The 57,671-nt window shown below is 62.6% G+C and carries 50 protein-coding genes and 2 pseudogenes (1 of these 52 running past the window's edge); 24 read left to right on the top strand and 28 right to left on the bottom strand.

Annotated features, from left to right (window positions below):
• From ABRP95_RS02710 to ABRP95_RS02700, 3 genes are all read left to right on the top strand, one after another.
• Positions 1-586, top strand: the 3' portion of a protein-coding gene (locus ABRP95_RS02710) for a metal ABC transporter permease (protein WP_284624692.1). Its footprint begins 314 nt before the window's first position; only the last 586 of its 900 coding nucleotides appear in the window; the start codon falls outside the window, past its left edge; the stop codon is at positions 584-586.
• Positions 587-597: 11 nt separating this feature from the next.
• A complete protein-coding gene (locus ABRP95_RS02705) occupies positions 598-1,428 on the top strand; it encodes a CE1 family esterase (RefSeq protein ID WP_349838914.1) in 831 nt (276 codons plus the stop codon).
• Between the two features lie 69 nt (positions 1,429-1,497).
• Positions 1,498-2,712 (top strand): HNH endonuclease signature motif containing protein, encoded by a 1,215-nt coding sequence (locus ABRP95_RS02700; RefSeq protein ID WP_349838913.1) that lies wholly within the window; start codon positions 1,498-1,500, stop codon positions 2,710-2,712.
• A gap of 184 nt (positions 2,713-2,896) precedes the next feature.
• On the opposite strand, the gene rlmB is transcribed toward ABRP95_RS02700, so the two are convergent.
• The 5 genes from rlmB to ABRP95_RS02675 are packed head-to-tail and all read right to left on the bottom strand — an operon-like array spanning position 2,897 to position 7,150.
• Positions 2,897-3,847 (bottom strand): 23S rRNA (guanosine(2251)-2'-O)-methyltransferase RlmB, encoded by a 951-nt coding sequence (rlmB, locus tag ABRP95_RS02695; protein WP_349838912.1) that lies wholly within the window; start codon positions 3,845-3,847, stop codon positions 2,897-2,899.
• A 60-nt stretch (positions 3,848-3,907) separates the two neighbouring features.
• Positions 3,908-5,356 (bottom strand): cysteine--tRNA ligase, encoded by a 1,449-nt coding sequence (gene cysS, locus ABRP95_RS02690; protein WP_349838911.1) that lies wholly within the window; start codon positions 5,354-5,356, stop codon positions 3,908-3,910.
• A 31-nt stretch (positions 5,357-5,387) separates the two neighbouring features.
• Positions 5,388-5,876 (bottom strand): 2-C-methyl-D-erythritol 2,4-cyclodiphosphate synthase, encoded by a 489-nt coding sequence (gene ispF / locus ABRP95_RS02685; protein ID WP_005279548.1) that lies wholly within the window; start codon positions 5,874-5,876, stop codon positions 5,388-5,390.
• A complete protein-coding gene (gene ispD, locus ABRP95_RS02680) occupies positions 5,869-6,594 on the bottom strand; it encodes a 2-C-methyl-D-erythritol 4-phosphate cytidylyltransferase (protein ID WP_284770340.1) in 726 nt (241 codons plus the stop codon). The genes ispF and ispD overlap by 8 nt, the downstream gene beginning before the upstream one ends.
• Entirely contained in the window at positions 6,566-7,150 is a 585-nt protein-coding gene (locus ABRP95_RS02675) for a CarD family transcriptional regulator (RefSeq protein WP_005279544.1), read from the bottom strand. The genes ispD and ABRP95_RS02675 overlap by 29 nt, the downstream gene beginning before the upstream one ends.
• 192 nt (positions 7,151-7,342) lie before the next feature.
• On the opposite strand from ABRP95_RS02675, the gene ABRP95_RS02670 reads away from it, so the two are divergent.
• The gene (locus ABRP95_RS02670) at positions 7,343-7,942 is read left to right on the top strand and encodes a hypothetical protein (RefSeq protein ID WP_349838910.1); all 600 of its coding nucleotides are present in this window, start codon (positions 7,343-7,345) and stop codon (positions 7,940-7,942) included.
• A gap of 80 nt (positions 7,943-8,022) precedes the next feature.
• A complete protein-coding gene (radA, locus tag ABRP95_RS02665; protein WP_349838909.1) occupies positions 8,023-9,387 on the top strand; it encodes a DNA repair protein RadA in 1,365 nt (454 codons plus the stop codon).
• Between the two features lie 162 nt (positions 9,388-9,549).
• On the opposite strand, the gene ABRP95_RS02660 is transcribed toward radA, so the two are convergent.
• Both ABRP95_RS02660 and ABRP95_RS02655 read right to left on the bottom strand, forming a co-directional pair.
• A complete protein-coding gene (locus tag ABRP95_RS02660; RefSeq protein WP_349838908.1) occupies positions 9,550-10,263 on the bottom strand; it encodes a hypothetical protein in 714 nt (237 codons plus the stop codon).
• Between the two features lie 10 nt (positions 10,264-10,273).
• A complete protein-coding gene (locus tag ABRP95_RS02655; RefSeq protein WP_284782653.1) occupies positions 10,274-10,933 on the bottom strand; it encodes a carbonic anhydrase in 660 nt (219 codons plus the stop codon).
• Positions 10,934-10,968: 35 nt separating this feature from the next.
• Here ABRP95_RS02655 and ABRP95_RS02650 point away from each other — a divergent pair, with 35 nt between their 5' ends.
• Positions 10,969-11,823, top strand: coding sequence for an HhH-GPD family protein (locus ABRP95_RS02650; protein WP_284796524.1), 855 nt, complete (start codon positions 10,969-10,971; stop codon positions 11,821-11,823).
• A gap of 40 nt (positions 11,824-11,863) precedes the next feature.
• Here the strand turns inward: ABRP95_RS02650 and ABRP95_RS02645 are convergent, their stop codons facing one another.
• Together ABRP95_RS02645 and ABRP95_RS02640 are read right to left on the bottom strand one after the other, a co-directional pair.
• Positions 11,864-12,034 (bottom strand): DUF4236 domain-containing protein, encoded by a 171-nt coding sequence (locus tag ABRP95_RS02645; RefSeq protein WP_081443674.1) that lies wholly within the window; start codon positions 12,032-12,034, stop codon positions 11,864-11,866.
• Positions 12,035-12,166: 132 nt separating this feature from the next.
• On the bottom strand, positions 12,167-15,001 hold the full coding sequence (locus ABRP95_RS02640) for an ATP-dependent Clp protease ATP-binding subunit (protein ID WP_284852292.1): 2,835 nt from the start codon (positions 14,999-15,001) through the stop codon (positions 12,167-12,169).
• Positions 15,002-15,217: 216 nt separating this feature from the next.
• Between ABRP95_RS02640 and ABRP95_RS02635 the strand changes: the two genes are divergently transcribed.
• The gene (locus tag ABRP95_RS02635; RefSeq protein ID WP_284853853.1) at positions 15,218-16,543 is read left to right on the top strand and encodes a serine/threonine protein kinase; all 1,326 of its coding nucleotides are present in this window, start codon (positions 15,218-15,220) and stop codon (positions 16,541-16,543) included.
• An 82-nt stretch (positions 16,544-16,625) separates the two neighbouring features.
• On the opposite strand, the gene ABRP95_RS02630 is transcribed toward ABRP95_RS02635, so the two are convergent.
• Positions 16,626-18,047: an MDR family MFS transporter gene (locus tag ABRP95_RS02630; RefSeq protein WP_349838489.1), complete on the bottom strand. Its 1,422-nt coding sequence runs from the start codon at positions 18,045-18,047 to the stop codon at positions 16,626-16,628.
• 97 nt (positions 18,048-18,144) lie between these two features.
• Between ABRP95_RS02630 and ABRP95_RS02625 the strand changes: the two genes are divergently transcribed.
• From ABRP95_RS02625 to crtI, 3 genes and pseudogenes are all read left to right on the top strand, one after another.
• Positions 18,145-19,581 (top strand): GuaB1 family IMP dehydrogenase-related protein, encoded by a 1,437-nt coding sequence (locus ABRP95_RS02625; RefSeq protein WP_349838490.1) that lies wholly within the window; start codon positions 18,145-18,147, stop codon positions 19,579-19,581.
• Between the two features lie 31 nt (positions 19,582-19,612).
• Entirely contained in the window at positions 19,613-20,461 is an 849-nt protein-coding gene (locus tag ABRP95_RS02620) for a phytoene/squalene synthase family protein (RefSeq protein WP_349838907.1), read from the top strand.
• Between the two features lie 55 nt (positions 20,462-20,516).
• A pseudogene (gene crtI / locus ABRP95_RS02615) lies at positions 20,517-22,099 on the top strand (phytoene desaturase family protein).
• Positions 22,100-22,486: 387 nt separating this feature from the next.
• Here crtI and lysS read toward each other — a convergent pair.
• Positions 22,487-24,064 (bottom strand): lysine--tRNA ligase, encoded by a 1,578-nt coding sequence (gene lysS, locus ABRP95_RS02610; protein ID WP_284770328.1) that lies wholly within the window; start codon positions 24,062-24,064, stop codon positions 22,487-22,489.
• 190 nt (positions 24,065-24,254) lie between these two features.
• Here lysS and ABRP95_RS02605 point away from each other — a divergent pair, with 190 nt between their 5' ends.
• The 6 genes from ABRP95_RS02605 to ABRP95_RS02580 all read left to right on the top strand — a co-directional run bounded on the left by ABRP95_RS02605 (position 24,255) and on the right by ABRP95_RS02580 (position 32,183).
• On the top strand, positions 24,255-26,357 hold the full coding sequence (locus ABRP95_RS02605; RefSeq protein ID WP_349838906.1) for a PhoX family protein: 2,103 nt from the start codon (positions 24,255-24,257) through the stop codon (positions 26,355-26,357).
• Between the two features lie 227 nt (positions 26,358-26,584).
• Complete coding sequence (locus ABRP95_RS02600; protein WP_349838491.1) at positions 26,585-28,297, top strand: carbon starvation CstA family protein; 1,713 nt, start codon at positions 26,585-26,587, stop codon at positions 28,295-28,297.
• Positions 28,281-28,538 carry a cory-CC-star protein gene (locus ABRP95_RS02595; protein WP_023029243.1) on the top strand — a complete coding sequence of 86 codons (258 nt, stop codon included), beginning with the start codon at positions 28,281-28,283 and terminating at the stop codon, positions 28,536-28,538. The genes ABRP95_RS02600 and ABRP95_RS02595 overlap by 17 nt, the downstream gene beginning before the upstream one ends.
• Positions 28,529-29,470, top strand: a complete 942-nt coding sequence (locus tag ABRP95_RS02590; protein ID WP_349838905.1) for an ArsA family ATPase — start codon at positions 28,529-28,531, stop codon at positions 29,468-29,470. The genes ABRP95_RS02595 and ABRP95_RS02590 overlap by 10 nt, the downstream gene beginning before the upstream one ends.
• 78 nt (positions 29,471-29,548) lie before the next feature.
• Positions 29,549-30,868 (top strand): C1 family peptidase, encoded by a 1,320-nt coding sequence (locus ABRP95_RS02585; RefSeq protein ID WP_349838904.1) that lies wholly within the window; start codon positions 29,549-29,551, stop codon positions 30,866-30,868.
• A 13-nt stretch (positions 30,869-30,881) separates the two neighbouring features.
• On the top strand, positions 30,882-32,183 hold the full coding sequence (locus ABRP95_RS02580; RefSeq protein WP_349838903.1) for a C1 family peptidase: 1,302 nt from the start codon (positions 30,882-30,884) through the stop codon (positions 32,181-32,183).
• Positions 32,184-32,318: 135 nt separating this feature from the next.
• Here ABRP95_RS02580 and ABRP95_RS02575 read toward each other — a convergent pair whose 3' ends face one another.
• From ABRP95_RS02575 to dacB, 13 genes and pseudogenes are all read right to left on the bottom strand, one after another.
• A complete protein-coding gene (locus ABRP95_RS02575) occupies positions 32,319-32,930 on the bottom strand; it encodes a GNAT family N-acetyltransferase (RefSeq protein WP_284782636.1) in 612 nt (203 codons plus the stop codon).
• Entirely contained in the window at positions 32,930-33,817 is an 888-nt protein-coding gene (locus ABRP95_RS02570) for a pantoate--beta-alanine ligase (RefSeq protein ID WP_284782634.1), read from the bottom strand. Before ABRP95_RS02570 ends, ABRP95_RS02575 begins: the two co-directional genes overlap by 1 nt.
• Positions 33,814-34,488, bottom strand: coding sequence for a Rossmann-fold NAD(P)-binding domain-containing protein (locus ABRP95_RS02565; protein ID WP_284782633.1), 675 nt, complete (start codon positions 34,486-34,488; stop codon positions 33,814-33,816). The genes ABRP95_RS02570 and ABRP95_RS02565 overlap by 4 nt, the downstream gene beginning before the upstream one ends.
• Positions 34,489-35,547: a DUF6779 domain-containing protein gene (locus ABRP95_RS02560; protein WP_284796515.1), complete on the bottom strand. Its 1,059-nt coding sequence runs from the start codon at positions 35,545-35,547 to the stop codon at positions 34,489-34,491.
• A 5-nt stretch (positions 35,548-35,552) separates the two neighbouring features.
• Positions 35,553-36,026 (bottom strand): DUF3180 domain-containing protein, encoded by a 474-nt coding sequence (locus ABRP95_RS02555; RefSeq protein ID WP_284851705.1) that lies wholly within the window; start codon positions 36,024-36,026, stop codon positions 35,553-35,555.
• Positions 36,023-36,508, bottom strand: a complete 486-nt coding sequence (folK, locus tag ABRP95_RS02550; protein WP_284785160.1) for a 2-amino-4-hydroxy-6-hydroxymethyldihydropteridine diphosphokinase — start codon at positions 36,506-36,508, stop codon at positions 36,023-36,025. Before folK ends, ABRP95_RS02555 begins: the two co-directional genes overlap by 4 nt.
• Positions 36,509-36,594: 86 nt before the next feature.
• Positions 36,595-36,966, bottom strand: a pseudogene (folB, locus tag ABRP95_RS02545) (dihydroneopterin aldolase); the annotation flags it as partial.
• Positions 36,967-36,968: 2 nt separating this feature from the next.
• Positions 36,969-37,928 carry a dihydropteroate synthase gene (gene folP / locus ABRP95_RS02540; protein ID WP_284796514.1) on the bottom strand — a complete coding sequence of 320 codons (960 nt, stop codon included), beginning with the start codon at positions 37,926-37,928 and terminating at the stop codon, positions 36,969-36,971.
• 41 nt (positions 37,929-37,969) lie between these two features.
• Positions 37,970-38,578, bottom strand: a complete 609-nt coding sequence (gene folE / locus ABRP95_RS02535) for a GTP cyclohydrolase I FolE (RefSeq protein ID WP_284770314.1) — start codon at positions 38,576-38,578, stop codon at positions 37,970-37,972.
• 11 nt (positions 38,579-38,589) lie between these two features.
• Positions 38,590-40,989: an ATP-dependent zinc metalloprotease FtsH gene (gene ftsH, locus ABRP95_RS02530; protein WP_284770313.1), complete on the bottom strand. Its 2,400-nt coding sequence runs from the start codon at positions 40,987-40,989 to the stop codon at positions 38,590-38,592.
• Positions 40,990-41,001: 12 nt separating this feature from the next.
• Positions 41,002-41,589, bottom strand: a complete 588-nt coding sequence (hpt, locus tag ABRP95_RS02525) for a hypoxanthine phosphoribosyltransferase (protein WP_005279498.1) — start codon at positions 41,587-41,589, stop codon at positions 41,002-41,004.
• A 12-nt stretch (positions 41,590-41,601) separates the two neighbouring features.
• Entirely contained in the window at positions 41,602-42,564 is a 963-nt protein-coding gene (gene tilS, locus ABRP95_RS02520) for a tRNA lysidine(34) synthetase TilS (RefSeq protein ID WP_284770312.1), read from the bottom strand.
• Positions 42,565-43,851: a D-alanyl-D-alanine carboxypeptidase/D-alanyl-D-alanine endopeptidase gene (gene dacB / locus ABRP95_RS02515; protein ID WP_349838902.1), complete on the bottom strand. Its 1,287-nt coding sequence runs from the start codon at positions 43,849-43,851 to the stop codon at positions 42,565-42,567.
• An 82-nt stretch (positions 43,852-43,933) separates the two neighbouring features.
• On the opposite strand from dacB, the gene ABRP95_RS02510 reads away from it, so the two are divergent.
• Positions 43,934-44,407 carry an inorganic diphosphatase gene (locus ABRP95_RS02510; protein WP_349838901.1) on the top strand — a complete coding sequence of 158 codons (474 nt, stop codon included), beginning with the start codon at positions 43,934-43,936 and terminating at the stop codon, positions 44,405-44,407.
• Between the two features lie 377 nt (positions 44,408-44,784).
• Entirely contained in the window at positions 44,785-45,498 is a 714-nt protein-coding gene (locus ABRP95_RS02505) for a DUF559 domain-containing protein (RefSeq protein WP_284785154.1), read from the top strand.
• Positions 45,499-45,557: 59 nt separating this feature from the next.
• Here ABRP95_RS02505 and ABRP95_RS02500 read toward each other — a convergent pair whose 3' ends face one another.
• Together ABRP95_RS02500 and ABRP95_RS02495 are read right to left on the bottom strand one after the other, a co-directional pair.
• On the bottom strand, positions 45,558-46,958 hold the full coding sequence (locus ABRP95_RS02500) for an FtsX-like permease family protein (RefSeq protein ID WP_284851703.1): 1,401 nt from the start codon (positions 46,956-46,958) through the stop codon (positions 45,558-45,560).
• A complete protein-coding gene (locus tag ABRP95_RS02495; protein WP_284850177.1) occupies positions 46,955-47,641 on the bottom strand; it encodes an ABC transporter ATP-binding protein in 687 nt (228 codons plus the stop codon). The genes ABRP95_RS02500 and ABRP95_RS02495 overlap by 4 nt, the downstream gene beginning before the upstream one ends.
• 107 nt (positions 47,642-47,748) lie before the next feature.
• Between ABRP95_RS02495 and ABRP95_RS02490 the strand changes: the two genes are divergently transcribed.
• The 6 genes from ABRP95_RS02490 to ABRP95_RS02465 all read left to right on the top strand — a co-directional run bounded on the left by ABRP95_RS02490 (position 47,749) and on the right by ABRP95_RS02465 (position 54,846).
• Positions 47,749-48,447 (top strand): sensor histidine kinase, encoded by a 699-nt coding sequence (locus ABRP95_RS02490; RefSeq protein ID WP_284850176.1) that lies wholly within the window; start codon positions 47,749-47,751, stop codon positions 48,445-48,447.
• Positions 48,444-49,112: a response regulator transcription factor gene (locus ABRP95_RS02485; RefSeq protein WP_126319831.1), complete on the top strand. Its 669-nt coding sequence runs from the start codon at positions 48,444-48,446 to the stop codon at positions 49,110-49,112. Before ABRP95_RS02490 ends, ABRP95_RS02485 begins: the two co-directional genes overlap by 4 nt.
• A gap of 24 nt (positions 49,113-49,136) precedes the next feature.
• On the top strand, positions 49,137-49,433 hold the full coding sequence (locus tag ABRP95_RS02480) for a rhodanese-like domain-containing protein (RefSeq protein ID WP_284770305.1): 297 nt from the start codon (positions 49,137-49,139) through the stop codon (positions 49,431-49,433).
• Positions 49,434-49,470: 37 nt separating this feature from the next.
• Complete coding sequence (locus tag ABRP95_RS02475; protein WP_284770304.1) at positions 49,471-49,929, top strand: MarR family winged helix-turn-helix transcriptional regulator; 459 nt, start codon at positions 49,471-49,473, stop codon at positions 49,927-49,929.
• A 2-nt stretch (positions 49,930-49,931) separates the two neighbouring features.
• Entirely contained in the window at positions 49,932-53,855 is a 3,924-nt protein-coding gene (locus tag ABRP95_RS02470; protein WP_349838900.1) for a Pls/PosA family non-ribosomal peptide synthetase, read from the top strand.
• Positions 53,856-54,054: 199 nt separating this feature from the next.
• The gene (locus ABRP95_RS02465) at positions 54,055-54,846 is read left to right on the top strand and encodes an Abi family protein (protein WP_296089762.1); all 792 of its coding nucleotides are present in this window, start codon (positions 54,055-54,057) and stop codon (positions 54,844-54,846) included.
• Between the two features lie 103 nt (positions 54,847-54,949).
• On the opposite strand, the gene ABRP95_RS02460 is transcribed toward ABRP95_RS02465, so the two are convergent.
• Positions 54,950-56,098, bottom strand: a complete 1,149-nt coding sequence (locus ABRP95_RS02460) for an alpha/beta hydrolase (RefSeq protein WP_349838899.1) — start codon at positions 56,096-56,098, stop codon at positions 54,950-54,952.
• A gap of 265 nt (positions 56,099-56,363) precedes the next feature.
• Complete coding sequence (gene ppk2 / locus ABRP95_RS02455; RefSeq protein ID WP_284782617.1) at positions 56,364-57,263, bottom strand: polyphosphate kinase 2; 900 nt, start codon at positions 57,261-57,263, stop codon at positions 56,364-56,366.
• Positions 57,264-57,671: the final 408 nt, after the last annotated feature.

Genomic DNA, 57,671 nt, shown 5'->3' with positions numbered 1-57,671 from the left:
CCTCTCGGTGCTGTTCTTGCACCTCTACCCCGGCAATTCCAATACGGCGATGACGCTTCTGACCGGCCAAATCGTCGGCGTTTCCTCGGCCTCGGTGTGGCTGCTGGCCGCCACCACGGTCATCATCGTCGCCGCCGTCGGCTTCCTCTGGCGGCCCATGCTCTTTGCCTCCGCCGATCCTGATATGGCCCGCGCCGCCGGCGTTCCCACCCGCGCCATCTCTGTCGCCTTCGCCGTCCTCGTCGGCCTCGCCGCGGCGCAGTCGGTGCAAATCGTCGGCTCGCTGCTCGTCATGGCGCTGCTTATCACCCCCGGCGCGGCGGCCGTGCAGATCACCTCCTCGCCCCTGCGCGCGGTGCTGTGGTCCACCATCTTCGCCGAGGTCTCCGCCGTGGGCGGTTTCATCCTCTCCCTGGCGCCTGGCCTGCCGGTCTCCGTCTTCGTGACCACCATTTCTTTTGTGATCTACCTGGTGTGCCGGTTCATCGGCTGGCGGCAGGGCAAGCGCGCTATCCGCGATGAGGTAGCGGCCAAGCATTTCCACGCCGATAATCGCAGCGCCGCAGAGGCCCACCACGCCGACTAAAATCGGCGGGCATGCATATTCATCGTCGCACCGCGGATGTGGCTGGCCACACCCGCCGCTTCATCGTCATCGAGCCCGAGGAGCTCGGGCCCCAGCCGGACTTACTGCTGTTTTTCCACGGCTCCCACCAGTCCGCCAACGTCATTCGCCGCTTTACCAACGGCACGGTGGACGCGCTTGCCGATGCCACCAATACCCTCGTCGTCTACCCCGACGGCATCGGCCACCACTTCAACGACACCCGCGCCGATCTGCCGGTCCGCGCCCGGGAGCTCGGGGTGGACGACGTTGCTTTTAGCACCTTCCTCATCGAGACCATGCAGCGCGAGTACTCCACCGCGCGCACCTTCGCCGCCGGCTATTCCAACGGCGGGCAGATGGTGCTGCGCCTGCTTTACGATGCCCCCTTTACCCTCACCCGTGCCTGCGTCTTCGCCTCCACGCTGGGCGAGGGTTCCAACCACGCGCCCACCCACCCCGATGGCTACCGGCCTACCCCGCTGCTTTTTATCCACGGCACCGAAGACCCGATTGCGCCCTATGATGGCGGGCTTGCCGGCATCGATGGGCAGCAAACCCGCGGGTGTGTGCTTTCTGCTCCCGTCACCGCAGAACACTTCGCACTCGCCAATGGCTGCCGCCCGCCCCGCGAAAGCCAGCCCATTCCCGGGATAACGTCCACCTACTACGACGGCGACTTTCCCGTGGAATTGTGGACCATGGAGGGCCTCGGGCACGTGATCCCCTCTAGCAAAGAAACGCCGCCGAGCATAGGACCAAATACGGATTCCTTCAATGCTGTGGATAAAGTCCGTGATTTCTTCGGCTTAGGTGACGCTTAAGGGCAGTTGTCCACAGGGAGGTGGGGCATCGGCTAGCGCGGGCTTGCGAGGCTCTTTAATCTCTGGGGCATGAACGCGCTGCAGACATTTCTCAAGGGCCTGGCACCCGGCATGGATATCATCGCCAACTGCCACGGCATGTCTGTGCGCGCGCTGATTGCGGCCGGGTGCCCCGATACCACCGCCACCCGCCTGCTCACGCTTGCCGAAACCTACTTCGGCACCACCACCTTTCGCCGCCAACAACGCGAGTCCATCGCCGCGAGCCGCGCCAATGGGCACAGCCTCACGGCATTGCTTACCATCGAGCGCCACGCCGCCAAGCTGAAGAAAAAGCGCGATGCGTGGGCGCTGCGGCGCGAATTGTGTGGGATGAAGGGAAAGGTCTCGGATATCGATAAGCGGGGCCGCGCCCGCGTCAAAGAGCTCAAGGGCCCCGTGAAGCGCCAGCCCGGCGTGAAGATTTATCGCCGCGCTGACGGCCCCTGGACAATGTCCATTACCGGCCCGTCCGCCGATATCGCCGATATGCACGCCGCGATTGATAAGGACGCCCCGCTTGCCTCTGTGCAGAATATCTTCCACGGCGAGGCCGCCGCCCGCCCCAGCGTGACGACCAATGTCGTGCTCCGCCTCGACGAGCTCGACCGCATCGTCGATTTCGGCTCCGGCCCCAAACCGGCCGCTGGCTCCAAGTCTGCCACTGGCAACAAGCCTGGCTCTAGCACTAGCCCTCAGCCCGGCTCGAGCTCCAACGCCCGCGTCGGCTCATCAGCCGGCACAAACTCGAAGCCCAGCGCCGATTCCGCCTCTGGCTCCCCTGACGGTTCCTGCTCCAATGCCGCTGCTGGCCCTGGCCTAGGCCCTGACTCTTACGGCGATGTCGTGGTCCAGCTGACCAATGGCGCCACAATGACCGGCGCTGAGCTGGTTCGACGGGCTTTTACCGAGCACGGCTACGTCACGCTCATTCATCCAGTGGAAGGCCCGGTAAACCTCTACCGCACCTCGCGCTTTGCTTCTGCAAAGCAACGCCTGATGGCAGCGGCCGAAAACCCGGTCTGCCCGTGGCCGGAGTGCCGCTACCCCGCCGATGAATGCCAGGTTCACCACCTCAATGCCTGGAAAAATGGTGGGGAGACCAACCCGCGAAACTTGACCATCGCCTGTCCGTACCACAATGGCGTGAACGACGACGATCCCAACGCCCCGCCCTTGCGCGGGCACTTAGCCCGGATCAACGGAACCATCCGATGGCTGCCGCCCTGGGCAGATAATGATTAATCGTTGCGGCCTACAAAACTTCGCACCCAGAAGGTTGTGCCTGCAAAGGACCCAGCGCCCCTGACACTAGTTGCGCCGACAGCCGCACCGGCGGCTGAGGAGGCGATTCTGCGTGCTCGACTTTGCCAGCACCGAACGTGGGTGGCGCTTATCCGTCGCGGCGAGCTGGCGCGGCGGGAATGGGTTACTTTTCGACGGCGCGGCGTTGGCGCGCGAACTCGGATAGCACCGAGCCCGCGGCAACGGAGGCGTTGAGAGACTCAACCCACCCGGTCATGGGAATGGACATGAGGACATCGCAGGTTTCGCTGACCAAGCGCGAAATTCCCTTGCCCTCGGAGCCGATGACGATGACCACGGGGTCCGTGCCGCCTTCATAGGTATCCAACGTGTGATCCCCGCCGGCGTCGAGGCCGACGACTTGGTAGCCGTTTTTCTGGAATTCCTTCACGGTGCGCGTGATATTCGTTGCGCGGGCGACCGGCAAGCGGGCAGCGGTACCAGCCGAGGTGCGCCAGGCCACCGCGGTAACAGAAGCCGAACGGCGCTCTGGAATGATCACGCCATCGCCGCCAAAAGCGGCCACGGAACGGATGACGGCACCCAGGTTGCGCGGGTCAGTGATGTTATCCAGGATGACGAACATGCCGGGGCGCGGGTTCTCGGCGGCGTTGGCAATCAAATCCTCCACCGCGGCGTACTTGTACGGCGGAATCTGCAAGCCGATGCCCTGGTGCATGCCATTTCCCGTCATGCGGTCCATCTCGTGGCGCTGGACCTCGATGATGGGGATATTGCGGGTATTGCACATGGACACGGCCTCGGAAAGCCGCTTATCATTGCGAGTTCCGGCAGCGATGTAGAGCGTGGTGGCCGGCACCTTGGCGTGCAGACACTCGATGACCGGGTTGCGGCCCACCACTATCTCTGCAGTTTCTTTCTGGTGGCGCCCAGAGTTGCGGCGCTCGCGCTCCAGCTTCGCCTTGTGCTTGGCGTGGTAGACGCGGTCCTCTGCTTTCGGGGTCGGACCCTTGCCTTCTAGGCCCTTGCGGCGCTGGCCGCCGGAGCCTTTGGTAGCGCCCTTCTTATTCGTCTTGCGGATGCCCGCGCCACCGCGGCCATGGGTTCGTGCCATCGTTTCAGTCCTTTCGAGGAAACCGTTCAATAACCAGCGGAAATAACAGCGAAACGCTGCTTAGCGCTGGGTCAACGACCACGTGGGGCCGTCTGGGGTATCGGTAATGGTAATGCCGACGGTAGTGAGGCGGTCACGCACGGCATCGGCAGTAGCGAAGTCTTTTTCCGCGCGGGCCTGCGTGCGCCGTTCCAGTTCTGCCTGGACCAGCGCATCCAGCGCCGCGTCTGCCCCGCTAGCTTCGCCTCCATCTTCCCACTCCAGCGGGTCAAATCCAAGTACGTGCGCCATCCCGCGCACCTGGGCGGCCTTCGCGCGGGCGGCGTCCTCGTCCCCGGCGGCCAGGTCCTTATTACCCGCGCGCACGGTGGTGTGGATAGCGGCCAGCGCCTTGGGCACGGCGATATCGTCATTCATGGCGTCCTCGAAGTCCGGCGTCCACTCGCCGCGTTCGACGCCTGCAAAGCGCTTGACGAAGTCCTCAATCCGCCGGTAGCCCGCCGCCGCCTCCGTCAGGGCGGATTCGGAGTATTCCAGCACGGAGCGGTAATGCGCAGAGCCCAGGTAGTAGCGCAGCTCCACTGGGCGCACGAGCTCTAGCATGTTCGAGATGGAAAGCACGTTGCCGAGCGATTTCGACATCTTCTCGCCGGCCATCGTCACCCAGTGGTTATGCATCCAGTAATTGGCGAACTTATCGCCAGCCGCGTGCGATTGCGCGATCTCGTTTTCGTGGTGCGGGAATTGCAGGTCCAAGCCGCCGCAGTGGATATCGAAATTGGAACCCAGGTAGTACGTCGACATGGCAGAGCACTCCAAGTGCCAGCCCGGGCGGCCACGTCCCCACGGAGTGGGCCAGCTCGGCTCGCCCGGCTTCGCGGCCTTCCACAGGGCGAAATCGAGCGGGCTGCGCTTGCCCGCGTTGTCTGACTCGCCTTGTTCCATCTCCTCAACGCGGTTGCCGGACAGTGCGCCGTAGTCGGATCCTTCCGCCTTGGTCCAGGCCTCGACGTCAAAGTACACCGAGCCGGCCGCATCGGAAGGGGTCGATGCGGCGTCGGTCTGCGCGGTGGCTTCGGCGTCTTGGGCGGGAACGGGATAGGCAAAGCCGGCATCGATAAGCCGCTGCATGTACTCGACCATCTGGGTGACAAAGCCCGTCGCACGCGGCTCCACGGACGGCGGGAGCACGCCGAGCAGGTTATAGGCCTTGGTGAACTCGTGCTCGTAGGTAGACACCCACTCCCACCAGGGGCGATTATTCTCGGCGGCCTTGGTAAGGATCTTGTCATCGATATCGGTGACATTGCGCACGAGCGCGACGTCATAGCCTTGCGCGAGCAGCCAGCGGCGCAGGATGTCGAAAGCCACGCCGGAGCGCAGGTGGCCGATGTGCGGCTGCGCCTGCGGGGTGGCGCCACACAAGTAGATGGAGGCGTGGCCGGGGCGGATCGGTTCGAAGTCGCGTTGGCTGCGGGTGGCTGTGTCAAAAATGCGCAAAGTACTCACGCCACCCAGTCTAAATCACCCGTGCGCGGGGTTAGTGTTGGCGCCGCCAGACAACGGCCGTTGCTACCGCCGCGCGGCCCTCTTTGCGGCCGGTAAAGCCCAAATGGTCGGTCGTGGTGGCGGAAATAGAAACATCCGCGCCGAGGATTTCCGAAAGCACGGCCTCGGCCTCCTCGCGACGCGGGCCCATCTTCGGCGTCTGGCCAATGAGCTGGGCTGCGGCATTGCCGATGATAAAACCTTCCGCTTCCAGCAGCTCGCGGCACTCGCGCAGAAGCTGGGCGCCGGACACACCATCGTATTCGGGCCGGCCCACCCCCACGAAGGAGCCGAGATCGCCGAGGTGGGAGGCGGAGAGGAGGGCATCGACAAGCGCATGGGCTACGACGTCGCCGTCGGAGTGGCCCTCGCAGCCGGGGGCGTCATCGAAAAGCAGCCCGGCAATCCAGCAGGGCTTACCGGCTTCAATCTGGTGGGCGTCGGTCGCGATGCCGACGCGGGGGATGATGGGCTCAGTCATGCTGCTCCTCTGCAAGGGCGCGGGCCAGGGTCAGGTCCGTGGGGGTGGTGATTTTGAAGGCGAGGATATCGCCCGGCACGGTCTCCACGCGCTGGCCGTGCCATTCCATCAGGCTGGCATCGTCCGTGGCGGTGAAATCCGGCTGCTTGCGCCAATAATCCAGGTTGGCCTGGCGCAGCGCGGCGAGGCGGAACCCCTGCGGGGTCTGCACGGCGCGCAAGCGGGCGCGATCGGGGGTGCCAATGACGGTGTCACCGGCGACTTCCTTGATGGTATCGGTCACGGGAACCACCGGGATAACGGCGGGCGCACCGGCCAAGACGCGCCGCGCCACGCGCTCGACCATCGCGGTGGGGGTGAGCGCGCGGGCGGCATCGTGGATGAGCACCACGGCGTCCTCGTCCGGAATGGCCTGCAGCCCGGCCCAGATGGAATCGGCGCGCTCGCCACGCCCATGCACGAGGCGCACCGGGATATCTGCGCGCACGCGCTTGACGATGCCCCCAGCTTCCCCCTCCATAGCCGGGCTCACCACCGCAATGACCTCGTCCACGAGGCCGGAGTTGGCCATGGTGCGTATGGATCGCTCCAGCAGGGTGCGCCCGTGCAGTTCGACGTAGGCCTTGGGCACCTGCGCGCCGAGGCGGGTGCCTTGCCCGGCCGCGGCGATTAAGGCGATAACGCGGGGTTTAGTCTTCGTCGTCGAAGGAGAGGTCATCGAGATCGATGTCGTTGTCGATATCGGTGGTAATGGACTGATCATCGACCAAGCCGGCGGCGCGGTGGCGCTCGATGGTGGCGTCGATTTCTTCCATCATGGTATCGGCCTTTTTGTCATCGACCGGCTGCGCCAGCGCCAGCTCGCCCACCAGGATGGTGCGGGCCTTGCCCAGCATGCGCTTCTCGCCGGCGGACAGGCCGCGGTCCTGGTCGCGGCGCCAGAGATCGCGCACCACTTCTGCCACCTTGTTGATATCGCCGGACGCAAGGCGCTCCTGGTTGGCCTTGTAGCGACGGGACCAGTTGCCGGCCTCTTCCACGTCTTCATCGCGCAGCACGGAGAAGACCTTTTCCAGGCCCTCCTTTCCCACGACATCGCGCACGCCGACGTTATCCGCATTCTTCTTGGGCACGCGGACGACGAGATCGGATTGGTTGATGTGCAGCACGAGGTATTCCAGCTCTTCGCCGCCCATTTCGCGGGTTTCGATATCCTCGATGACCGCCGCGCCGTGGTGCGGGTAGACGACGACCTCGCCGACCTTATATTCCATTGCCACTCCTTATAATCCCGTGAATATGCCGATAGCTAAGGCCGCCATTTTATCACGCGCGCCCTGCCCACCACCGGATGCCCCCGATTACCCCCACGGACTACCCGCTAGGTTAGCGAGAAACTGTGTACTTTATATCGAAAGGGACTAGGCTAAAGATTTGATAAGCCCTGAGATCGCAATTGATGGAGGATGCTCAACGTGCAGTCCCTGAAGTCCGCCGCCCGTCGCGGTGCCATTATTTCCGTTACCGCCGTCTCCGCTTTGGCGCTGGCTTCTTGCTCGGCAGGCCACGTCGCCCAGACGGCAGAGAAGGTAGCTGCGGTTGATGGCGCTTCTGCCAGCACCGATGACGATAAGATTGCCGTCCGCGATGTCACCATCCTGACAGAGCCAGACGGTGGCGCCGCGTTGAAGTTCAACGCCGTCAACCAGGGCTATGAAACCGATGTCATCACCTTGAAGTCCGTGAAGGTGGACGGCCAGACCGTCGAGATGAAGCAGACCCAGCCGCTCAAGCGCGATCACTCCATCGTGGCGGACTCCCAGAAGAACCTGGACGCAACCCCGGATCACGATTCCGAGACCATACAGTACGTGGCCACCCACCTGGATAACGATGACTTTGGCTACGCCGGCCACCGCCCGGTGACCTTCGAGTTCTCCAACGGCTCCATCGAGGTCGACGCCACCGTCGCCGCCTCCCAGATGGAGGCCGGTAAGTACGACCGCGACGTGGAATCCCCAGAGGGCTACACCACCGACGCGAACACCGGTAACTCCCACCACTAATAGCTCGCCGCACCCGCGCCCTACTCTGTGGAGTACGGGCGCGTTCGTCGTTTTTGCTGCCACGTTCTAGGCTCTACACCATGGCCAAAAAATCTCGCCCCATCCACACCTGCTCCGAATGCGGTTATGTCTCCCCCAAGTGGCTCGGGCGCTGCCCGGATTGCGGTTCGTGGGGGACGATGGAGGAAAAGGCACCGGTGGTGGCGGGGGCATCGGCAAGCGGCGGGCATGCGAGCGTCGCGCCGACGAGCCCGGTGCAGCCCATCACGCAGGTGGGCGCGCAGGCGACGAAGATGGTGCGCACGGGCATCGGCGAGCTTGACCGCGTGCTGGGTTCCGGCATCGTGCCGGGCTCGGTGGTGCTCATGGCCGGCGAGCCCGGCGTGGGCAAATCCACGCTGCTTCTCGAGGTCGCCTCCCGCTGGGCCCAGCTCGGCCGCACCGTCCTCTACGCCACCGCCGAGGAATCCGCCGGCCAGGTCCGCGCCCGCGCCGAGCGCACCGGGGCGCTGCAAGAATCGCTGTACCTCGCGGCCGAATCCAACCTGGACGCCGTCTTTGGGCACGTCGATGCCGTCAAACCCGGGCTCATCATCGTGGACTCCGTGCAAACCATGCATGCAGTGGGGGTAGAAGGCGTGCCCGGCGGCGTCGCGCAATCGCGCGCCGTGACCGCGGCGCTGACCTCCCTGGCGAAATCCACCGGCATCCCCGTGCTGCTGGTGGGGCACGTGACCAAGGACGGAAACGTGGCGGGACCGCGGGTTTTGGAGCATCTTGTCGATGTCGTCTTAAACTTCGAGGGCGACCGCCAGTCCAGCCTGCGCATGCTGCGCGGGATGAAAAACCGCTTCGGCGCGACCGATGAGGTAGGTTGTTTCGAGCAAACCGCCGGGGGTATTCGGGAGGTCGCGGACCCGTCGGGGCTCTTCCTCTCCCACCGGGGCACGACGCCGGATGGCTCCGCGGTGACCGTCGCCATGGACGGCGTGCGGCCCATCCTCGCCGAGGTCCAGGCGCTGACCGTGGACCCCGTGGCGAAGAACCCGCGGCGCGTGGTCACGGGACTCGATGCCAACCGCGTGCCCATGGTGCTCGCCGTATTGCAGGCGCGCGCCGGCCAGCGCACGAACGATAAGGATGCTTATGTGGCCACGGTGGGCGGCATGCGGATTACCGAAACCGCAACCGACCTCGCGGTGGCGCTGGCTACCTGGTCCTCGTTGCACGAGCAGCCGCTGCCGGCGAAGACGGTGGTCATCGGCGAAGTAGGCCTGGCCGGCGAGCTGCGGCCGGTGCCCAATGTTGAGCGGCGCCTGCAGGAGGCGGCGCGGCTGGGATACAAGCGGGCGATTGTCCCGCGTGGGGAAATTAACCCCGTGGACGGCATGCAGGTGCGCCAAGTCGCAACGCTTGGCGAGGCCCTCGCCGCGGTCCAGCCGTAGTTCAATCGTAACCGGTGGCGGGTTCTTGCCGAGCTGTTGCCGAGGGGAGGGCGCTCCAGCGGCGCGGACTCCCGCGCGGGATGCTTCCGCCCGAGCAGGTTCCGCCCGAGCTGCTTCTGCGCGACCTGGTTCCGCGCGGCCGACTGTAAGGAGGCCGCGCGCTTAGCGGAGGGTGAAGTCCTGCGGCGGGGAGGAATTATCGCCGATAACAGTGTGGGCGAAGTAGGCACCCGGCTCGGCGGTCGGGCGGTCGGTGCACTTGCCCGGTTCGGATGCCTGGCGGGACCATTCGGCCTCGAATTTCAGGTCCTTGCCCGCGGGGAAGGTCTGCTCGCCGGTCTGCACGGAGGCGTAGCAATCGGTATCGGACCATACGCGCTGGTTATCGGTCATCTTGTAGACCTCGAAGCGCAGCGAGTTCTCATCTAGGTCGATTTTGCAATCCGCGGCGGTGGGGTTGGTGACGGTCATGAAGAACTTCGGCAGCTCGCCGTCCGGCACGGAGTAGTTGAGCATGGAGGTGCGCACCTTCAAGTCCTCAAGCGAGCAGGTGTCCTTCGCGGCGTGCACGGATTCCTCGGGCTCCTTGCTTTCCGATGCCCCCTCTTCCCCATCCTTGGCTTCCGACTCGGAGGCAGGTTCGGATTCGGATTCGCTCGTCGAATCCGTGGACGTGGTTGCGGATTCGCTGGTGGTTTCGGCGGAGGTGGTTGCCGCCGAAGACTCTGAGGACGCGGCAACGGAATCGTCGCTATCGCCGCCAAAGGCGGCCACCGCCGCCCAGATCAGCACCACGGCCAGGACGATCACGATGATAAGCGCGGCAACCCGGCGGCGCTTATAGATCTCTTCTGGAAGGGGCTTATTCTGGTTCACGCACTCAATTTTAAGTGGTAGACGCGCCTGGATCCGCTAAGCCGGCACCGCGTGTCAACTCAACGCCGTAGGAGTGCAATGGCTCCACGCGCGATTCTTCGAGGAGGTAGCGGGCACCGACGATGCCGAAGGAGCCATCGTCAAGCTGCTTGCGCACATTAGGGATGCTGGCCACGACCTGGGTGACGGTTTGGAGGGTGTGTTGACGCTCGACATCGGCAAGCGTGGCGTCAGGGCCCGCAGTCCAAGCGGACGTCGCGACCTTCTCGATGATGGGCCGCTGCAGGCCGATGGGCAACTCGCCGCCGCGGACAAAATCCACCGCGGCCGCCACCGCACCGCAGGACTGGTGGCCCAAGACCACCAATAGGTTGGGGTGCAGGTGGTCGAGCGCATAGTCCAAGGAAGCCAGCACGGAGGCGTCCAGGATGTGGCCGGCGGTGCGGATGACGAAGGCATCGCCGAAACCGATATTGAAGATGTGCTCGATGGGCGCGCGGGAATCGGAGCAGGCCAAGACCACCACGCGGGGATCCTGGCCCTTGGTGAGCCCGTCGCGCTCATAAATCTTGTTGAGATCCATGATGGTGCCGTCGATGACGCGCTGGTTTCCGGCCTGGAGGGCCTCCCAGACGGCTTGCGGCTCGTGGGCAACGTTACTTAATGGCATGAACTATATTTTAATGCCCTAGACTGTCCTGCGAGATGGATACGCACGCACTTCTTTCCTGGTTTGACGCCAATGAACGCGATTTGCCCTGGCGGTGCCCCGGTACCTCCGCCTGGGGAGTGCTCCTTTCCGAGGTCATGAGCCAGCAGACCCCCGTCGCCCGCGTCGCCCCCGTGTGGGAGGAATGGATGCGGCGCTGGCCCACCCCCGCGGACTTCGCCCAAGCCTCCCGCGCCGAGGTGCTGCGCGCCTGGGGCAAGCTCGGCTACCCGCGACGCGCGCTGCGGCTCTGGGAGTGTGCGGGGGTAATGGACAAGGTTCCATCAGACGTGGATGAGCTGCTCGCACTGCCTGGAATCGGCGACTACACCGCCCGCGCCGTGGCGTGCTTTTACTTTGGCCAGAACGTGCCGGTGGTCGATACCAACGTGCGCCGCGTCTATGCCCGCGCCGAGGACGGAAATTTCCTCGCCCCGTCGCCCTCCAAGCGCGAGCTCGCCGCTGTGGCCGCCCTCTTGCCCGAGCGCAACGGGCCGCGGTTTTCTGCTGCGCTCATGGAGCTCGGCGCACTGGTGTGTACGGCGAAAAATCCCGATTGCAAGCGTTGTCCCCTGCGCGCGACGTGTGCCTGGCAGCTCGCCGGGTGCCCCGAGCCTTCCGCCGCGGAACAAACCCGCGCGAAAAAGCGCGTGCAAAAATTTGCCGGGACCGATAGGCAGGTGCGCGGCAAGATTCTAGACGTGCTGCGCGCCGCCGAACACCCAGTGCCGCAGTCCGCTATCGACGTGGTTTGGCCCGATGCCGCGCAACGTTCCCGCGCGCTGGCTTCGCTGCTTGACGATGGCCTCGCCGAGCAAAACTCCGCCGGCCTCTTCCACCTGCCGGTTTAACCTCCCGCCGGGCCTATCAGCGTTGAAGCACAGAGAATCGTTAACGCCAACGGCCGCGGAAGTTGAGCCCGCCAGGGAGGTTGACCCACATGCCGCCGCGAGAATTAAAGGTCACCGGGCCAATCTTCGTGGACATGGAAGCACCGGATCCGGAGATGTTAATCCAGCTATTCTTGCCGGTCTTTTTGCGCGAACGATATTGAAGTCCCATAACCGGCCATTTTAGCAGTACCCCCGTGCATCACGCTGGGCACATACGAAAAACCACCCAGGGTTCGCGGTGGAACCGTGGGTGGTTATGCAGGCCCGAGCGGGCCGGGGCGGGGCGGGCCGAGCCGATTAGTTACATCGGCTGGCCAGCACCTGCTGGTGGCGGGTTCTTGCCATCGTCGTCGGAGTTACCAGGGCCCGGCGTTTCCGAAGGCACATCCGGGGAAATGACATCCGGCTCGCCGTTGGTGTCGATGCCGTCATTGTCGGAACCGGAACCGCCGTCCTTTGGACCGTTGCCGTCGCCGTTGTCGTCGTTGGAATCGGAATCGGAGTTATCCGAATCGGAACCGTCGGAGGGATCGTTGTCGCGGACGGAGGCATCGGCAAGCGAAGGCTCATCGATGTCATCCGGCAGCGGCTTCGGGCGCGGGGTAAAGGTGAACGTAGCGCCGGAGTCGTCCTTGGACTCGCCGTCCCAGCCTTCGACGTCGACCGAGATGATTTCGCCGGCGCCAATCTCGCCGAAGAGGATCTTCTCCGAGAGCTGGTCCTCGATATCGCGCTGAATGGTGCGGCGCAACGGACGAGCACCAAGAACCGGGTCGAAGCCGCGCTGGGCCAGGAGGTTCTGGGCCTTATCGGTGAGCTCGATGCCCATATCGCGCTCCTCCAGCTGGGTACCCACGCGGTCAATGAGCAGGTTAACCATCTGCACGATCTGCTCGCGGGTGAGCTGGTGGAAGACCACGACGTCATCGATACGGTTCAGGAACTCGGGGCGGAAGTGCTTCTTCAGCTCGTCGTTGACCTTTGCCTTCATCCGCTCGTACTGGGCGTCCGAATCGTTCTCGCTGGCGCCGGTAAAGCCCAAGCCCACCGGCTTAGAAATGTCCTGGGTACCCAGGTTCGAGGTGAAGATGAGGACGGTGTTCTTGAAGTCGACGACGCGGCCCTGGCCATCGGTAAGCCGGCCATCTTCCAGCACCTGCAGCAAGGTGTTGTAGATCTCCTTGTGGGCCTTTTCGATCTCATCAAAAAGCACCACGGAGAATGGCTTGCGGCGAACCTTCTCGGTCAGCTGGCCGCCCTCTTCGTAGCCAACGTATCCCGGAGGAGCACCGAAGAGGCGGGAAGCGGTGAAGCGGTCGTGGAACTCGCCCATATCGATCTGGATGAGGTCATCATCCGAACCGAAGAGGAAGTTAGCCAGCGACTTCGACAGCTCAGTCTTACCCACACCGGACGGGCCGGCGAAGATGAAGGAACCGGAAGGACGGCGTGGATCCTTGAGGCCTGCACGGGTGCGGCGGATGGCGCGGGAGACGGACTTGACCGCCTCGTCCTGGCCAATGATGCGCTTGTGCAGCTCTTCTTCCATGTTGAGCAGGCGGGAAGATTCCTTCTCCGTCAGCTTCAGCACGGGGATGCCGGTCCAGTGCGCCAGGACCTCAGCAATTTGGTCCTCGCCCACCTCGGCGATTTCCTCCAGGTCACCGGAGCGCCACTGCTTTTCCTTCTCGGAGCGCTCCTCGCCCAGCTTGCGCTCGTCATCGCGCAGGCCGGCGGCCTTTTCGAAGTCCTGGGCATCGATAGCCGCTTCCTTTTCCCGGCGAACCTCTGCGATGCGGTCATCGACCTCGCGCAGGCCCTTCGGGGCGGTCATGCGCTTGATGCGCATGCGGGCACCGGCCTCATCGAGGAGGTCGACGGCCTTATCCGGCAAGAAGCGGTCATTGATGTAGCGGTCCGCCAGCTGCGCGGCAGCGTGCAGTGCCTCATCGGTGTAGGACACGCGGTGGTGCGCCTCGTACTTATCGCGCAGGCCCTTCAGGATGAGGAAAGTATCATCCAGCGAAGGTTCATCGACCTGCACCGGCTGGAAACGACGCTCCAGCGCGGCATCCTTTTCGATGTGCTTGCGGTACTCATCCAGGGTGGTAGCACCGATGGTCTGTAGCTCACCGCGGGCAAGCTTGGGCTTGAGCAGCGAAGCAGCGTCGATGGCACCTTCGGCGGCACCGGCACCGACGAGGGTGTGAATCTCGTCGATGAATAAGATGATGTCACCGCGCTGGTTAATTTCCTTAAGAACCTTCTTCAGGCGTTCCTCAAAGTCACCGCGGTAGCGGGAACCGGCGACCAAAGAACCCAGGTCAAGCGAGTACAGCTGCTTGTCCTTAAGGGTTTCTGGGACCTTGCCGTTGACGATGTCCAGCGCCAAGCCCTCAACCACAGCGGTCTTACCAACGCCGGGCTCACCGATGAGCACCGGGTTGTTCTTGGTGCGGCGGGAGAGTACCTGCATGATGCGCTCAACCTCAGACTCGCGACCAACGACGGGGTCTAGCTTGCCGTCCTTGGCTGCCTGGGTGAGGTTGCGGCCGAACTGGTCCAGCACGAGCGAGTTGGAGCGCTCGCCCGAGCCGCCGGAACCACCGCGTCCGCCGGCACCGGCGCCGGAACCTGCGCCCGCGCCGATGGGGCCTGGGGCTTGGTTCGAGTCGCCGCCGCCTTCTTGCTGGCCGCCCTCGTAGCCGGACAGCAGCTGGATAACCTGCTGACGCACGCGCGGCAGATCAGCGCCGAGCTTCGTCAGCACCTGTGCGGCAACGCCGTCGCCCTCACGGATAAGTCCGAGCAGGAGGAACTCCGTGCCGATGTACTTGTGACCCATCTGCAGGCCCTCGCGCAAGGACAGCTCAAGGACCTTCTTAGCGCGCGGGGTAAAAGGAATGTGGCCGGTGTGCGGCTGGCTGCCCTGGCCGATGATCTCCTCTACCTCACGGCGCACGTCCTCCAAGGAAATGCCCATGGACTCTAGAGCCTTGGCAGCTACACCTTCTCCCTCGTGGATAAGGCCGAGCAGGATGTGCTCGGTTCCGATGTAGTTGTGGTTAAGCATGCGTGCTTCTTCTTGCGCCAAAACGATGACGCGACGAGCACGGTCTGTAAACCTCTCGAACATGACTCCCCTAAACTTTCGCTTCTAATGTGGTACCCACTGTAACGCCGCACGCCCCAAAGGATTTCCTCTTTTTGGCCCCCATCGCCCTATAAACGGCCCAAACCGCCCATACTCGCAGCTCACATGGGTGTACGCCGGTAGCGAACAGGGCCTTTTTGCCCTAGAATCTTCTTCATTCTCCCTGTCGTCTCGTAGATACAAAGGAATAAAATAGCCGTGCCGCACCTTCCCGAATTCTTTGCTTCCCAGCACAACCTGCACGAAAAGGCAGTGCTGGATGAGGGGCCCAACTCCACCCTTTTTGTCGTGGAGGATGGCTCCACGCACGAGGAATTTACGGTGGAGATCTTTGCGGCGGAGGCAAGGGGCATCGTCAAGGCCTCTACCGCCCTGCACGGCCTGCACCACCCCGCGCTCGCCGCCCTGGTGGGCTCTGGCACGACGGCGGATGGCCAGGAATTCTTAGTCCGCAAGGCCTGCCCGGGTACCGCTTTGCCCACGCTTGCCGATGCCCCCACCAAACCCCACGCCCAAGAAATCCTCACCCCCGTGGCAGGCGCGGTGGATTTCCTGATTAGCCGCAACCGCGCGGATTTCGCCGTCCATGGACTCAAGGCCGAGCGCGTTTTCGTGGATGAGGATAAAGAGGTCGCCGTCCTCGCCGCCGCTGGCCCAGGCGGTGCCAGCTCCGCGGAGACAACGGCGGAGAAGTCTGCACAGGAAACCGCCGAGAAAGATTCGGAAAAGGCGAAGAGCGCGACGGGTGCCGATGCGGTCCGCGCCTTCCAAAAACTCGTTACCGCCACGTGTCCTTCTTTTAGGCCGGACAAGGATTTCTCGAGCGCTAAAGAGGTCGTTAAGGCGCTGCGCCCCGAGCGGGATCTCGATACCTCACAATTCCCGCCGGTGCAGGTCGCAGAGCCCGAGTCCCAGCCGCAACAACAGTTCCCGCCACAACCGCAGCAACAGTTCCCACCGCAGAACCAGGCCGGGCCGCAGTATCAACAGCAATACCAGCAGCAGTACCAGCAACAGCCGGTACCGCCGATGAATACGGCCCCGCCAAAGAAGAAGGGCAAGGGCGGGCTCATCGCGCTCATTTCTGTTTTGGCCGTCATCGCGGTGGCCGCCGCGGGCGCGTTGTGGTTCTTCCTGTCCTACCCCAGCTGGGATGACAAGGAAAAGAACCTAGCGGATGCTTATCCGAGCCTGATCGGCTCGCGCAGCGGCCAAGACGGCGCGCTCGGTGCAGAGTGTTCCTCCCGTCCTCCAGAAGATGGACAAGAAGCGAAGATCACCTGCTCGGGCGATGGTTTCAACTACACCGCCGCCTACTACCCCAGTGTGGAAGAACGCGATGCCGTCCTCCCAAACACTGACCCAGTAGAGCTGTCTAACGATAGGTGCACCATCCAAAGCTACGAGGCCTCAACGGATCCGCAGACCTACGTTATGGCCGTGGAAGGCACCCAGTCCATCTTCATGGTGTGGGGCGACGATGCCGAATCCGCGCGGCTAAAGCTACCTTTGTGCGCGCAGTAGGCGCCGGAGGAGAGCTGGCGAGGCTGACCGGTCCGCGCTCTCCCGGCAGGGGTTACTCCGCGCGGCGCTAGTCCGCGCGGCGTTAGTCGGCGGCGGGCACGCGCTTGAGCAGCGGCGCTAGCACGAGCACGAAAAGCGAGAGCACGCCGGCGAAAAGGAAGGCCCAGTGCGCGCCTTGGGCGGTGGCGGCGGCCTCGCTCATGCCCTCGGCTTGGCCGGATTTGGTGCCGCTAGTCAAAAAGGCCACGAGGAAGGCGGTGCCCGCCGCGCCGGCGAGCTGCTGCAGCGTATTCAAAATGGCGGAGCCGTGGGAGTAGAGGTCATCGGGAAGCGAGGACAGCGAGACCGTCATCAGCGGGGTCATCATGAGCGCGATGCCCACGGCGAACAGGATATGCATGCCAATAACCATCCACACCTCACTGTTTTCTGTCAGCAGGGTCATCAGCCAAATGCCGGTAGAAAACATGATGGCGCCGGGAATCAACAGGGGCCGGGGGCCAAGGGCGTCATAAATCCGCCCCACAATCGGGGATATCCCGCCCTGCAAGAGGCCGCCCGGCATGACCACGAGGCCGGTGACCAGCGAGGATACCGCCAGCGAGCTCTGCAGATAAATGGGCAGGATATTCACCGTGCCCAGCAGCAGGGCGAACATGAGCAGCATGGCGATAACCGCGAGGGTGAAATTGCGGACCTTGAACGGGCGCAGGTCCAATAGCGCGCGGTTTACCTTGGCCAGCCGGTGTTGGCGCACGGTAAAGGTAATGAGGGCGAGGATGCCGAGGAGGAGTAGGAGGGCATCGGCAAGCGAGCCGCCCTCCACCATCTTCTCGATGGACGATAGGCCATAAATGAGCCCGCCGAAGGCCAGGGCGGATAAGAATACCGACGGAATATCGAGCCGGGTATCCCTGCGCTCACCCACGTTGACCAGTCGGAAGTAGCCAGCGACGCTAATGGCGGCGATGAGCGGGACCATGGCCCAGAAGATGACGTGCCAGGTCGCCATGCTCAAAATGAACCCGCCGACGGTGGGGCCCAGGGCCGGCGCGACGGAGATAACCACGGTGATAATGCCCATGATGGTGCCGCGGCGCTGCGGAGGAACGAGCGTCATGGCCACGGTCATAAGGGTGGGAATCATCAGCGCGGTACCGGCAGCCTGCAGCACGCGGCCGGCCAGCAGTAACCCAAAGGCCGGGGCGAGCGCCGCTAGCACCGTGCCCGTCAGGAAGATGCCGGTGGAGGCGCCAAAAATCTGCCGGGTGGTGAATTTATCCATCAGGAACCCAGTGGTGGGAATGACCACGCCCATGGTGAGCAAGAAGCCGGTCAGCAGCCACTGCGCGGAGGTCGCCGGGATGGAGAAATCCGCCATGATGGTGGGCAGCGCCACCGAAAGCGCGGTTTCATTCAGGATCATCACCATCGCGGAGAGTACCAAGATGGTGAGGTTGGCTATGACCTCTGCGGAGATTTTCGGAGCGGGATTCTGAGACACCAAATCAGGATACTGAGTTGGCTTAACCGGCAAAACTTGGGGCGTATGATTTAGATGTCTTCTACCGCACCCTCGATTCACGTTAGGCAATCCCACAGTGCATTTCCTCAATGATTCCCGCCCGCCCTACGAGCTGACCTACTCGGATGTATTTATGGTGCCGAATCACTCGGATGTTGGCTCGCGACAGGCGGTCGACCTCACCGCAGCCGATGGCACGGGCAATACCATCCCGCTCATCGTGGCGAATATGACCGCAGTGGCCGGCCGCCGCATGGCAGAGACCATCGCCCGGCGCGGCGGCATGGCCATCCTGCCGCAGGATCTCAGCCTGGAGGCCGCGGCGGAGACGATGGCCTCGGTAAAGGCCGCTGACCTGGTCTATGACACCCCAATCACCATCAAGCCACACCACACGGTGGGCTATGCCAGCAACCTTTTGCACAAGCGCGCCCACGGCGCGGCCATCGTGGTCGACGGCGCGCTGCCGGTGGGCATCATTACGCCGAAGGACCTGCGCGGGCAGGATAATTTCACCGCCGTGGGCGAGCTCATGACCACGGATTTGGTGACCCTGCCGGTGGGCATCGACCCGCAGGAGGCCTTTACCCGCCTGCGCGCAACCTCGCGCAAGCTCGCCCCAGTGGTCAATCCGGATGGCACGCTGGCGGGCATTTTGACGCGCAAGGGTGCGCTGCGGGCGACGATGTATAAGCCGGGCATCGACAAGCAGGGACGCTTGCACATCGGTGCCGCGGTGGGCATTAATGGCGACGTTGAGGGCAGGGCGCGGGCGCTTGCCGATGCCGGCGCTGACGTCCTCGTCATCGATACCGCCCACGGGCATCAAGACAGCATGCTGGCGGCGCTGCGCAAGGTCCGGGACCTGGATTTGGGTTTGCCGATTGCCGCCGGAAACGTGGTCACGGCCGCCGGCGTGCGCGAGTTGGCCGCGGCGGGCGCGGATATTATCAAGGTCGGCGTGGGCCCCGGCGCGATGTGCACCACCCGCATGCAAACCGGCGTGGGGCGCCCGCAATTTTCCGCCGTGCTGGAGTGTGCCGCCGCAGCCCGCGAGGTTGGCGCGCACGTATGGGCCGATGGTGGCGTGCGCGATCCCCGCGACGTGGCCCTGGCGCTGGCCGCGGGCGCGTCCAATGTGATGATTGGCTCCTGGTTCGCCGGCACCTTCGAATCCCCCGGTGACCTGCACAAGGATGCCGATGGCTCGTTCTACAAGGAATCGTTCGGCATGGCCTCGCGCCGGGCTGTGCGCGGCCGCAATTCCGCCACCGAGGCCTTTGAGCGCGCCCGCCGCGAGATGTTTGAGGAGGGCATTTCCACCTCCCGCATCTACCTCGATCCGGAACACGGCGGCGTGGAGTACTTGGTGGACCGCATCATCTCCGGCGTGCGCTCGTCCTGCACCTACGCCGGGGCCGATTCGCTGGCTAGCTTCCACGAGCGCGCCACCGTGGGCGTGCAATCGGCCGCCGGCTTTGCCGAGGGCCAGCCGCGGGCCACCAACCGCTAGGGCCCTTTGGGCCCGTGCTACTTTTGCAAGTATGTTGACTCGCTATGACCAGGCGGCCTCGCGCGCGGCCGCGCAGGTTATGGGGCAGTATTCCACCAGTTTTACCCTGGCCACGCGCCTTTTGCGCGGGCGGGTGCGCGAAGACATCCGCCACCTTTATGCCGTAGTGCGCATCGCAGACGAGCTTGTCGATGGCACCGCGCACCAAGCCAGCATCGATGCCGCCGCCGCGCTCGATGCCTACGAGGCCGCTATCCTAGCGGCGCCGGAGAAAAGGTTGCACACCGATCCCGTCGTGCACTCCTATGCCATTACCGCTAGGCGCTGTGGCTTCCAGCGCCAGCACCTCGTGGCCTTTTTCGATTCCATGCGCGCCGACCTTTCCCAGCGGGAGTATTCCGCCGCGGAACTCGCCGAGTATATCTACGGTTCCGCCGAGGTCATCGGCTTATTGTGCGTGCAGGTCTTCCTGGCGGAAGAAACCGTGTCCGCCGCCGACCGCGCCACGATGAACCGCGGCGCACGCCACTTGGGGGCAGCGTTTCAAAAGATTAACTTCCTGCGGGATTTAGGCGAGGACTCCTCGGTCCTGGGCCGGGCCTATTTTCCACAGGCCGCTGGCGGAGAGCTTTCCGAGGCCGCCAAGTCCACGCTCATCGCCGATATCCGCCACGAGCTCACCGCCGCCGAAGAAGCCATTAACCTCTTGCCGCTTTCCGCCCGCGTTGGCGTGCGCGCGGCCGCCGATATCTTTGCCGAGCTCACCAACCGGCTCGCCGCCACCCCCGCAGCGGAGTTAAAAACCACCCGCATATCCGTGCCGAATCGCACCAAGGCTTGGCTGGCCGCCCGTGCGGTGCGTAGGCGCGCGGTGCGGTAATGCACCGCGCGTAGGTAAAGGACCCCGCCGAAGACTGAATCCTAAGGAGAACATCATGCACGCCGTCGTCATCGGGGCCGGCATCGCCGGCCTTGCCACCGCTGCCCTCCTCGGAAAAGAGGGCTATGAAGTTACCGTCGTAGACTCCCTAGACGAGGTCGGCGGGCGCGCGGGCAGCTATGCGGAGGCTGGGTTCCGCTGGGATACCGGACCGTCCTGGTACCTCATGCCGGATGCCTTCGACCACTTCTTTTCCCTCTGCGGTACCTCGACAGAAAAGGAACTGGATCTAGTGGGACTCTCGCCGGATTACCGCGTCTATACCGGCGGCCCCGCCGAATCCGCTACTGGCACCGGCTCGCGTCCTACCCCCGTGGATGTACATTCCGGGACCGATAATGTGGCCCAACTCTTCGAGTCGCTAGAACCAGGCGCGGGCAGCCAGGTGCGCAGCTATTTGGCAGATGCCAGCGACGCCTACCACGTAGCGCTCGATCACTTTTGTACACCACATTTTCGGCGCCCTTGAACTTGGTGCATGCAGATATTCGGCATCGGCTAGCGCGGATTGCAGCGCTGCTTACTACTAGCTTGCAAAAGCACGTCAACGGGCAATTTTCGGATACGCGCCTGCGACAGATCCTGAGCTACCCAGCGGTTTTTCTCTCCTCCGAGCCTGCCGCGGCCCCAGCGCTGTATTCCCTTTTAAGCCATACTGACCTGGTGGAAGGTGTGCGCTACCCCCTCGGCGGATTCCACGCGGTGGTGCAGGCCATCTACCGCCAAGCGGAAAAATTCGGCGCCACCTTCCGCTTGGGTGAAGAGGTCACCTCCATCACCACCACCGGCGGGTCCTCCTCCCGCGCCACCGGCGTCCGCACAACGAACGGGCATATCGATGCCGATATTGTGGTCTCGGCTGCTGACCTGCACCACACCGAAAATCAGCTGCTGCCCCGGAAGCTGCGCACCTATCCGGAGCGCTACTGGGCCCGCCGCAATCCGGGGCTGGGTACCGTGGTGGTACTCGCCGGTGTGAAGGGAAAGCTCCCGGAGCTAGCTCACCACACCTTTTTGTTCAGCCAGGACTGGGACCCCGATTTCCGCGCAGTCTTTTCCGCGCCGGAAACGGAACGTCCCCTCGGCGCCTCTGAGTCCATCTACATTTCGAAGGTTTCGGCCACCGACGCGGATGTCGCACCAGAAGGCCACGAGAACTTGTTCTTCCTCATCCCCGTACCCGCTGCAGAAGCCTACGGGCACGGCGATGCCTACCATCCCGAGGCTTCCCCGCGCGTTGCTGCTATTGCAGATGCCGCCCTCGACCAGCTTTCCCGCACCGCCGATATTCCTGACCTCCGCGAGCGAATCACCATCACGCGCAGCCTCGGACCAGCCGATTTTGCCGACCGCTATCACTCCTGGTCAGGTGGAGCTTTGGGGCCAGCACATACGCTATTTCAATCTGCGTTCTTCCGCGGGCGCAATGCCTCGCGCAAGGTGGCCGGCCTCTACTACGCCGGTGCGACCACCGTGCCGGGCGTCGGCGTGCCGATGTGCCTGATTTCTGCAGAAAACATCATCAAACGCCTGCGCGGCGATACCTCCGCTGGGCCGCTTCCCACAGATGATGCCTGAGGCCGCTCGCCGGATCGTTCTCCACTTGCCGCCCACTTCTCGCAGCGCGGCCTCCGATGCGCAACGCCTCCCGTTCGGCCTCGATTGTGGAGCCTCTGATGCGCAACCTCCTTTGTGCAACCTCCGATGCAATAGGTCCTCGGTGATAACTGAGCAAACTCGGCCCTGAGATGTAGCATTTTTCGCTCAGATATCACCGAGGAGGTTGCACTTTTGTGAAACCGATAGAACTAGGCAGAAGTAGGCGTGCGACTCGGCCTGCGAGGCACACGCGGCGGGTGCAATGGGTAAACAAAAAGGCTGCAGCCAAAGGAAGGCTGCAGCCGGTTTCGGGGCGCTAACGGGTGCCTGCGTGGGCGGGCACCGAGTGGGGGCGCCGGGTATGGGCTACTTCTGTTCTGGCTTTACCAGCGGGAAGAGCACGGTCTCGCGAATTCCGAGGCCGGTCAGGGCCATGAGCAGGCGGTCCATGCCCATGCCGGTACCGGCCGTCGGCGGCATGCCCTGTTCCATCGCGGCCAGGAAGTCCTCGTCCAAGACCATGGCTTCCTCATCGCCACCGGCGGCAAGGCGGGCCTGGTCCTCGAAGCGCTCGCGCTGGACGACGGGATCGACAAGCTCCGAGTAGCCGGTGGCCAGCTCGAAGCCGCGCACGTACAGGTCCCACTTTTCGGTCACGCCGGGCTCGGAACGGTGCTGGCGGGTTAGCGGGGAGGTCTCGACCGGGAAGTTCTTCACAAAGATGGGGCCTTCCAGTTGGTCCTCGCACAGGACCTCCCAGATTTCCTCCACCAGTTTGCCGTGGCCCCAGCCTTCACCCTGCGGCACGTCGAGGCCAATGACCTTGGCGATGCCCTTCAGGGTCTCCACGTCGGTATCGATGGTGACCTCCGGCTGACCGGGGAACTTGCGCTGCAAGGCCTCGTTCAAGGACGGGTACATCTCGATTTCGGGCCATTGCTCGCCGCCGAAGTCGAAATCGGTGCCATCGGCAAGCGTGACGGTGGTAGAACCAAAGACCTCGCGGGCCACGGACTGGATGGACTCGCGGGTCATGCGGGCGCAATCATTGTAATCGCCCCAGGCGGCGTAGGTCTCCAGCATGGCGAACTCCGGCGAGTGGGAGCGGTCCACACCCTCATTGCGGAAGTTGCGGTTGATTTCAAAGACGCGGTCGATGCCACCGACGACGGCGCGCTTCAAGTACAGCTCCGGAGCAATGCGCAGGTAGAGGTCAATATCGAGCGCATTGGAGTGGGTGATAAACGGGCGAGCGGCCGCACCACCGTGCAGGGTCTGCAGCATCGGGGTTTCGATCTCTACAAAGTCCTGGCCTTCCAGGTAATTGCGCAGCGCACGCATGACCTTCACGCGCACCATGGCGTTCTTGCGGGCCTCTTCGCGGATAATGAGGTCGTTATAGCGCTGGCGCACGCGGGTATCTTCAGCCATATCCGCGAAGGACACCGGCAGCGGGCGCAGGGACTTGGCCGCCATGGTCCATTCCTCAGCCATGATGGACAGCTCGCCACGGCGGGACGCAACCACGTGGCCGCTAACGGAGATGAAGTCGCCCAAATCCACATCGGACTTCCAGGCATCGAGGCGCTCCTTGCCCACCTTGGCCTGCGAAAGCATGGCCTGCATCTGGGTGCCATCGCCGTCCTGCAAGGTGGCAAAGCACAGCTTGCCGGTATTGCGCATGAAGATAAGGCGGCCGGCAATAGCGTGGGTGACCTCGGTTTCCTCACCAGCGGCCAGGTAGGTCACGCCCTCTTCATTGCCCGGCTCTTCGCCCTCGGCCACTACGCGGAAATCATGGCGCAATTCCTTGAGGGAGATAGTGCGCTCGACGGATACCGGGTAGGCCTCCACGCCGGATTCGAGCAGGCGATCGCGCTTCTCGCGGCGGATGCGCAGCTGCTCAGGGACATCGTTTACTTCATTATTCTTCTGCTCGCTCACGTTAGCCTAGGGTAGTCGATCCCGCCCGCTACCCGCGATTTGGCCCATAGCGCCCCTACCCCGAGAAAGATTTACGCATAGTTCACTTCGCTGTCACCTCAAGGCCAACGCACTGTTGCTGGCATCCCCTTATATATATGGCTGACCCCATGTCTTATCAATATTTTCGACCTTCTTTGGAGTAGTAATAATGGCGCTTAAAGGCCGCAACCTTCTCTCTAGTCTCTTCGCATCCTCTCGTTCCAGCTTGACGTGCACCTACAAGTGCGGCAATGCCTGCTTCGGTGAATGTGAGAACAAGTCTGATAACCCATACTTCGGTGACCAGTTCTCCCGCCGTACCGCTCTGCGCGCGGGCAGCTTGTCCGTAGTAACCGTCGGCGGCGGCGCCGCGTTGGCTGCCTGCTCCAACCCGGATGAAGTCTCCAATGAAGCCTCTTCCTCCGAGGCCAAGGGGGGAAAGACTTCCGAGGCTAATGTAGAACTCACCTCCGCAGAGGGTATGAAGTTTGACCCAGTTGAGCCGAACGAAAAGGACGAAGTAGTCATCCCGGATGGCTATAAGCAGTCCGTTCTCATCGCCTGGGGAGACCCGCTGTTCAAGGATGCGCCAGAGTTTGATGATAAGAACCAGACGGCCGAGGCCGCCGAGAAGCAGTTCGGCTTCAATAACGACTTCGCCGGACTTATCGAGCACCCGGATGATGACAATCGCCTTATCTACGTCTGCTCCCACGAGTACACCACCGAGCCGCAGATGTTCCCCAACTACGATGCGGATAACCCCACCGAAGAGCAGGCCAAGATTGGTTGGGCGGGCCACGGCCACTCCATCGTGGAGGTGTCCAAGGTGGGCAATACCGGTGAACTCAAGCGCGAGTTTGGTCCGCTTAACCGCCGCATCACCGCCACGACTGAGTTCACTCTGGTTGGCCCAGCAGCCGGCTCCGAATTTGTGAAGACCTCCGCCGATAAGACCGGCAAGCAGGTCAAGGGCACCCTGAATAACTGCTCCGGCGGCATCACTCCGTGGAACACCATGCTCTCCGGCGAGGAGAACTTTGACCAGTACTTCGCTCACGCCAACCTGGATGACAAGAAGGCACAGGAATCCCTTGAGCGCTTCGGCATGGAAGATGGTGAATCCGAGCGCAAGTGGGAGCGCTTTGATAAGCGCTTCGACGTCTCCAAGGAACCGAATGAGCCCAACCGCTTCGGCTGGATCGTAGAAATTAACCCACTGGACCCGGAGTCCACCCCGGTCAAGCACACCGCGCTTGGACGCTTCAAACACGAGGCCGGCAATATTCACATCGCTTCCGATGGCACCGTCGTGTGCTACTCCGGCGATGACTCCCGCTTCGAGTACATCTACAAGTTCATCTCCACCAAGAAGTACGAAGAAGGCAACATCGAGCACAACCTCAGCATCTTGGACCACGGCGCCTTGTACGTGGCCAAGATGGAAGGCAACTCCCCAGAAGATGAGATCGACGGTTCCGGCGTACTGCCAGAGGACGGTGCCTTCGACGGCGAAGGTAAGTGGATCAAGCTGCTGACCTCCGATACGGAGAACAACAAATTCGAGTCCCACGTCGATGGCATGTCCGCCGAAGAGGTTGCCGTCTACACCCGCGAGGCCGCCGATAAGGTGGGCGCTACCAAGATGGACCGCCCTGAAGATATGCAGGTCCACCCAGACTCTGAGAAGGTCTACGTGGCCCTGACCAATAACTCCTACCGCGGTGCTACCGGCGAAAACGCCAAGAAGAACAAGGAAGATCCGATGGAGTGGGCTCCCGTCAAGGAAAATAAGAACGGTCTGGTCATGGAGGTTGAAGATGACCACGCTGGTGAAAAGTTCACCTGGAATCTCTTCCTGGTCTGTGGCGATCCGAAGGAGGCCAATACCTACTTCGGTGGCTTTGACAAGGAGAAGGTATCCCCAATTTCCTGCCCGGATAACTTGGCCTTTGATAACCACGGCAATATGTGGATTTCCACCGACGGCAACGCGCTCGAGTCCAACGACGGCCTCTACGCCGTAACCACCGAGGGCGATACCCGCGGTGAGCTCAAGTGCTTCCTGACCGTGCCGGCGGGCGCCGAGACCTGCGGCCCCATCGTCACCGATGAGCGCGTGATGGTCAACGTCCAGCACCCAGGCGAAACCGATGACGCCACCTTTGAAAAGCAAACCTCCCACTGGCCAGAGGGCGGCACGTCCACCCCACGCCCAGCAGTGGTTGTGGTGTGGAAGAAGGACGGAAATATCGGCGTCGATAAGAATTAAACGCCACTCGGTTTAAGCACCCACCGCGCGGCCCTCGTTCCTCTCGGAGCAGGGGCCGTGCTTTTCGTCTATCCACTGCGACTGAACTAAGAGGTGTACTCCGACCCGCCTGCCAAATATAAATCTGCCCACCGGTCTCCCCCACAAGCAAATAGATACGTGAGTTATGGCATACTGTCCGCACGTGTGAGACACGCCACCTTCCCGCCTATGAGGAGACACACACTATGAACTCTCTTGTCCTCGCCATTGTCGGCATCGCGATGATGGCCGCCGGCTACCTGCTCTATTCCAAGTTCCTGGGCAAGAACATCTTCCGGTTATCTGAGAACTACACCACCCCAGCGCACCGCCTCAAAGACGGCGTGGATTATGTTCCCACCAATAAATATGTGCTGTGGGGCCACCACTTCACCTCCGTGGCGGGTGCGGCACCGATTATCGGCCCGGCAGTGGCCGTCATTTGGGGCTGGCTCCCGGCATTCCTGTGGGTCACGTTAGGCACCTTCTTCATTGCCGGCATGCACGACTTGGGTGCGCTGTGGGCCTCGCAGCGACACAAGGGTCAGTCGATTGGTACGTTGTCGGGGCGCTACATCGGCAAGCGCGGGCGCAACCTCTTCCTCATCGTAATCTTCTTGCTGCTGCTCATGGTCAATGCCGCGTTCGCCGTGGTGATTTCGAACCTGCTTATTTCCACCCCCTCGGCGGTCATTCCCACGTGGGGTGCCATTGCCGTCGCGCTGCTGATTGGCCAGGCCATCTACCGCCTGAACTGGAACCTGCCGCTGGTCTCCCTCGTGGGCGTGGTGGCGCTGTACTCGCTGATGGTTTTGGGCGACCGCTTCCCGGTCGTGTTGCCGGAGACGGTCCTGGGCATTCCCGCCAACGGCGTGTGGATCATCCTGCTATTTATCTACGCCTTCATCGCCTCGCTGCTGCCGGTGTGGGTGCTGCTCCAGCCGCGCGATTACATCAATGGCCTGCAGCTTTTCGTGGGGCTTATTATCTTGTACGGCTCCTTCCTCATCACCCGTCCGGAGCTCGCCGCCCCAGCCGTGCGTGAGAACGTTCCTGACGGCACCCCGGGGATTTTCCCGCTGCTTTTTGTCACCATCGCCTGCGGCGCCATCTCTGGCTTCCACGGCATCGTGGCCTCGGGTACCTCGTCTAAGCAGATTGATAAGGAAACCGATGTCCGCTTCGTGGGTTACTTCGGCGCTGTGGGCGAGGGATTGCTGGCGCTCGGCACCATCATCGCCACCACCGCTGGCTTTAAGACCCTGGCGAATTGGGAGGAAATCTACGCCGAGTGGAACGCCGGCGGCGTCAATGCCTTCGTGCAAGGCGGCGGCGCGCTGATGAACGAGGGCCTGGGCATTCCCACCTCGCTGTCTGCCACCATCCTGGCGACGATGGCCGTGCTCTTCGCCGCCACCACCATGGACTCCGGCGTGCGCCTGCAGCGCATCGTGGTCCAGGAAATTGGCGAGATCATGGGTATCCGCATCACGGCCCTAGTCTCTACCATCATCGCGGTGGGCCTGGCCTTCGGCCTGACCTTCTCTGCGGGCGCGGACGGCTCCGGCGGCATGACCATCTGGCCGCTCTTCGGTACCACCAACCAGCTCATGGCCAGCCTGTCCTTGGCCATCGTCGTGGTCATCCTCACCCATCTGCGTCGGCCTACCCTGCCGGTTATCATCCCGCTCATCTTCGTCACCATCATGTCGCTGTGGGCAGCGCTGCTACAGCTCAAGTCCCTGTTCGCGGATCAGAACTGGCTGCTCTTCGGCATGGACGTCGTCATCGTCATCGCCTCCATCTGGGTCATCGTGGAGTCGATCGGCGCTATCTCCAACGCACGCAAGGAACCGCCGCTGGAGTGGACCGACGACGATTCCGACGCTCCCCTTCCCCAGCATGCTCGACAAGCTTAAGGCCTTCGGTGCGGGGCTCAACGAGTTCTACCAAGCCCCGTACCGCGCCGTCTTTGCCAAGGCCCAGCAGCAAGAAGATGACCTTTTTATGATGCTGGTGGCCTCGGAGGCGCTCGGCATCCCCAACCCCGCCAGCTACTACACGCTGGAGCTTTTGCCGCTGGTTTACGAAGATTTCCACGCCTGGCACACGCGCATGGGCATGGATAAATCACCCCTGGAGAATATTCAATGCTGCTAGAAACCGCGCCCATCATGTTCTTTGGTGGCAAGGGCGGCGTGGGCAAGACCACCCTCGCCACGGCCACGGCCCTGTCCCTTTCCCCGGACCACAACGTGTTGTTGGTCTCCACGGATCCGGCGCACAACCTGGGGCATATCTTTGATGCCACGCTTTCCGATGCCCCCACTCACCTCACCCCATCCCTCTCCGCCATCGAGCTCGATCCGGCACGGGCCACCGAGGAACACCTCGCGAACGTGGGCGCCTCGATGCGCCGCTTCATGCCGGAGCACCTGCACGGCGAGGTAACAAAGCACCTAGACTTGGCCCGCCAATCCCCCGGCACGCAGGAGGCGGCGCTCTTGGAGCGCATGGCCACCTTGGTCGCAAACGCTAACGAGTATGACTACCTCATCTTCGATACCGCCCCGTCCGGTCACACCTCCCGGCTGATGGCCCTGCCAGAAATCATGGCTGCCTATACCGATGGGCTGCTTGCCCGGCGCGAGAAGTCCGATAAATTCGGCTCATTGGTGCGCGGGATGTCCGCGGAGTCCGGCACCGATAATGATCCGGTGGACCGGCGCAACCAGGAAATCCGCGCCACGCTCTTCCAGCGCCGCGAGCGCTTCGAGCACCTGCGCACTGCGCTGACCTCAAAGAAGACCGTGTTCCACATCGTGCTCACCGCCGAGCGCCTGCCCGTCTTGGAGTCTTCCGAGTTCCACGCGGATCTCACCGGCAATGGCGTGCGGGTGGGCTCCATGCTGGTCAACCGCCGCACGCCCGCGGACCAAGGCGAGTTCTTGGCCTCCCGGCGCGCCGCCGAGGACGAGGCCCTGGCGCTCTTGCACGATAAGCTTCCCGATACCCCATTCCACGAAATCCCCTGGCTTCCAGAAGAGGTGGGAAGCCCCGAAGCCGTGGCGCGGCTGGCGGAGCATCTATAGCGATCTGGAGCGATCTCTAACTGCCCATCCAGCACCCAGCGACCTCGGGTGAGATCGCAGTCTGCTAAAACGGTGAATATGACTTTGCTCACCAATGACTTCCTGTCCCAATTGCGCGAGGAGGCTGCAGCGGACTCCCAGCTGCGCGTCGCGCGCAATGCCATTACCAGCGTAGGGGTGGCCAAGGCGGCCCTCGACCGCGACCGCATTACCGCCCTCTACCCCACCACCGAGGTAAAACTCGATAGCCTCAGCGTCACCGACCAGATGCGCTCCGGGCGCTGCTGGATGTTTGCCGCGCTCAACGTATTCCGCCACCGCGCGGCCAAGGAGCTCAACATCGATGACTTTGAGTTTTCCTTTACCTACCTGCAGTACTTCGACAAACTAGAGCGCGCCAACTTCGCGCTCAACCAGCTGCTGGATCTCACCGAAGACGGCACCGACTGGGATGACCGCGACGTGGCTACTTCCCTCGAGCTCACAGGCGAAGACGGCGGCTGGTGGTCATTTTTCACCAACCTCGTGGACAAGTACGGCGCCGTCCCGGCCGAGGTCATGCCGGAGGTGCACTCGTCCGGCCACACCGACCAGATGAACCGCGATATCGCCACCATCATCCGCCGCGCCGCGCACCGTGCGGTGGAAGGCGAGGGGGATCGCGGGGGCATTATCAAGCAAGCCCGCACCGATATACAACGCGTGCTCGCCATTCACCTGGGCACCCCGCCCGAGGAATTTACGTGGAGCTACCGCACCAAGGACGAGCAATTCTTCCGCGTGCATTCCACCCCGCGCGAGTTTGCGGATAAGTACCTGCCGAAGTTGGACGAGTACGTCGTGCTTGCCGATGCCCCCCGTACCACCAACGACAAGCACCGCTACTACACCAGCGCTGGAGTAAATAACCTCGCCGGTGGACAGGCCGCCGGTTACCTCAACGTCGATGTGGACGAGCTGCGCGCCGCCGCACGCGCCAGCATCGACGCCGGCGAACCGGTGTGGTTTAGCTGCGATGTCTCCCGCCAGTTCTCCTTCCAGAACGCCGTGTGGGACGAAGGCCTCGTTGATACCGATGGCCTCTACGGCATCGATTCCACCATGAGCAAGGAGGAGCGCTTTACCTCCGGCGAATCTGCGCCCACCCACGCGATGGCGCTGACCGGAGTTGATGGTGCACCCCGTGCATGGCGCGTGGAGAACTCCTGGGGCACCAAGCCACCGGGCAAAGACGACGCCGACGAGGTACCCGGCAAGGGCTTTGCCACGATGTCGGATGAATGGTTCGGCGAAAACGTCTTCCACATCGCCGTGCGCAAGAAATTCCTCACTTCCGAGCAGCAACAAGCACTAGAGACCGAGCCCGTTGAGCTTCCCTTCTGGGACCGGATGAACTAAGGAGCATCGAAAAATGAATGAGATTAATCCACAGGAAGTTCACACCACCAACTCCACCCTCACCAGCGAGCCGGCCATCAGGGCGGCGCGGAATGCGGTGGCGCAGGAGGGCATCGATAAGCTGAGCGTCGACCGCGACCTCGTGCGCGAGCTCACCACGGCGACCAGCCACAAGCTCGATAAGTGGGGCGCGGCCAACCAGAAAGCTTCTGGCCGCTGCTGGATTTTTGCAGGCCTGGATTCCCTGCGCGGTGACATCATGGACCGCACCAACATCAAGGATTTCGAGCTTTCGCAGACCCACCTGTACTTCTACGACAAGCTGGAAAAGGCCAATTGGTTCCTCACCGCGGTAGACGAGCTCAAGGAGCGCGATATTACGGACCGCACCTTGACCAAGCTCATGGATGACCCTATTGGCGATGGCGGCCAGTGGTCCATGTTCGTCTCGCTGGTGGAAAAGTACGGCGTGGTGCCCAAGTACGCCATGTCAGAGACCGCATCCTCTGAGTCCAGCGCCATGCTCAACCGCAACCTGCAGACCTTCCTGCGCCGCGCCTCCCACCAGATCCGCGCGGGCAAGTCTGGGGCACAGGAGCAGGCGCTTGCCGATGTCTACCGCATCCTCACCGCCAACCTCGGCCTCCCGCCCACAGAGTTCCAGTGGCAGTACCGCGATAAGGACGATAACTTCCACCGCGAGGGCACCTATACCCCGCAGGACTTCGCCCGCGAGTACCTCCCCAAGGACCTGGGCGAGTATGTCTGCGTGGTCAATGACCCGCGCAATTCCTACGGTGAGCTCTACACCGTGGACTACCTAGGCAACGTCGCCGGTGAAAAGGTCACCTACCTCAACGCCCCGGTTGAGGTATTGCGCGATGCCACCCGCTCTGCCATCGAGGATGGCCAGCCCGTCTGGTTCGGCTGCGATAACAGCCAGCAATCCGATGCCGATAGCGGCGTCTGGGCCAAGCGCCTGCACGATTATGAGGGGCTGTATGGGGTGGAAATGGGCATCGAAAAGCCAGACCGCCTCCGCCTGCACGAGTCCTTGATGACGCATGCGATGGTCTTTACCGGCGCAGATGTTGCCGAGTCCGGCGAGGTCACCCGCTGGCGCGTGGAAAATTCCTGGGGCACCGAGAAGGGCGATAAGGGCTTTTGGACCATGGCCGATGACTGGTTTGACGAGTACGTCTTCGAAATCGCCGTCCACCCGTCCCGCCTGCCTGGGCAATACCAGGAAGCGCTCAAGTCCACCGAGATCACCACCCTGCCGGCGTGGGATCCGATGGGCGCGCTGGCGAACTAACGTGGCGCGGCGCCGGGAGGACCCGCGCCGCGAAAAATCGCATCGCGAAGATTCGTGCCGCGAAGTCTGTAGCGTTCGCCGATGTAGATGCGTGGCGTGAAGCTGCGCTCGTTTGCGTGGCGTGACGCGGTAGCCTCACGCCACGTGGCGGACGTACAGCATGCAGGTAAGGTCGCGGTCCTTATCGATGGAGATTTCCTTCTCCCCCACCCGCTCAAAACCGCGGGAATCGTAGAACTGATAGGTGCAGCCATCGTCGGTGTAGAGGTAAATATCCTTGCCGGGGTGGCGCTCCTCAAAGGCCTCGAGGAGCGCGGTGCCCACACCCTTCACACCCGAGTTTGGGTCAGCGACGAGGAAGCCGATTTCACCATCCACGGTGTTTTCGGCCAAGTAGCTTAACAACATGTCCTCGTTCGCGGCATCGTAGTCACCGCGGTGACCGCCAGGGCGCAGGCTGTTGAAGAGATCCACGGCCTTGACATAGGCCTTGCGCCACCACGGATACGGCAGCGCTGGTTCGCCTTTAATCGATGCCAAAATCACGCCGAGGAAACGCCCATCATCGGCATAGGCTGCCAAGATATCGGTGGCTTGGGCGCGCTCTAAATCCCAAAAATAACGGCCATAGGCACGCTCGAAGCGCGGGTTCTTCACAAACCAATGCAGGTGCATGCCTTCGATGGCAAACTCAATCGCCTTGGGTTCATCGCGCGGATCAAGGTCGCGGATGTGGATTTCGGTCATTAGTCCTCCGGGGATTGGTTTTGCTCGCGCTGCTTTTCTCGCTCGAGCTCGGCCTTAGCCTCGTGCTCTTCAATATTAGTGAAACCAATCCCCAGCGGCAGGCCAACGTTGTCAATTACTCTGACCCCGCCAATGGTGGCAGCGACCAGCAGGCGGGCATCGCCCTCGGCAGGCGGTTCGCCCAGATCGCGGCCGCGCAATTCTAAGTATTCCGGTTCTACTCCGGCGGCTTCTAGGACACCTGCGGCAACCTCGCGGACCTTTTCCGCGCCCGCCTCTGCGGCGTGTGCCCCAGCGGTAAGCGCGGCGGACAGGGCGGCTACGTCCTCGCGCTTATCTTCAGGCACGCGCGTATTGCGCAGGCTCATCACTACGCCATCGGGCATGCGCACGGCGGGAACGCCCTGCACACGAACCCCCAGGTGCAAGTCCTGCACCGCATGATGAATGGCCAAGAGCAGCTCGTAGTCCTTCTCACCGATAAGCACATCGGTGGGCGATAGCGCCATCATCAGCGTGAGGTAAAGGGTGAGTTCGCCAGACAAATCGGGCTCTAAGCCTGCTGGGAAGTCTGCGGCGTCGCGAGGCGAGATTGTAATCCGGCGGCCATGCGGCCAGAGCTTCTCGGGAGTGTAATCCCAAATGACATCCACGCCCTCGGCGCGCAGGAGATCTACGTCCTCGCCGCGAGGCTCTTGGAGAGCCACGACGGTCACCGCGCCACGAATACGGCGGGCCGCTCGCACCAGCGCGATATGCCCTGCATGCACGCCGGTGGTCAGTGGTACGAAGGCCACGGGGCGACCGGTCTTGCGCAGGGCGCTTCCCACCATGCGGATGCGATCGACCTCGCTGACAACGGTGGCTTGTCCCATCTTCAAGCTCATCGGGATTCCTCCTGCAAGGCCCACATTTCTAATTCGGTGCGGTCTTCTACTTCGCCTAAGCGCCGAGCGGTTTCTAAGTAGTGGCGGCGCATTCCGGGATCCGTGGCCCCGCGATAGGCCGCAATGATGTCCTCTGAATCGATGTCGAATTCGGACGGTGGAATCTCATCGAACTCGGCAAAGAAATTGGCTTCAACGGCAGCTGCTAGATGCAGGCGGCTAAGCATTTCTATGTAGTAGGAGCGGGCGGCGAAGGCGGGACGCTCGGCATCGGAAAGCGGCACTGCGTGCGCCCGGAATTCGCTCAATACGAAGTCAGCAATGCTCTCACCCAGCTCATCCAGCGTGGATACTGCCCAGCGCCCGCCTGCCATGGGCGCTATTGCCGCCACGATGCAACCGTGAGTCTCCAGCGGATCGAGGCCTTGCACGCCCCGCGACAGGCAGGTATGGAAAGCGATCAGGCCCTTGTGCACGTGGTCCTCGACAAGCTCTACAGCAGCATCCAACCGTGTCTCACCCACCGCTAGAATCAACGCCTGGAAGGAGCCAAGCTCGGCCGGATCATCAAGCATCTCCACGGTATGGCCAGCGCGCTCCATGGCATTGGCTAGGGAAATCCCGGCGAGGCTGCGCCCGAAAAGGGCAACACGCATGCGCGGTGGACGCATTTATTTATCCTTCTTCATCTGTGCCAGAAGCTCCGAGACGGACACGGAACCATCGCGCTGTTCATCGCTGCGGCGGCGACCACGGGTCTGCTGCTGGCGGCGCGTGGCCGCTTGCTTCTGCTCAGCAGCCACGTGGTGTCCCGAGCCCTTGTATTCCTCGCGCGCATCCTTGCCGGTGGTCTGCTGCGGGATGTTCTGGGTCACCGCATCGGAAGCCTGCTCAGCTGCGGTATCAGCCTCTGGCTTGCGGTGGCTACCGCGGGCGCCAGAGTGCGCCGCGCTGCCGGTTCCCGCGTGCTGGGAGCCTTGGCGCTTGATGTCAGAATCTCCGCCCGAATCCCAGCGTACGGCCTGGAAGCTGCCGGTATCGAAGGAAACGTCCTTTGGCTTCTGGTCCGCGCTGGCTGGCATGGGGGCATCGGCAAGCTGCTCGGTCCGGGAAGAGCTACGCTGCGCGCGGGTGTTTTCGCTGATGATGTCATTGAGCGGGTTGGAGTCCGCGTGCGCGCCGGAGGGTTGATTGCCTAGGCGGCCAGCGATGGCATCGGCAGACGGCGCACCGGAAGACGCCTGCTCAAAGTCGACGTTTTCTTCCCTGCGGTGGGACGCCGCGGCGGTCTGTGCCTCCAGCTCCATGATGCGGCGTGCCTCCGCGTGCAAGGCGGCGGGCTCGTAGGTGAACTCGTGGCCGGACAAGTCCTCAATCTGCTTCCGGATAGAGGCCAGCTCGGTGCGAATCTCATCGAGGATCTGCTGATCCGGCAGCTCCTTGCCCTCGGCTGCGCGGGCCTGCTTGAGCTCCGCGCGGTGGGCGCGCTCCTGCAGCTCCAGCTTGGTCACGGATTCCTCGGCCTGGCGGCGGTAGCGCATCACCAAGAAAAAGCCCACCACCGCGGCCCACAAGGCGGCGATGAGCGCAATCTTGAGCGCCGCTGCCGAGCCGGAAATGAGCATGACGATGCTGGCGATAACGGCCAAGATGACGAGGGCGATAATCCCAATTTGTCCCCAATCCGGCGAGGACGACGAATTTTTGGAAGAAGAGCGCGGCTGAGTCATGCTCCCTAATGTACCGCTTGAAGCCCGTCCGGTGGCGGCGGGGTCTCGCAGTGTCGCTCCAATCGCAGGCCAGCCGCGGACATGACGATGCCGCCAATCGCGGATGCGAGCACTCCCACCAGATCATTGGAAGCCGCGACAAGGGTGCCCGCATTCGGGATGACGTAGACCGCCACCCCTGCATAGAGCCCGCCGACGATCGCACCCGTCCACGCCGAGGCCTTGCCCACCAGCATATACTGCGCGATGGTCATGGGATTAAGCTGCGAGTTATCCAACCCGATGCCGTGATCCTCATCGGTGGCCTTATCTACCTTCCAGGTAAGCCCCAAACACACCACCACCATGAGCCACAGCGTGGCTGAGACCGTGACTGGGATGGCCATCATGGAGCCATAAAAGCGCGTGGTGAGGATGGCCGCCGCGGCGGCCATGAATACCCCTACGCCGATAAGCGCACCGAACGAGGTTCGTTTCATAACTCCTCCATCAGGCCCAAGCGGTGGATATCGGCGGTCTCCTGCGGGTTCAATGCGGCAACCAGCGCGGAGACATCCTGTCCCTTCAACTTAGCAGCGCCATCGGCGGCTAACCAGGGAATAAGCACGAATGCGCGCTCGTGGGCAAAGGGGTGTGGGACGGTAAGTTCCGGATCGGAGGAGCTGTAGCCCTCAATATCGACGATGTCCACATCCAGGGTGCGTGGGCCCCAGTGGCGCACGCGCACGCGCTCTGCGGCTTCCTCCAGCTTCTGGCCGCGCCGTAAGAGCTCCAGCGGGCTCTCTTGGACGTCCACGATGAGCACCGCATTCAAAAATTCATCCTGGTCCGTTACTCCCCACGGCGGGGTGGCATAGACGGGCGAGGCCGCCACGATGTCCTCACGGAACTCCGTAAACACCGTCCGCAAAAGCTCCACGCGGTCATCCATATTGGAGCCGATGGATAGTACCGCGCGCATTACTTACTCCCGGGGTTCGTGCCGGGGCGCTGCGCGTCGGCTCCCTTCGGAGTCCCCTCCTGCGAGGCGAGCCGTGGGGCACCGGTGCGCGCGTGCTTGCGGGAGCGGCGGGCGACGACGGCGACATCGGCAAAAGTGCGCGGTATCGGCGCCTTAGGTTTGTGCACGGTCACTTCCACCGCGTGCAGGTCTGCAAAAGAATCCATGATGGTATCGGCCACCTCGCTAGCGACGGTCTCGATGAGGTCGCGGGAGGGGCCTTCGACGATGCTGGCGGCGACATCGGCAAGCTCTGCGTAATTGATGGTTTTGGTCAGATCATCGTGAGCTGCGGCCTCAGCAAACTCGGACCAGCAGGTGATATCGACGATGAAGGGCTGGCCGGTGCGCTTCTCCTCCTCAAAGACGCCGTGGTAGCCAAAGCATTCCAGGCCGGTTAATTCGATGCGATCTGCCATGGTTAATTCCTTTCCGTACCCATCGCGGTAGAGGTCACTGAGCCAGTGCCGGTGGCGGCATTGCGGTAGCTGCCGGTGGCATTGGCGCCGCCCACATAGGACTTGCCGGCGTTCCACGCGGCGGCCACGTCGACGGCATCGCGGGATACGCCCACCTCGTGCACGCGCACGCCCCACGCACCCATCTGGGCGGAGATGGCGGTCACGGCGGCGGTGGCGGGATCAGCAAGCAGCGGGCTGGCCTCTACCCCGCGGTCTTCCCGGATGGCAGCGAGGAAGCGCTTGCGCGAGGCGCCCACCAAGATGGGGAACTCGCCATCTAGAAACTCGGGCAGGGCCTTAAGCAGCGCCCAGTTATCCTGCGGGCTCTTGGCAAAGCCGAGGCCCGGATCCAGCACGATATTTTCCTTTTTCACGCCCGCATCCAGGGCGTTATTGCTCAGGCGGGCGAGGGTCTCGTGCACATCGCGGACCACATCGCCGCCGTGATCCGCCGTGCCCGCCGCGGATCCGAACGCGCCTTCCTGCAGCGTGCGCCAGTGCATGAGGCAGACGGGCACGCCGGCATCGGCCATGGCGGCATACATTTCAGGATCGGCGAGGCCGCCAGAGACATCATTAATCATGTCCACCCCAGCCGCGGCCGCAGCGGTGGCAACCGAGGCGCGCATCGTATCCACCGAGGTGCGAATGCCCTGCTCGTGCAGCGCCCGGATGACCGGGACCACGCGGTCGGCTTCTTCCTGCGCCTCCACACGCACCGCGCCCGGGCGGGTGGATTCGCCGCCCACATCGATCATGTCCGCGCCCTGTTCCACCAGCTCGCGGGCATGAGTGGTGGCGGCGTCAAAGTCGAGCCACCGCCCGCCATCGGAAAAGGAATCCTTCGTAACATTCACGATGCCCATGACGAGCGTGCGCTTCGCGATGGTCAATTCTCCAACTGAGGAAGCCGGGTGCACTGCGTTCTCCTTTTCGCTCGACAAACTCGACTGCGTACGCGCTACGTACGGATGAAGCTCAACACTTCCGCGCGCGAGGCCGCGTTATTTTTGAACCCGCCGCGCACCGCGGAGGTCGTTGTGGTCGCGCCCGGCTTGCGGATGCCGCGCATGGCCATGCACAAGTGCTCGCACTCGATGACGACGATGACGGATTGGGCCTCGAGGACATCCACGAGGGCATCGGCAATCTGCTGGGTCAGGCGCTCCTGGACCTGCGGGCGCTTGGCGTACATATCCGCCAGGCGAGCCAGCTTGCTCAGCCCGGTGACGTGTCCGTCCTTGCCGGGGATATAACCAATATGCGCCACCCCATAAAACGGCACGAGGTGGTGCTCGCAGGTGGAATAGATGGGAATATCGCGCACCAAGACCAGTTCCTGATGATCCTCGGCGAAGGTCTTGTGCAGCACCTCCGTCGGATCCTCGTGCAGGCCGGCGAATACCTCGCGGTAGGCGCGGGCCACACGTGCCGGGGTTTCGCGCAGGCCTTCGCGGTCAGGGTCCTCGCCCACGGCAAGGAGCAGCTCGCGAACGGCCGCCTCCGCCCGCTCCTGGTCATACGGCGCGTGGGCGGGCACCTGCTGGTTATCAGTGTGATTCTCAGACATGCACGTACTTCTTACTCTTTATCATCGCGCGACTTTTCCGCATCGCGCGCGTAGGGATTATCGCGGTGGGAAGACTCATTCCAGCCTGGGGTGAACCATTGGCTGGTTTCTCCCTCTGGCTTGTGGTGCTTGCCCCTGCTTTCCGATGCCGAATCCGATCGCCCTTCCCCGCCGTCGCGCTCCCCGCGGTCGTTGCGGACGTGGTCGCTCCGGTCGGCGCGGTCGCCGCGCTCGCTCTGGTCCGCGCGGTCGTTCTGGTTGTTTCGGCCGCTGCGGCCATCGCTGCGGCCGCTGCGGTTCTCGGAATCGCTGCCTGCGCCGTGCAGCTCGCGCACTGTTTCGGGGTTCACGTAGTCGCCAGCGTGCTGGCCAAAGTTAAAGCCAACCTCGCCCTTGAGCTCTTCGCCGGCGAGGCGGCGCTCGCGGGCGGCCCGGGAGGCATCGAGAAGCGTCATGCGTTTAGGAAGCTCCTCGCCGCGCTCCTTGGCCAGCTCGACCGGCGTCTTGACCGGTGCGTAACCAATCTGGCGCGGGAAACGATCGTCTTCGCCGGGGAAGACATCATAGGCATCGCGCGGCACGATGCCGTCGAAGATGCTCTCCAGATCCGGCCGGCGCAGGGTCTCCTTCTCAAGGAGAGCCTCGGCCAGCTTGTCCAGGAACTCGCGGTTGGTGCGCAGGATGTCGTAGGCCTGCTCGTGCGCGCGCTCGAGGAGGTAGCGCATCTGCTCGTCGATCTTGGCGGCAACGTCATCCGAGTAATCGATGGAGCCGCCGCCCCCGCCCATCTGGCTGAATGGATCGCCCTGCTCCTGGCCGTACTTGACGGTGCCCAGGTCGGGCGAAAAGCCATATTCGGTCAGCATCGCGCGGGCGATCTTGGTGGCGTTCTCGATATCGGAGGACGCACCCGTGGTGGGAGCACCGAAGACCAATTCCTCGGCGGCGCGGCCGCCCATGGCAAAGACCAAGCGGGAAAACAGCTCATCGCGGGTGTACATGCCCTTGTCGTCTTCCTGCGAGGTCATGGCGTGGCCACCGGTGCGACCGCGGGCCAGGATGGTGACCTTGTACACGCGCTCGATATCCTTCAACGCCCACGCGGACAGCGTGTGGCCACCCTCGTGGTAGGCGGTGACCTTCTTCTCGTGTTCGGAGATGATCTTGCCCTGGCGCCGTGGACCGCCCACCACACGGTCGGTGGCCTCTTCCAGCGCGTCATAGGTAATGACATTGCCGCCGATGCGGGCGGTGAGAAGCGCGGCCTCGTTAAGCACATTGGCAAGGTCTGCACCGGACATGCCGGCGGTACGCTTGGCCAGCTGCGCCACATCGACCTCTTCTGCCAAAGGCTTGTCCTTGGCGTGCACGCGCAGGATCTGCTCGCGGCCGGCCAGGTCCGGGTTGGTGACCGGAATCTGGCGGTCGAAACGGCCCGGGCGCAGCAACGCCGGGTCCAAAATATCGGGGCGGTTGGTGGCCGCGATGAGGATAACGCCCTCGCGGTCGCCAAAGCCGTCCATCTCAACCAGCAGCTGGTTCAGGGTCTGCTCGCGCTCATCATGTCCGCCGCCGGTACCGGATCCGCGCTGGCGGCCCACGGCGTCGATCTCGTCCACGAAGATGATGCACGGGCTGTGCTCCTTGGCCTGCTTGAACAGGTCGCGCACGCGGGAGGCACCGACACCGACGAACATCTCCACGAAGTCCGAACCGGAGATGGAATAAAACGGCACACCGGCCTCTCCCGCAACGGCGCGGGCCAACAGGGTCTTACCGGTACCCGGAGGGCCATAAAGCAGCACGCCGCGCGGAATCTTTGCACCTAAGTCGTGGTAGCGGGTCGGATCTTCCAGGAAGTCCTTGATTTCCTGCAGCTCATCCACGGCTTCATCGGCGCCGGCAACGTCCTCGAAGGTATTGGTCGGCATATCCTTGGTCAGCTCCTTGGCCTTGGAGCCGCCGATGCCGAACATGCCGCCGGCGCCCTGCTGCATGCGGGACATGAGCCAGAACAGCAGGCCAAAGAGGATGACCATCGGCAGCAGGAAGCTGAGCATGGAGCCCAAGAAGGAATCCTGGGTGACGTTGGTCTGATACTTCTCCGCCCCCGAATCCTTGACCGCATCAAAGACCTGCTCGGAGGCGCGTGCGGGGTACTGAGACACGATCTCTTCAACGCCCTCGCGCTCTTCTACCGTGATTTCGTCCTTGAGCTTGATGCGCAGGCGCTGCTCGCGGTCATCAATTTCTACCTCGTCAACGTTTTTATCCTGCAGCTGTTTTAGGGCCACGGAGGTATCCGCGTCCACGTATCCGCGGGTCTCGTTGCTAAAGAACGTAAAGGCATACAGCGCTACGAGGATCAGCGCCGCAATGCCGCCGTAGCGAAGGAGTTTATTGTTTTTCATTACTGCGCGATTTTAGTTGGTGGTATAGACATCAGGGTGAAGGGTGCCCACAAAGGGCAGGTCGCGGTAGCGTTCCGCGTAGTCAAGGCCATAGCCAATGACGAACTCATTGGGGATATCAAAGCCCACATCGAGCAGATCGATCTGCGCCTTTACCACTTCCGGCTTGCGCAACAAGGTCACCACATTGAGCGACTTCGGGTTGCGCCCCCGCAGGTTGCGAATGAGCCAGGATAGCGTCAGGCCCGAGTCGATGATGTCCTCCACAATGACCACATCGCGCCCGGCAATATCGCGGTCCAAGTCCTTCAAGATGCGCACCACCCCAGAAGAAGACGTGGAGGCGCCGTACGAGGAGACGGCCATAAACTCCAGCTCCGAGGGGATGGATAGCTTGCGCGCGAAGTCCGTCAGGAAAAAGGCCGCACCCTTTAATACGCAGACCAAAAGCAGGTCTTGCTCAGCGTCGGCATATTTCTCAGACACCGCATCCGCCAGCTGCTGGACGCGGTCTTTGATTTCCTCTTCCGTGATGAGGATTGCTTCTACATCGTCTCCGTAGCGGTTTGCGGGGACGGCGAAGTCTTTCTTGTCGTGCACGTGTGCGCTCCTTTAATGACCAGACAATAGTGCCAGTTTGCCACCTATACGTGCTACTTCCAACCTCTGCCCCGCCTGCCGCGCCGAACTCACAGCCACCGGCCCTTGTCCGTGCCAGTTGGTACACAGCTTGCCGATGCCCCCGATCCCCTCCCTCGTCACCTTCACTCCCCGCTCGATGAGCCAGGCTGCAATAGCGCGTCGGCGCCGCGGCTCCGGCAGCGCGGCCAATTCCGCACAGTCCGCGGTGGCCGGCGTGGCGAGGTATTCTTCATCGCGCGCGGTATCCATCGCCGCCTGCGCCAACGCCGGTACCGCATCACCGCCGATAACCCGCGACAACTCTGGGATGATCTCCCGGCGCAGCGCTACCCGCCGAAAATCCGTATCCGCGTTCTGCGGGTCCTGCCACACGTCCAGCCCCAGCTCCGCGCACGCACCCTCCGTATCGGCACGGCGCACTTGAAGGAATGGCCGCACCACGCGCGCGCCTTCCACTATTGCCCGCTCCGGCATGCCGGCCACCCGCCCGCGCAGAGCGCCAAGAAGGAGCGTTTCCGCCTGGTCATCGGCCGTATGCGCCACGGCAATCTCCAGCGGCCCTTCTCCCCCGCGTGCGGCCGCGGACATCGCTCGGTAGCGCTCTTGCCGAGCCACCGCTTCCAGCGAATTCCCCCCTTTGTCCGGCACTTGCACTGCGAGCACTCGTGCCCGCGCACCCAAACTCTCTGCTTGCCGAGCGGCCTTCTCTGCCTGCTCACGCGAACCGTCTTGCAAGCCGTGATCCACGCATAATGCGATTACGTCGTGGCCCTCCGCGATCATCGCCGCGCACAGCGCTAAAGAATCCGCGCCGCCGGATAGCCCCACCGCCACGGCGTGGCCCATCTTCGCCGCGCGGACCGCTCGCCGGCAGCTCAAAAAGTGCGGCGAGACCCGCGGCCAAAACGGCGTTACTCCAGGCTGTGGACTCATTTAGAACTCGTGCAGCGCCGCGGCAAGGCCATCTTGGGCCGCACGCGCCGCCATAATCTCGCCATCATTGACCAAGAACGCAAAGGAATACACGCGCCCGGATTGGCCCTGCGCGGTGCCCGCCAGCGCGGATACCCCCGTCAACGTGCCGGTCTTCGCGCGGACAAATCCGCGCGCCGCTGACTCCCCGTAGCGCTCGTGCAGCGTTCCGTCTCCTCCTGCGACCGGCAGATACGCCGCCAAGGGGCGCAGCTGCGGATCCTCGACCGCGCCGTTAACAATCTCCGCCAGCACGCTCGCGCTCAACCGGTTATCTACAGAAAGGCCCGAGTTGTCCTTGATATCCACGCCGCTGACATCGAACCCGTGCTCGCGCAGCACGTCCAGCGTGGCTTGGGTACCTGCTTGGAAGCTGGGGTTTTTGCCGCGGGCATCGGCAAGCTCGCGGGCAATAGCCTCCGCCATGACGTTATCGGAATGCCGCACCATCTCCAGCGCGCGCTCGCCTAGGGGATCCGACTCAACGCTGGCCAGCTGCTCTGTGCCTTCCGTCACCGTGCCGGGGGCGAATTTATCCGTGCCCAGGCGTTTGGCCAGCTCGCCCGCAACATCGAGGGCCGGGGTGTGGCTGCGCGGCACATCGCCCTCCGTAGCGCCCATGCGCCCGCCGTACAACATGGCCGGCTCCATGGGCGCGACGAAACCCTCGTCGACGTTTTCCGGATCCCAGCCCGGCGCCTGCGGCTCGCCCGCCCACGCGGAGGTATCGATGTACACGCCCGCCACCTGGGTGCCGGTCTTTTTAATCTGATCCGCCAGGTCATCGAGCTGCTCGTTGGTCATCCAGACATCGCCAGCCGCCTTGATCACCACATTGTTCGGGTCCTTGCCGCGGTAGACCTTGGTAGTAATCCGCTTCGACTCATCCAGGGCCAGCGTTGCCGCGGCGGTGGTCAGCACCTTCGTCGACGAAGCCGGGGTCAGCGCCTTATCCTCATCACTCTCCCAGACCACCGTGCCGGTCTCACTATCGATTACCTGCCCGCCAAAGGTAGCCAAATCCTCGCTCTTGCCCAGCTCATCGAGCTTTGCGCTGAGCGCCGCAAAGTCCACGTCCTGCGCCTTAGCCGGCTGCAGGGGATTTTCCGGGGCCTGCACCGTTTCGGCCTCGCCATGCGAAAGATCGCCGTACTCGCGCTGGATGCTAACCCCCAGCGCAGCCGTACCCCCGACCGCCGCCGTGACCACCAGCGCGGTTACTGACCACCAAACCTTCTTAGCTTTCATCGCCACTAACCCTAGCGCGGATGGGCGACGCGCTAGACTATTGACAGTAATTAATACCCAATCCCACATGGAGGACACCACTGTGAGCGTTGAAGTAACCATTGAAATCCCAAAGGGCTCCCGCAATAAGTACGAGGTGGACCACGAGTCCGGCAAGGTCTACCTAGACCGCTACTTGTTCACCCCAATGGCCTACCCCGCCGACTACGGCTTCATCGACCACACGCTTGGCGAAGACGGCGATCCCCTCGACGCCCTCGTCATCCTCCCCGAGCCCGTTTTCCCCGGTGTCATCGTTGAGGCCCGCATCGTCGGCGTGTTCAAGATGACCGATGAGGCCGGCGACGACGACAAGCTGCTCGCCGTCATCGATGACCCGCGCTGGGAGCGCTACCAGGACATCGACGATGTGGAACAGCACATCAAGGACGAAATCGAGCACTTCTTCGTCCACTACAAGGACCTCGAGCCCAACAAGGAAGTTTCCGGCTCCGGCTGGGGCGACAAGGCCGAGGCCGAGAAGATTCTGGAAGAGGCCAAGGCTCGCCTGAAGTAGGCTACTGGGTTTCGGGGGCTGCGGGGATTTGGTCGCGGGTTTTTCGCGGCAAAGAAGCCTGCTGTGGCGCCCAAGTGACCCTTTTGGCGCCCAGCTGATGCGTTTTTGCAAATAGGCCACGGAAACCGTGGGGTTTGCGGCCACTATTTGTTAAAACGCATCAAACACGGGCCCAAACACCAGCAGCCCGCCGCAAAACACGCCAACAAACCGCCAAAACGGGCCACACAACCTTCGTTTCGGGGGATCGAGGGATACGAATGGAGATTTTTCGGGGGAAAAGTGCCGCTCAACAAGCGGTACGCCAAGGGGCCGTCCGGATTGCGAACGGCTTCTGCCTGTCAGAGGAGCCGACGCCGAACCAGCTCGCGCGCATCATGAGCGAGCAATGGCCGGATTGCGCGCTCGACGGCTACTCGGCCGCACTCAAGCACGTCGAAAAGCCGCTGCGCTTTCCGCTGGAGTTCCTGCGCAGCTCATCACTGCCGTCGAGTAAGTACTTCACTTCGCGCCGCGCCCGGCCGAAGGGCGCGTTGACCTGGGACGGCGTCACCGTGTGCAATCCGCTACAGGCGGTCGAGGCGATGCCGGAGGATGATGCGGTCGCTTTTCTCGAGGACTTCTACTCCGGCAAGGACGGACTCCAACGGCTAGAGCTGAATAAGCTGGACTACCAGCGGTTTCCGCGGCCGGTAAAGCGTGCGTTGGACAGGGCGATCATCGGCACGGATAGCGTGCCGGAGCGCCAGTTAACGCGCTCCCTCGCGCCGCACTTCACGGTCCAGAACAACATAAAAATAGGCCCCTACCACTGGGATCTGGTGATTAAGGAGCACAAGATTGCCATCGAGGTCGATGGCTACGCCTACCACCGGGGCGAAAACCGCCGCCAGTTTGAGTTGGACAGGCACAAGCTTAACGATGCCGTCCATCGCGGCTGGAAGCCCCTCCACTTCACCGCGACGACGATTGACCACTACCCGGATTTCGTGGTGCAGCAAGTAATGGCCACGGCAAAGAATAAGCGCCCCTTTGCGCGGCCGCCGTGGCAGTGGCACCGCTTGTGGCGGCATGAAGGCGCGCGGCGTTAGAGCAAGGCCCGGCGCAACAGCTGACCGGCGCAAGGCCCAGCGCAGCCACCGGAAACCGGCTATTCCTTGCGGCGGCCGCTGCGGAGAACGTGGCCGCGCAGGGGCTCGACGAGCGCGATGGCGAGGAAGGTCACCGCCCAGCCCACGGCGAGGAAGCTGAAGGAAATGAGGAGCCTCCCGGCGAGGTCGACGCCTTCGTCCCAGACGATGCTCAAGAACATTATGCCGGCGATGCCGGCACCGAAGAGGAAACCGAAGATACTGAGCGCGACGATGGGTCCCATCACGGCGAGGGTGTTCGTGCGGAATTGGAAGCGGCGCGGCACGCCCATCAGGTCGAGGGAGCGGATGAGTTCTTTGTCCTCGAAGGCTGATGATACTTGGCCGAGGAAGATGGACATGCTGGTCAGCGCGAAGCCGAAGAGCAAGGTCAGGACGACCCCGGTGGAGACGTCTCGGAACACGATGCCCGTTTCTTGTTCTTCTTTCATCGCGGTGGCAAGCGCATCGGTGCCATTGGGCGAGCCCATCAGGAAGCCGGCGAGGAAGCCGAAGAAGCCGATGGCCGCGCTTTGCCGCCAGGCGCGGCGGGCGTTGGCGCCCACGCGCTGGCAGGCTACGAGGTGTGCGGTGCCCGGGAGCAAAGCCAAAAGGCGCGCGCCGATTTGCAGGAGGTAGGGCGCGACCAGGTTGATGCTCATGATCACCGCGAAGAGCGGGACGGCCATGGAGATTTCGGGTGGGCCGGATTGGCCTTTGAGCAGGACACCGCCGACGGTGACGATGAGGAGGAAGGCGATGAGGCGCCACCATCGGAAAGCGGCGGGCATCTGGCGTTTAGCCACGCCGAGGGGGCTGACGCGCACGCGCCACATGCCAGCAAGGGCCGCGGCGAGGGCGAGGAGGAAAAGGACTGCGGCCACCGCGAGGTATCCCCACCAGGGCAAGATGATTTCCTCGAAGGCGACGGGGCGGTCCTGGAATTTCACGTGCGCGAAGACGGGGGCGATGAGCACGCTGATGAGCCAGCCCAGCACGATGCCGATGAGGGCTTGGATGCCGGTCTCCACGGCGGCCATGCGCTCGACCTGGTGGGAGCTTAGGCCCAAAAGGCGGAGGGTGGACAGGCGCTGTTCCCGGCCGGAGGCGCCGAGGACGGCGGCCTGCGCGGTCAGGTTGAAGAGTGCGGGAACGATGAAGGCGCAGGCCATGAGCGCGAGGACGAACCAGGGCATGAAGTAGTTTTCCGGGTTTTCGCCGGCGGCGGCGCGCAGGGCGGGCACGGCGTCTTCTGGGTGATGAACGCGCTGCCAGAACATCCAGGTGCCGCCGGCGACGAGAAAGGCGATGGCAGAACCCAGCGTCAGGCTCACGATGGCCAGCACGCTGACAATGCCCGCACCGGAGCGGGCGCGGACGGATTCGCGTTGGAGGCTGAGGACTAGGGTCGCGGTATTCATGGCTGCACCCCCAGGCGGCGGTCATCGTGGATGATGCCGTCGCGGATTTCCACGCGGCGCTGCATCCAGTCCGCCACCTTGGGGTCATGGGTGACCATGACCAGGCTGGCGCCGGATTGGCGCACGGTGGTGGTCAGCATCTGCATGACCTCGTGGCCGGTGGCTTGGTCGAGGGCGCCGGTGGGCTCATCGGCAAAGACGACGCCGGGGTTGGCCACGAGGGAGCGGGCGATGGTCACGCGCTGGGCTTGGCCGCCGGAGACTTGGGCGGGGCGGCGCTCCGCGAGATCGCCGAGCCCCAGCTGGTCGAGCAGTGACAGCGCCTTCGAACGGGCCGCGCGCCGGCCCATGCCGTTGAGCATCGCGGGCAGCGCCACATTGTCCAGGTTGGTCAGTTCCGGCAAAAGCTGGCCGTCTTGGAAGACGAAGCCGAAGTGGCGGAGGCGGGTGCGGGAGCGGGCGGCATCGGAAAGCGTGGAGATGTCCGCGTCGCCGAAGCGCACGGTGCCGTCGGTGGGCGTGAGCACGCCGGACATGCAGTGCAGCAGCGTGGATTTGCCGGAGCCGGAGGGCCCCATGATCGCGACGAGCTCGCCTGGGGTGATGTCCAGGGTAATGCCGGCTAGCACGGGGCCGCCGCCAAAATCCTTCGTGATGTCGTGGAGGGAAAGTGTCTGTGTCATGCTGTTCATTTCACCGTGCCGGGCGCGCTATTCCTACAGCGCTAAGGATACTTTCCGGGTAGTGCTAGCTTCACCCCTGCCCGGGGCGCGCGATTAGGCTTGGGGGCGTGTTTTTCAGCAAGAAGCAGGCCACCAGCAATGAGGAGCGGCAGGCGCGGGTCATCGCGGAGCTGACGGCTTCGCGCCGCGCGATTGCGGATGCCTACGAGGTAGAGCGCGCCCGCATCGAGCGGGACCTGCACGATGGCGCGCAGCAATATTTGGTGGCGGCAAGCATGAAGCTCGGTGAAGCCCTGCTGGATGCCACCGGCGCCGAGGCCGAGCTGCTCACCGCCGCGAAGCAGGACGTGGATCGCGGCCTGCGTTCGCTGCGCGCGACGGTGCACGGGATTCACCCGCAGGTCCTCCAGGATCACGGTTTGGTGGCCGCGCTTGCCGATGCCGCCTCCGCCCACGGCCCCCACGTCAGCGTCTACGCCCCACACCCGTTGCCGCGGCTTTCCGCCAGCGTGCTGGCCTGCGGTTATTTCTTCGGCACCGAGGCGCTGACCAATGCCGCGAAACATGCACCGAGCGCGCCGGTCTCGGTGCTCATCACCTCGGATGCGGCCCTGCGTATTTCGGTGGTGGATGAGGGCCCGGGAGGGGCGCGGATGGAGCCGGGGCGCGGGCTTGCCGGCATGTCCGAGCGGCTGGCGGCTTTTGGCGGGGAGATGTCGCTGTCCTCGCCGGAGGGAGGTCCGACGCGGGTAAGGTGCACGATTCCGCTCCTTTTGGAGCGCGGGCAGACGGGAGTATCAGCATGAGTGGATTGAGGATTGTGATTGCGGATGACTCCGCGATCCTGCGCGAGGGCCTTGCCGGGCTCTTGGAGCGCCGCGGCCACGAGATTGTGGGCAGGGCGGGGACGGCGGTGGAGCTGGAGGGAGTCATCGGCAAGCTGAGTGCCCAGTTGCCGGATGTGGTGATTACGGATGTGCGCATGCCGCCGGAGATGGGCGATGATGGACTGAAGGCGGCGGTGGCACTGCGCCGCGCTTATCCGGGCCTGCCGGTGATGGTGTTATCGCAGTACGTGGCACCGGCGTATGCGGTAGCACTTTTTGATTCCCCGGATGCGGGCACCGGGTACCTGCTCAAGGATCGCGTCTCTGAGGTGCGCGATTTCCTGGCCAGCCTGGAAGTGGTGGCCCAGGGCGGCACGGTCATCGATCCGACGGTGGCGCAGGCACTCATGCGCTCCGGGCGCAGCGGGTTGGGCGAGCTCAGCCCGCGCGAGCGCGAGGTCCTGGAGCTGATGTCACGCGGGAAATCCAATAAGGACATCGCCGCCGAGCTGGTGCTCTCGAATGCTGCGGTGGCCAAGCACGTCTCCAATATCTTTACCAAGCTGCGCCTGGACCCCAGCGAGGATAACCGCCGCGTAAAGGCGATTTTGCAGTACCTGTCCGCGGCCACCTACGGCGGCTAGCGCGCGGCACGTAGACTGCGGGGTATGAAAAACGTACAACCCACCGAAGTTCCAGCAGGCGCGCAGCTTATCGATGTGCGCGAAAACGACGAATGGGCCACCGTGCACGCGCAGGGTGCGACCCATATTCCGATGAGTGAGATAACGGGTCGCATCCAGGAAATCGACCCGGACCGCGATATTTATGTGATTTGCCACCTAGGCGGGCGCAGCGCGCAGGTGTGCCAATATTTGGAGAACTCCCTGGGCTGGGATGTTATTAACGTCGAGGGCGGCACCAACCAGTGGGAGGCGGATGGCCTGCCCGTCGTCCGCGATTAATTGGCCTTTACCCATCTTTTGAGATTATGATGATGGTATGGCTTCCACTAATAATTCTGGCATACCAACCTCCCTGCTCGAATCCCCATCCTTCCAGCTAGAGCGCCTGCGCCGTCGCACCCGCGATGGCGTCGAGGTAGCTCTGCAGACCAAGCAGACCACCATCCGCGAGTTCTGGGTGCTCACCTGCCTCGTGGAGGCGGATGCCGCCTCCCAGTCCTTCCTGTCTGATACCTTGGCCATCGACGCCTCCGACATGGTGCGGCTTATTGATGCCCTCGAGGAGCGCGGCTGGGCCAAGCGCGAGCGCGACCCCAAGGACCGCCGCCGCCAAATCGTGGCCTGCACCAAGAAGGGCACCAAGACCTACAAGGACTTGGCGGAGCTCGTCGCCAATGCCGAGGATGACGCGCTCGACGTATCCACCAATAAGCAGCTCAAGCACCTGCGCAAGCTGGCCAAGGCCATCATCGCCGCGGACGAGGACGAGGCATAAGGATGGACGAACCCGAAGAGTGTAGTAGTCCTAATTTAGATCTTCCCAGCGTCCCGCAACAGTTTCTCTTGCGCGATTTGGCCCCGCGCCCGCGCACGTTGTGGGACATTATTACCACCACGGCTGAGATCCATCCGGAAGCCGCCGCGCTTGACGATGGCGAGATCATCACCTACGCCGAACTCGTCCACGAGGTCCAACTGTGGGCCGCAGAGCTGCACGTCAATGGCGTGCGCCGGGGCGATCGCATCGGCATCCGGATGACCTCCGGCAAGCGGGATCTTTACCTCGCCATCCTGTCCACCCTGGCCGCCGGTGCGGCCTACGTGCCGGTGGACGCGGACGATCCGGATGAGCGCGCGGAGATGGTCTTTGGTGAGGCCGATATTGATGGCCTGTTTAGCGATGACGGCTTCCGCTTCCTGCGCGAAACCCCGCGCCACGCGGCAGAGGGCGTCGAGGCCCCGCGGCCAGAAGATACCGCGTGGATCATCTTTACCTCCGGTTCCACGGGCAAGCCGAAGGGCGTGGCCGTAAGCCACCGCTCCGCGGCCGCCTTCGTGGACGCGGAGGCCAGCCTCTTCCTCATCGATCATCCCCACGGCCCGCTTGGCCCGGAAGACCGCGTGCTGGCTGGGCTTTCCGTTGCCTTCGACGCATCCTGCGAAGAAATGTGGCTGGCCTGGGGCCACGGCGGCTGCTTGGTCCCGGCTCCGCGTTCCTTGGTGCGCTCCGGTATGGACCTTGGTCCATGGCTGATTCGCCGCGATATCACCGTCGTCTCCACGGTCCCTACCCTGGCGGGCCTGTGGCCTGCGGAGGCGCTGGATAATATCCGCCTGCTCATCGTCGGCGGCGAGGCCTGCTCCCAGGAGTTGGTGGACCGCCTGGCCACCGAGGACCGCGAGATGTGGAATACCTACGGCCCTACGGAGGCCACGGTCGTCGCCTGCGCGCAACGGATGATTCCGGGGCGCGCGGTTTCGATCGGTTTGCCGCTGAATGGGTGGGATTTGGTGGTCATCGATAAGCAGGGCCAACCCGTTGGCCTGGGCGAGACCGGCGAATTGGTCATCGGTGGCGTGGGTCTGGCCAGCTACTTGGACCCACAGAAGGATGCGGAGAAGTACGCGCCGCTCGAATCCATGGGCTGGCAGCGCGCCTACCGCACCGGCGACCACGTGCGCCTGGAAGAAGACGGCCTGTACTTTGTAGGCCGCGTGGATGACCAGGTAAAGATTGGCGGGCGCCGCATTGAGCTGGGTGAGGTCGACGCAAATGTCGCCGCGCTGGATAACGTCTACAACTCCGCCGTGGCCGTGCAAAAGACCCCCGGCGGTGAATCCGTGCTGGTGGGGTACGTCTCGCTGGAGGATGAGGCGCGCGGATTTAACCACGGCGTGGCCCACGAACGCCTGGCGGAAACCATGCCCGCGGCGCTGGTCCCGCGCATCTGCGTGATGGATGAGCTTCCGGTGCGCACCTCCGGCAAGGTGGATAAGAAGGCGCTGCCGTGGCCGCTGCCTGGCGTCGGCGTGGAATCGACCACGCTGACAGAAACCGAGAAGTGGCTGGCCGAGCTCTGGGTCGAGACCCTCGGTGTATCCGTGGAGGATGAGAACGCCGATTTCTTTGACCTCGGCGGCACCTCACTTGCCGCTGCAACGCTGGTGGGCCACATCCGCGATCGCTACCCCACCGTGGCCGTGCGCGATCTCTATGACCACCCGCGGCTAGGTTCGCTGGCAGAGCTCATCGCCGGCGCCGAACCGCGCCCAAAGGCGGAGCAACAAGCACCGCTGCGCGAGGTCACCCCCGTGGGCGCGAAGACCCGCGTGGCCCAAACTCTGCTACAGATCCCCGCCATGACGCTGGCGGCGACTACCTGGCTGGGCTGGCTCATGCTGGGCTCGACCGTGGCCTCTGCCTTGGGCGTGGAGTGGGCGCAGTCCTTCCCGTGGTGGCTGGTCATTGCGCTGGTGCTCATCTTTGCCACGCCGCTGGGGCGCATTCCCATCGGTGGCTTTGGCGCACGCCTGATTACCGCCGGCATTACGCCCGGCGATTATCCGCGCGGTGGTTCGACCCACCTGCGCATCTGGGCCGCGGAACGGTGGGCCGATGCCTCCGGATCGCGCTCTATTGCCGGTGCCACCTGGGTCAATAACTACGCCCGGGCCCTGGGCGTGAAGATGAAGCGCGGCGTAGACCTGCACTCGCTGCCACCGGTGACGGGCCTGCTCACCCTGGGCAAGCACGCCGCGGTGGAACCGGAGGTCGATCTCACCGGCTACTGGCTCGACGGCGACGTCCTCCACGTCGGCGCCATCGACATCAAGGAAGGCGCCCGCGTGGGCGCGCGCTCTACCCTGCTGCCTGGCACCGTGGTGGGCAAGTACGCCCACGTGGAGGCGGGTTCCACCGTCACCGGCCGCAAGAAAATCAAGGACGGCCAGCGCTGGTCCGGCTCACCCGCCAAGAAGGTGGGCCGCTCCAAGCACCGCTTCCCCTCCAAGCCGCCGAAGCGCCGCCCCTGGTGGGTGGCCATTTACGGTGCGACCTCTCTCTTCCTGGCCGCGCAGCCGCTCATCGCGCTGCTTATAGGCGCCATCGTGGATTTAGCACTGGTGCATTCCACCTCCGGCAACCGCTTCATCGGCGCGGTGCTTTTCGCTCCCCTTGCGGCGCTTGCAGCCTTTGCCACCTACATGCTGCAGACCTGGCTGGGCGTGCGCATCCTGTCCATCGGCATCTCACCCGGAGTGAATCCGGTGCGCTCTGCCGCCGGCTGGCGCCTGTGGGCCATCGAGCGCCTCATGGATGAGGCCCGTACGCAGCTCTTCCCGCTCTACGCCTCGCAGCTGACCCCGCGATGGCTGCGCGCTTTGGGCGCGCGCATTGGCAAGGACGTGGAGATTTCCACCGCCGTGATGATCCCCGCGCTCACGGATGTCAAAGACGGCGCGTTCCTTGCCGATGACACCATGATCGGCGGCTATGAGCTCGGCGGCGGCTGGATTCACTCCGGCGAGGCCAAGGTGGGCAAGCGCTCCTTCGTGGGCAACTCCGGAATTACCGCACCTGGGCGCAAGCTTTCCAAGAACTCGCTGGTCGCGGTGCTGTCCTCCACGCCGAAGAAGACCAAGTCCGGCGCCAACTGGTGGGGGTCCCCGCCAGAGCGCATGCGGCGCGTTACCGCGCAGATCGATGCCCCCGCTGAGTCCGCCGAGGCCCTGACCTATAACCCGGGGTTCAAGCTCAAGGCCGCCCGCGGCATCGTGGAAACCATGCGCCTGCTCGCGCTGATGTTCTCGGCCATGCTGCTCGCCGCCACCCTGGGGACGCTGTATTACCTGCTTGCCGATGTCGGCTTCCTCACCACCTGGGCCCTTTCCGGCCTCGTGCTCATGGCGATGGGCGCCATCGCCATGGCCGTGACCATCGCCGTGAAGTGGATCTGCGTGGGCAGGCATAGCGCGGCCGACCACCCGCTGTGGAGCGTATTCGTGTGGCTCAATGAGCTACAAGATACCTTCGTGGAGGTCGTCGCCGCCCCGTGGTTCTTCCAGCACACCTACGGCACAGGAGAGATCAACCTGGGCCTGCGGGGGCTGGGTGTGGACATCGGCAAGGGCGCCTGGATCGATTCCTACTGGTTCCCAGAAACCGATCTCTGCCACGTCGGCGCCGGTGCCTCCGTGGGCCCCGGTACCGTGGTGCAAACCCACCTATTCCAGGATCGCGTGATGAGCCTGGATACCGTCACCATCGAGGCCGGCTCCACGCTCGCCTCCCACTCGGTGGCGCTGCCCGCCTCGCTCATTGGTGAATCCAGCACCGTCGGCCCCGGTTCGCTGGTCATGCGCGGTGACCGCGTCCCCGCCAATGCCACCTGGCAGGGCAACCCCATCGAGCCGTGGGGATAACCTACGCAAACACCAAACCCCGGCTTTAGACCGACCACCACAAAGTCAATCTAAAGCCGGGGTTCTGTAAGCAAAAGACCCCTCCTCAGCCAAGCCGCTGAACGGTTGACCACCACGAGAAGGGGAATACTATACCGAGTATAATCGGACGCGGCCCCTCAATCAAAAATATTTTTAAAGAGCCCTTAAGTTGGTAGCCATGAGTAGTAAACGGATTAAAAAAGAGTGGTTATCAGAAAACAGGTTGGAGCCCTACCTAACAAAAACTGGTGGATCCACAGATAAGGCTTTTGAGCTTTACGAACTCGATCGCCACCTTAGTGCTTCCCTTTTTCACGAGATAGCCTTCATCGAAGTAGCATTACGTAACTCAGTTTCTGGATATCTCAGCACCGAATACGGAGATGATTGGTATTGCAAGCTCGAGATGGGGTTCGATAAACGGGTTCGAGACAATATCACAGAAGCATGGAATAGCCTGCCAAAAGACTTCACCAAGAATACCGAACGAAGCAGAAGGCTGGGAGGAAGGGTCATTGCTGCTTCCATGTTTAGAACTTGGACAAATATCCTCGATAAAGGAGGCTCCACGGGCTTACCAGTCCCTTTTAACAATGCTGATCACGACAGAATTTGGTCCCGGCAAGCTTTAATTTCTGTCTTCCCAGGTGCGAATTCAGTAGCTCGGAAGAAAGATCCAGAATATTCCACTCACGGTCTGACCCGTAAGTGGGTTCATTCCAAAATCCTCGAGATAAAGAAAATTAGAAATAGGGTTGCGCATCACGAGTCTGTAGTCCTTCGCGGCATCCCTGTCACGGGCACAGATACTCGATTACGGCCTAGAGAATGCCACGAGGCCTGCCACGATGTAGCAGCGATGTTGGACCGTGATTTAGCCTCTTACCTCACGGAAAACCTGCCCACAACAGCAATTCTCACCGAGTTGGACACCTTCTACGCAGGTCTAAATAATTCAAACAAATCATAAATGACCCACCTTCCCCAGGCCGCTAAAGCCTAAGTACCAACCCAACGGCAGGGAAAGCAGGTCATTGTGTGCCGAGCCTATTGAACCCGAGACACGCTATCTTCTACACGTGGCGACCCAGCCAGTCCACCACCTTGTCGAGAGCTTGGTCAGCGGCTGGCTCGTTGAAGACCTCGTGCTTCTGGCCCTCCCAGTTGACGTATTCCACGTCATCAGAGGTAATGGAGTTGTACCAGTCCTGGGAGAAGTACGGCGGAACGATGCCGTCCTTGGTCCCGTGCATGATAAGCGTCGGCGCGCTGAACAGGTCCGCGTTCACAGCATCGTAGGTTGCGATAGCACCCAGCTGCAGCGCGGTACCAGCGCTGGTCTTTTGCGCGATGAGCGGGCTCGTAGCGTACTCATCCTTCACGGCCTGGCTGGTGGAAATGCCCTCCGTGAACGGGTTGGACAGCATGATCTTCTTGGTGAACTCCGGCGACTGCGCACCAATGTAGGTGCGGTGGGGAATCAGGTTCTGCACGTAGTTAGCGTTGAAGCTGGTAATATCCGCCAACGGCAGGCGCTCGAACAGGGTGGGGTCGAGCTGCTTTTGCACCTCAGAGATCTCGTCCGGCGTGATGGTCTCGCCCGTTGCCTTCTTACCGGACAGGTTCAACGGTGCACCACCACCATTGGTGATGATGCCGTCCACCTTGCCAGGCTCACGAATGCCGTATGCCTGGACGGTCAGCGCGCCCATGGAGTGGCCCAGAAGGAAGGTCTTTACATCGGGGTGCTCACCCTTGGCCATGTCGACGACGCGGTCGAAGTCATTGAGGATGTACTGGAAGTTATCGATGTGTCCCAGCGGCGTGCTGCCGGAGGCAGACTTGCCGTGTCCCCGGTGGTCCAGGCGGTAGACGTTGTAGCCAGCGTCCAACAGGCGCTTGGCCACATAGTCATAGCGGCCAGAGTGCTCAGAAACGCCGTGTGCCAACACAACGTTGCCGCGTGGGTTTTCTACCAGCTGCTTGCGGTAGTAAATCTTCACGCCTTCGCCGTCGTGGCTATCGAAGTAGCCGTCTTCGTCGGCGATCTGCTTATCAGAAACGGTGGAGCGACCGAGCACGTCGGTCTTATCTGCCGTTGCTTCTGCTACTGGCTGGCCGCCTTCTGCAAAGGCGGTAGCGGTGAGCGTTCCCGATACTGCGATGGGCGCCATGGATACAGCGGTTGCGGTAGCCAGAACGCACAGTTTCTTCCTCATCATGTACGTACTCCTTTTAGTGGTTTGCATCACACATATTGACAGGATGACTTTTAGGTCACTTTGATAATAGTTTCCTGGGGGACGTAATTCAAATATTTTTTATTTATGGCTGTCCGCTTTTTAAGAAATAGCTGTGAGAATTATCAGGCACCCTCACGCTGCCGCCATAAAGAAGGCTGAGCCTCCTCAGCGGCCTTAGACATAGCAAAGCGGGAAGACCGATCTCTTCGATCTTCCCGCTCAACGGCGCTAGGGATTAACGCTACTAATCACCAATCTGGTCACGGCCGCGCTTGACGATGTTCCCGTCAGGCTCACCCACCACGTCATAATCTTTATTGGTGTATTCAAACTTGGACAAGACATACCGCATCGCATTGACGCGGGCGCGCTTCTTGTCATTGGATTTGATGGTGATCCACGGCGATTCCTCAGTATCCGTATAACGGAACTGCTCTTCCTTCGCGCGCGTGTAATCATCCCACTTATCCAGAGAAGCCAGGTCCATCGGTGAAAGCTTCCACTGACGCACCGGGTCAATCTGGCGGATAGCAAAGCGCGTGCGCTGTTCCTTCCGAGTAACGGAGAACCACAGCTTGGTCAGAGAAATACCCGATCCCAGGATCATGTTTTCTAACATGGGCACCTCGCGCAGGAACTCCGCGTGCTGGGACTCGGTACAAAAGCCCATCACTCGTTCAACGCCGGAGCGATTGTACCACGAGCGGTCAAAGAAGACGATTTCGCCTGCAGCCGGGAAATGCTCGATATAGCGCTGGAAATACCAAGACGTGGACTCACGTGGGGATGGCTTTTCCAATGCAACGGTTCGCGCACCACGCGGATTCAAGTGCTCGTTGAAACGCTTGATGGTTCCACCCTTACCGGCAGCATCGCGGCCCTCAAATAAAATGATGTGACGCTGGCCAGTTTCCTTGGTCCAGTTCTGCCACTTCAATAGCTCAATTTGCAGTGCACGCTTAATGGACTCGTATTCATTGCGAGTCATACGCTCTTCATAAGGGTAATTCTCGCGCCACGTCTGCACCGGAGAGCCATCCGGCATGATCAACGACGGATCATCCTCATCCGCTCCATCAACGACGAAGCCGTCGGTTTTTGCAAGGTCAATCTCAGGAAGGTCGTCGTCTTTAATATCAGCCATGCACTTAGTGTAACCCGAATGTAGACTTTCAGCGCGGCAACTTTTCCCAGCTATAGCCACTAAATAAAGAAAACGAAGTGTGAGGTAATTTGACTATTGTTCTTAGACGTTTGCCTTGATCCTCGTGCCTGCCCTCGGAAAGTGGACACACTGAGGGTTAGCTGTGCTGCCATCGTCAGTGTAGCTGAAGTCTCGGCTTCAAGGACACTAGGAGCCACAGGATTGCACCAGGAGTGCCGCCGGCACGTGTTATAGCGCATGCTCCACCGGAAGACTTCCTGGCTGAAGTGTCCAGATTTGCTCGGTTTGAGTAGATGGGAAAATCTGGAATAGAGAGTGTCTGATGGTTTGTGTGTGGGAACCCAACCCGCATAAGGAGATGAACCAGAATGACTACTATGGCGAGAC

Source organism: Corynebacterium sp. KPL2895 (assembly GCF_040225815.1).
Lineage (GTDB): Bacteria > Actinomycetota > Actinomycetes > Mycobacteriales > Mycobacteriaceae > Corynebacterium > Corynebacterium rhinophilum.
This window is presented reverse-complemented; position numbering and strand designations above follow the sequence as displayed.

Bases quoted from the DNA above. Each gene is read 5' to 3' on its own strand.
- ABRP95_RS02705 (WP_349838914.1), top strand. From the start codon at position 598: ATGCATATTCATCGTCGCACCGCGGATGTGGCTGGCCACACCCGCCGC.
- ABRP95_RS02700 (WP_349838913.1), top strand. From the start codon at position 1,498: ATGAACGCGCTGCAGACATTTCTCAAGGGCCTGGCACCCGGCATGGAT.
- rlmB (WP_349838912.1), bottom strand. From the start codon at position 3,847: ATGGCACGAACCCATGGCCGCGGTGGCGCGGGCATCCGCAAGACGAAT.
- ispF (WP_005279548.1), bottom strand. From the start codon at position 5,876: ATGACTGAGCCCATCATCCCCCGCGTCGGCATCGCGACCGACGCCCAC.
- ispD (WP_284770340.1), bottom strand. From the start codon at position 6,594: ATGACCTCTCCTTCGACGACGAAGACTAAACCCCGCGTTATCGCCTTA.
- ABRP95_RS02675 (WP_005279544.1), bottom strand. From the start codon at position 7,150: ATGGAATATAAGGTCGGCGAGGTCGTCGTCTACCCGCACCACGGCGCG.
- ABRP95_RS02670 (WP_349838910.1), top strand. From the start codon at position 7,343: ATGCTCAACGTGCAGTCCCTGAAGTCCGCCGCCCGTCGCGGTGCCATT.
- radA (WP_349838909.1), top strand. From the start codon at position 8,023: ATGGCCAAAAAATCTCGCCCCATCCACACCTGCTCCGAATGCGGTTAT.
- ABRP95_RS02655 (WP_284782653.1), bottom strand. From the start codon at position 10,933: ATGCCATTAAGTAACGTTGCCCACGAGCCGCAAGCCGTCTGGGAGGCC.
- ABRP95_RS02650 (WP_284796524.1), top strand. From the start codon at position 10,969: ATGGATACGCACGCACTTCTTTCCTGGTTTGACGCCAATGAACGCGAT.
- ABRP95_RS02645 (WP_081443674.1), bottom strand. From the start codon at position 12,034: ATGGGACTTCAATATCGTTCGCGCAAAAAGACCGGCAAGAATAGCTGG.
- ABRP95_RS02640 (WP_284852292.1), bottom strand. From the start codon at position 15,001: ATGTTCGAGAGGTTTACAGACCGTGCTCGTCGCGTCATCGTTTTGGCG.
- ABRP95_RS02620 (WP_349838907.1), top strand. From the start codon at position 19,613: ATGTTGACTCGCTATGACCAGGCGGCCTCGCGCGCGGCCGCGCAGGTT.
- ABRP95_RS02605 (WP_349838906.1), top strand. From the start codon at position 24,255: ATGGCGCTTAAAGGCCGCAACCTTCTCTCTAGTCTCTTCGCATCCTCT.
- ABRP95_RS02600 (WP_349838491.1), top strand. From the start codon at position 26,585: ATGAACTCTCTTGTCCTCGCCATTGTCGGCATCGCGATGATGGCCGCC.
- ABRP95_RS02595 (WP_023029243.1), top strand. From the start codon at position 28,281: ATGCTCGACAAGCTTAAGGCCTTCGGTGCGGGGCTCAACGAGTTCTAC.
- ABRP95_RS02590 (WP_349838905.1), top strand. From the start codon at position 28,529: ATGCTGCTAGAAACCGCGCCCATCATGTTCTTTGGTGGCAAGGGCGGC.
- ABRP95_RS02585 (WP_349838904.1), top strand. From the start codon at position 29,549: ATGACTTTGCTCACCAATGACTTCCTGTCCCAATTGCGCGAGGAGGCT.
- ABRP95_RS02580 (WP_349838903.1), top strand. From the start codon at position 30,882: ATGAATGAGATTAATCCACAGGAAGTTCACACCACCAACTCCACCCTC.
- ABRP95_RS02575 (WP_284782636.1), bottom strand. From the start codon at position 32,930: ATGACCGAAATCCACATCCGCGACCTTGATCCGCGCGATGAACCCAAG.
- ABRP95_RS02570 (WP_284782634.1), bottom strand. From the start codon at position 33,817: ATGAGCTTGAAGATGGGACAAGCCACCGTTGTCAGCGAGGTCGATCGC.
- ABRP95_RS02565 (WP_284782633.1), bottom strand. From the start codon at position 34,488: ATGCGTCCACCGCGCATGCGTGTTGCCCTTTTCGGGCGCAGCCTCGCC.
- ABRP95_RS02560 (WP_284796515.1), bottom strand. From the start codon at position 35,547: ATGACTCAGCCGCGCTCTTCTTCCAAAAATTCGTCGTCCTCGCCGGAT.
- ABRP95_RS02555 (WP_284851705.1), bottom strand. From the start codon at position 36,026: ATGAAACGAACCTCGTTCGGTGCGCTTATCGGCGTAGGGGTATTCATG.
- folK (WP_284785160.1), bottom strand. From the start codon at position 36,508: ATGCGCGCGGTACTATCCATCGGCTCCAATATGGATGACCGCGTGGAG.
- folE (WP_284770314.1), bottom strand. From the start codon at position 38,578: ATGTCTGAGAATCACACTGATAACCAGCAGGTGCCCGCCCACGCGCCG.
- ftsH (WP_284770313.1), bottom strand. From the start codon at position 40,989: ATGAAAAACAATAAACTCCTTCGCTACGGCGGCATTGCGGCGCTGATC.
- tilS (WP_284770312.1), bottom strand. From the start codon at position 42,564: ATGAGTCCACAGCCTGGAGTAACGCCGTTTTGGCCGCGGGTCTCGCCG.
- dacB (WP_349838902.1), bottom strand. From the start codon at position 43,851: ATGAAAGCTAAGAAGGTTTGGTGGTCAGTAACCGCGCTGGTGGTCACG.
- ABRP95_RS02505 (WP_284785154.1), top strand. From the start codon at position 44,785: ATGAGCGAGCAATGGCCGGATTGCGCGCTCGACGGCTACTCGGCCGCA.
- ABRP95_RS02500 (WP_284851703.1), bottom strand. From the start codon at position 46,958: ATGAATACCGCGACCCTAGTCCTCAGCCTCCAACGCGAATCCGTCCGC.
- ABRP95_RS02495 (WP_284850177.1), bottom strand. From the start codon at position 47,641: ATGACACAGACACTTTCCCTCCACGACATCACGAAGGATTTTGGCGGC.
- ABRP95_RS02485 (WP_126319831.1), top strand. From the start codon at position 48,444: ATGAGTGGATTGAGGATTGTGATTGCGGATGACTCCGCGATCCTGCGC.
- ABRP95_RS02480 (WP_284770305.1), top strand. From the start codon at position 49,137: ATGAAAAACGTACAACCCACCGAAGTTCCAGCAGGCGCGCAGCTTATC.
- ABRP95_RS02475 (WP_284770304.1), top strand. From the start codon at position 49,471: ATGGCTTCCACTAATAATTCTGGCATACCAACCTCCCTGCTCGAATCC.
- ABRP95_RS02470 (WP_349838900.1), top strand. From the start codon at position 49,932: ATGGACGAACCCGAAGAGTGTAGTAGTCCTAATTTAGATCTTCCCAGC.
- ABRP95_RS02465 (WP_296089762.1), top strand. From the start codon at position 54,055: ATGAGTAGTAAACGGATTAAAAAAGAGTGGTTATCAGAAAACAGGTTG.
- ABRP95_RS02460 (WP_349838899.1), bottom strand. From the start codon at position 56,098: ATGATGAGGAAGAAACTGTGCGTTCTGGCTACCGCAACCGCTGTATCC.
- ppk2 (WP_284782617.1), bottom strand. From the start codon at position 57,263: ATGGCTGATATTAAAGACGACGACCTTCCTGAGATTGACCTTGCAAAA.